Consider the following 41,450-nt stretch of genomic DNA (forward strand, 5'->3'; position numbering starts at 1 on the left):
ACCTGGTTATTATCATCGGCTACGGCATGATGGATGACGCTGAGGCGCGTACTTACAAGCCGAATGTCATCTTCGTCGATGAAGACAACAAGATCCTGGAAAGTGGCAATGACCCGGCGGATGTTCCGGAGGGGTCTGATTTGAAGAATCCGCGCAGTCCGGAGAACCAGGGCTAGTCCACGCAGCCCGCAGAGCTGGGTTTCGACTGCGTGGGTGGAGAGAAGGTCGAGCCGGAAAACCACGACACCAGGGTGTTTACTTAGCGTTAAATTGTAAGCCATTAGACCGTCAACTAAAGCTCATTGGCGAGTTGATCTTTAGAAACCGAAAGGTAACGCAACGTCCTTAGCTTCTTAGAGGATCTAAAAGTTTTAGTTTTCCATTTCCTCATCTAGTCGAAGCTATACAAAGGCGGTCTCCCCCGTGGTTCGTATTGGCAAGAATCTGCTGACAAATCCTTTTGCTACCTCTCGCAGCTCCCTGACCTGCACTTACAAGTGTGGTAATGCTTGTGCTGACGATGCTCCGAATGAGTTCTCTGACAACCAGTACTTCGGTGATGTTGCGAAGCAGGCATTCTCCCAGCGCGCATTCTCCCGTCGTGCTGCACTGAAGGTCACTGGTGCTAGTGCTCTTGCGGTCGGCGGTGGCGCCGTGCTGGCCGCTTGCTCCTCTGATGATTCGGGCAGTGCCGCAGGTGGCTCCGATGCCTCCGGTACCACTGCTGCCGGTGACGGTAGCAAGGGCGAATCGCCGGAGGGTATGCGTTTCGACGCCGTTAAGCCGAACACGGAAGACGCAGTCGTTATCCCGGACGGCTACGAGCAGAATGTTCTGATTCGCTGGGGCGACCCAATCCACGAAGGTGGCCCGGAGTTCGACTTTGACAAGCAGACTCCGGAAAACCAGCTGAAGCAGTTCGGCTTCAACAATGACTTCGCTGGCCTGATTAAGGCTGAAGACGGCACACTGCTGTACGTCTGCTCGCACGAGTACACCACCGAGCCGATGATGTTCCGTGCCTACAAGAAGGAAGATGCCACTAAGGAGCAGGTCGACATCGGACTGGCTGCCCACGGTCAGACCATCCTTGCTGTGGAAGAGGATGACAAGGGATTCCTGAAGCCGATCCTGAGCGACAAGCGTAACCGTCGCATCACTGGCTTCACCGAGTTCACAGTTGACGGCCCGGCTGCTGGTCACGATCTGCTGAAGACCAAGGCTGACCCGACCGGTATGAAGGTCGAGGGAACTTTGAACAACTGCTCCGGTGGTGTTACTCCGTGGGGTACCTACCTGTCCGGTGAGGAGAACGTTGACCAGTACTTCGGCAACGTTGGCAAGCTCAAGGACGAGGACGCAGTTAAGAAGCTCAAGCGCTACTCGGTCAAGAATGAAGAGCTGTCCGACCGCGCGTGGGAGAAGTACTACGACCGCTTCGATGTCTCCAAGGAGCCGAATGAGCCGAACCGCTTCTTCTGGCTGGTAGAGATTGACCCATCTGACCCGAACTCCACCCCGGTCAAGCACACCGCAGTGGGCCGTTTCAAGCATGAAGCCGGTCAGATTTACGTCACCGACGACGGCACGGTCGTGTGCTACTCCGGCGACGACGAGCGTTTCGAATACATCTACAAGTTCGTCTCCTCCCGCAAGATTAAGGAGGGGGACCTCAAGCACAACATGGGCATTCTGTCCGAGGGCACTCTCTACGTCGGTAAGTTCAACGGTAATTCCGAGTCCGAGATTGACGGCTCCGGTGAGCTGCCGAAGGACGGCCGTTTCGACGGTGACATTGAGTGGCTTCCGCTGATGACCGCCAAGGCAGACGGCAAGCACGAGTCCCACGTTGATGGCATGACCGCCGAAGAGGTCTGCATCTACACCCGCATCGCCGGTGACAAGGTCGGTGCGACCCGTATGGACCGCCCGGAGGATATCGAGCCGTCTCCGAAGACCGGTAAGGTCTACGCGGCGCTGACCAACAACAAGTACCGCGGTAAGGCGGGCGCGAAGGACGACAAGGGCAAGGAACGCAAGGATGGTGCAGGGCGCCCGCTTGCCGACGCCGTCGAGGTCGCACCAATCACCGAGAACAAGAATGGCCTTGTTCTGGAGATGGAAGATGACCACGCCGGTACCAAGGGCAAGTGGAACCTCCTGCTGGTCTGTGGTGACCCGAACGAGGCTTACACCTACTTCGGTGGCTTCGACAAGGAATCGGTCTCGCCAATTTCCTGCCCGGACAACGTCGCCTTTGACGAGTACGGCAACCTGTGGGTTTCCACCGACGGCAACGCCCTGGACTCCAACGACGGCCTGTTCGCCGTGGCTGTCGAAGGCGAGCGTCGTGGTGAGACCAAGTGCTTCCTGACTGTTCCGGTTGCTGCAGAGACCTGTGGTCCGCAGATCTTCTCCAACCGCGTGATGGTCAACGTCCAGCACCCGGGCGAAATCGAGACGGATCAGGGTCATCCAGTCGGCGACAACCCGGACCCGACCACCAACCCGACCTCGCACTGGCCGGACGGCGGCAAGGAGCAGCCACGCCCGGCCGTCGTTCAGGTTGTACGCACTGATGGCAAGAAGATTGGTGTGTAGGTTGCCCTTGGCAAGGAGCTAAGCAGAAACGCGCGGATTAGCGCGTAGACCTATCGCGGCGCGTCTCGAACGAAAATAATGTTCGACGGCGCGCCGCGACTGTATTCGGTAGAAAGTTAGTAATCGGGCGTTTACTTAGCGCCACCACACTATCGATGGGATTAATCCTAGTGAACAGCATTGTCATAATCGGCATCATCCTCGTTGTCATCGGGGTCATCGTCGTTGTTGTAGCGCGTCGGAATACTCAGGTTCCGGGTTCTGATCGGGAGCGCTTCGTCGATCCGCTGATGACTGATGAATACCGTAAGTACGGTCCAACCTCTGTCGCGCCGGGCGCAATCCTGAATTACGGTGGTGCCTCCCATGTTGTGCGCGGATCCCTTGAGCTCTCTCAGGGGCCGTTCCGCTGGTGGGAACATCTCGTCGATGGTGGGGCGGATGGTTCTTGGTTTGGCGTTGAGGAAGATGAAGGTGAAGTCATCCTCACCTGGTGGCGCAAGCTTCCAGGCAGCTTCGAACCAACTAATCCCATCGTTGTCGACGGTGTGGAGTACTGGGAGGAGGAGCGGGGAACCGCCCGCTACACCGCGATTGGCACCACTGGGCTGCCGCCGGAGGGGGCTACGGACTTCGTCGACTACAAATCCGGTGACGGTCGCTTGCTCGGACTGGAACGCTACGGTGACTCGATGTGGGAAGCATCCACCGGTATTAGGATTCTCCCCGGTGAGATTGATGTCATGGCAGCGCCGGACCATAATCCGGACGCGGACAATCGCTAGTGGCGGTCGCTATGTCGCTGGCAATTCTAGATGTGCCGTTCAAAGACACTGCTGCGGAGCAACTCCGCATTGCTTTTGACGGCCAAGTCCCGGACACCCTCTGCGAGGCGGTTATCTCTCACCCCGACGGCACAACACCGCCGCTGACGCTCGGAGTCCTCGGAGCGTCGCATGTGGTTTTCGTCGGTAAGCGGGAGAACCCGTGCTTTACCGAGGAGATTTCCTGTACCGCGGCACACGGCGTGCCCCTGAGTGAGGCGGGAGTGATGGTGAAAGCTCGTGTGGAGAACCTCTCGCCAGAAGCCTTCGTTCAGCGCGCAGATGCTTTACGACGCGAGTTCGGTACAGGGCATCCTCATTCGGTTGTCGCAGAGTTCCCCGGTTCGCCCGGCGCGCTGACTGTGTTGGCTGCAGAGCCGATTGAGCAGGGGTATCGCTGGGATACGTGGCACGGCTACCCGCCGGGGCAGCTCGTGTGGACGTCGAATACTTGGACTGCCGTCGCTGGTAACCATGGGGCCGAGGCAGACCGCGTAAAGGGAGGTTCCTGAGTCTATGGGACGCGGAAGTATTGGTTACGCACTGATCGTTGTCGGCATTGTGGTCACTCTGGCCGGTTTCTTCGTCGGCGGGAAATCTGCGGAAGAGAGGATTAGCGAGCGCTATCAGTCCGCGCCCGGAGCAGCATCTGCGACGCAGGTCAGCAGCGGAATTGATCGACGTTGGACCTGTGGCGACCGCGACCCCATTGAGGTGGGGCGTGAGCTGAAAGAAGAGATTAAGCCACAGGCTTACAACGAAGATGGCGGGGCAGCGTACCTGAGGACGAAGAAGCACCTGTTCATCGTTTCGCGTCAGACCCCTGAGGCAGGGTCAAAGGACACGTGCCTGATAACCAGAGAATCACTTAGTGGCCGCTATTCGGGTGGGCACTTCATCTATCTCGGCCCCGGTTTCGGTCCCTCCGCCCCCTCCGGCGGTTCGGGTGGATCGGCCGGATCATTCGGAGGAGCGAAATAAACATGGGACCAGTAACGTACATGGACACCACCGGGACGGCTATCCTCACGGCGCAGTCGGCGACATCGGATCCAGCGCAGTCGGTCGTGGCCTCAACTGTGGGCGAGCATCTGGCCGTCGGAGTGCCGGCCACCGTCGGTTACTTCCTTGCGGGTGCCCTAGTGCTCGTAGTTGGATTCATTGTCCTTGATCTGATTACTCCTGGGAAACTGCGCGACCTGGTGTTTCTCGAAAACCGTGCGGGCGCCGCGATGATAGCGGGCTCACAGCAGATTGCGCTGGCCTGCATTGTCGTTTCGGTAATCCGCGCATCCGACGACGCTCTGATGATTGGCCTGGGGGAGACCCTCGTTTACGGTGCACTCGGCATTGTGTTGCAGGCAGCATCGCTGCTGGTGCTGGAAGCCCTGATTCCGGGGCGCTTCCGTGATGTCGTGATGGACGCGAAAGTACGCCCCCGAGCGGCGTTGGCGGCGACCACCTTCATCGTTATCGGTGTGATTAACGCGGTGGCGCTGTCATAGATGGAGACCACCACGACTTCCCGGCGCTGGCGGGCTCTCCTGCTGGGCTCTGTGGCGGCCTGCGCTGCCTGCGGCCTGGTCTATGAGCTGGCGCTACTGGCGCTGTCGGCTTCTCTTGGCCGCGGTGACGTCGTTGCGAATTCCCTGATTGTGGCCGGTTATGTCGCAGCACTGGGTTTTGGTGCCGTCGCGGCGAAACCGTTTGTGCGCCGTGCCGCGGTGTCTTTCCTCGGTATCGAGTGCGCTTTGGGTTTGCTCGGTGGTGTTTCCGCAACCGCCCTGTACTGGGTGTTTTCGGTTACAGGTGAGAGCCTCGGAGCATTGGTCGCTGCCACTTTCATAATCGGAACGCTGGTTGGCGCCGAGGTGCCGTTACTCATGACACTTCTGCAGACCGGTCGGACGTCCTCCGCAGAGGACACCGGTCGCGTGCTGGCGAATCTCAACGCCGCGGACTACTTCGGAGCCTTGGTCGGCGGTTTAATCTGGCCGTTTGTGCTCCTGCCTACAGTGGGAATGCTGAAGGCCACTGCCATCGCCGGACTGATCAACGTCACCGCGGCATTGGTAATTGCCGCGCTGCTACTGAAGCAGATGTTGACCCGCCGGGCACTAGCCGCATCTGTCGCCGCCCTCGTCGCGGCACTGGTTGGGTTGGTAGCGTTACTGGCCGGAATCCGGGACATCGAGGCGACCGCCCGGCAGTCGCTCTACGCCCAGCCCATTGTTTTCGCCAAGCACTCGAAGTATCAGGACATCGTCGTCACTCGATTTGGCGGGGACCGGCGGCTTTATCTCGACGGGGGATTGCAGTACTCCAGTCGTGACGAGTACCGCTACACCGAGTCGCTGGTCTACCCGGCGGTGGATAAAGAAACGAAGTCGGCGTTGATTCTCGGCGGAGGCGATGGGTTGGCTGCCCGGGAGCTGCTGCGGATGCCCAACATCGAGCGCATTGTTCAGGTCGATTTGGATCCGGACGTCATCGAGGTCGCGCGCACTGTGCTGCGGGAGGACAACCGTGGCAGCCTGGACAATCCCCGAGTGGAGAAGATTGCTGCGGATGCTTTCGCATGGCTCCACGAGCAGGCACGTGGTAAGGCGCAGGTGCAGAAGTTCGACGCCATCTATGCAGACCTTCCCGATCCCGACAACGCAGTGCTAGCCAAGCTCTACTCTCAGGAGTTCTACGGGTTGATCCGCACGGTGGCCGCGCCGGGCGCGAAGTTGGTGGTGCAGTCGGGTTCGCCGTTTTCGACGCCGCAGGCCTTCTGGCGCACCGACAGTTCGATTCGCGCCGCAGGCTGGTCGACCACTCCGTACCACGTGCATGTTCCCACCTTCGGGGACTGGGGGTTTGTACTCGCGCAGGCCGGGCCTGAGCCTCCTACGCTCGAGCTTTACGACGACGCCCCGCCGCTGAAATTCCTCACTCCTGACGTGGCCCGGGCTGCGACCGTGTTCGGTGCCGATAACGGTCCGCAACGATTGGAACCGTCGACACTTGCTCATCCTCGAATTGTGGAGGATATTCGTCGAGGTTGGCGGCAGGCAGGGGAGTAGCCCGCCGAGTATTTCGCAAAGGGGCGGGCGAGTAGCAGGTCGGCGGTGTAGTCGGCTAACCTTTATAGCCGTGACTGACGCGAAGAAGACCCCTGAAAACACCGCCACCGTTCCTGAGCAGCTGCGCATTCGCCGCGAGAAGCGTGACCGCCTGCTCGAGGCTGGAATTCAGCCGTACCCGGTTGAGGTTCCCCGTACTCACTCTCTCAAGGATGTCCGTGAAGAGTGGGGCCACCTCGAGGCTGGCGAGGAGACTCAGGATGTCGTGACCGTCATTGGTCGTGTCATGTTTATTCGTAACACCGGCAAGCTCTGCTTTGCCGCTCTGCAGGAGGGTGACGGCACGACCCTGCAGGCCATGCTTTCCAAGGCTGAGGTCGGCGAGGACGCCCTGGCTGCTTGGAAGTCGGACGTAGATATGGGCGACTTCGTCCTCATTACTGGCCGCGTAATTTCTTCGCGCCGCGGCGAGTTGTCTGTGATGGCTACCGAGTGGCAGATGGCCTCGAAGGCTCTGCGTCCGCTGCCGGTGTCGTTCGCTGATCTGTCCGAGGACAGCCGCGTGCGTCACCGCTACACGGACCTGATTATGCGTGAGCAGGCTCGTACTAACGCACTGACTCGCATCAAGGTCATCCGCGAGCTGCGCCACGCACTTGAGCGTCGCGGTTTCCTCGAGGTCGAAACCCCGATGCTGCAGACTCTGCACGGCGGTGCAGCTGCACGTCCGTTCGTGACTCATTCCAACGCTTTGGACATCGATCTCTACCTGCGTATCGCGCCGGAGCTTTTCCTCAAGCGCTGCGTCGTCGGCGGTATGGAGCGCGTTTTCGAGATCAATCGCAACTTCCGCAACGAGGGCATCGACTCCTCGCACAGCCCGGAGTTCGCGATGCTGGAGTACTACGAGGCATTCGGCACCTACGATGACTCCGCCCGCACCGTCCGCGAGGTCATTCAGGAAATCTGCGTCGCGGTCTTCGGTTCGACGACCGTCACGCTTGCCGACGGTACGGAGTTCGACTTCGGCGGCGAGTGGAAGCAGATTGAGATGTACCCGTCGCTGAACGAGGCACTTGCTCGCAAGTTCCCTGGTCAGCCGGAAGTCACTATTGACTCGACCGTCGAGGAGCTAAAGGCAATCGCCGATGTGATTGGCCTTGAGGTTCCGGAGAAGGGCGGCTGGGGCCACGGCAAGCTGGTTGAGGAAATCTGGGAGCTGCTCTGTGAAGACCAGCTCGACGGTCCTATCTTTGTCCGCGACTTCCCGGTCGAGACCTCTCCGCTGACTCGTCAGCACCGCTCCAAGCCTGGCGTGACCGAGAAGTGGGATCTTTACGTCCGTGGCTTCGAGCTGGCTACCGGCTACTCCGAGCTGGTTGACCCGGTTGTCCAGCGTGAGCGCTTTGAGGATCAGGCGCGACTGGCCGCTGGCGGCGACGACGAGGCCATGGTTCTGGATGAGGACTTCCTGCACGCAATGGAGCAGGGCATGCCGCCGACGACCGGTGTGGGCATGGGCATTGACCGCCTGCTGATGGCCCTGACCGGCCTTGGCATTCGCGAAACCGTGCTGTTCCCGATCGTGAAGCCGGAAGCGTAAGCGACTGAATTCATGTGTAGTTATCCCGGTGTTATCACCGGGATTATTTTTATCCCGTAATTTCTTCACCCGTGAATTCGGTAAATGGGAATAAGAAAATTGATCGGCGATCCGTATTGCGCTTGGGAGCAGTAGCGGGTGCGGGGGCTGTAGCGGTTGCCGGCAATAGCGTCGGGACGCGAGCAGTTGCATCGGCGGCCCCGAACCAGTCGCCGTTTCCATTCACCGGGTTGACCAGCGGCCTTGTTGTGACGGACCTGGAAGTCGTGACCGTGACCGATACGTCGGTGACATTTTCGTGGGCGACGTATGCAGGCCCACATCCAGCGTGGGGGAAGCTGGCTCCACTGGCGCCGGCCGACACTGAAGTTGCGCTAGTGCCAGTCGATGCCGATGAGGGCGGCGAGCTACCCGTGGTACATAAGGACGAGACGCAGGTTGGCTACCACTTTGTGACCGTCGATAAGCTGCGCCCTGGAACCACGTACCGTTTCGAATGTCGATCGAATGGACTGGTCGCCGAGCCGGGATTAATTACCCGAAACCTCCCCAATGCACCCGAGCAAACTGGACAGTTCACGACGTTGGTCGCTCCGGAAGGGGAGTACCTGACCACGATTGCCATCCTTAATGACGCGCATATTGGCGAAAATGGGCACGGTATTATCACCGGCGATTTCCCCGCTCCTATCTTTTCTGAACCGGGTGCCGCGCCGTATCCCGAGGTCATGCTGACGGCTGCGCTCGCCGAGCTTCGGGGGATGGGTATTGAAAAGGTTTTCGTCAACGGTGATGCCACGTCGGAAGCACGTCCGGCGGAGGTACGTCGATTTGCCGAGATTATGAATACTTTTGGTGCTCCGGAGCGGCAGTGGTTTGTCACCCGCGGCAATCATGATCGTCCGCATAAGCCGGATGCCGATTCGTCTGCTGGCTACGACGAATTTCCGGTTTTGGAGGGCACCGAAGATCATCGCGATCCCTTCGGAGTCCTACTGGGGCGTCCGCGACAGGAACTGTGGGTCACTCAGCAGGGGCCGGTCCGCGTCATCGGTCTGGATTCATCGAAGTTGGATGAGTCCGGCGGCGAAATTAGCCCGGGACAGTTCGATGCACTAGAGCAAGAACTACAGCGCGACCCCAACAAGCCGACGGTTGTGCTGGCTCATCACCCAATTACTTCCGAGGCTGGCTGGACAAATGCTGCCGGCCCCATATTCATTCTCAATAGCGCTGATGCACGACGTTTGCAGCAGCTGCTTAACGACGCTCCGGGTGTATTCTTCGCGGGAGCAGGTCACACCCACCGTGCAAAGCGTACTCGCGGTGATTTTGGTGCCGGCGTTGATTATTTGGAGACCGGCGCGTGCAAGGCATACCCCGGTGGCTACACACTGCTGCATGTCTACTCCGGTGGTTACCAGGTTAATTTCCATCGTTTGAGCAGCGAAGATGCGCTTGCATGGACTGCGCGTGCCCGTTGGGCGATGTACGGCTTCGAGCCCGAGGCTCTGCTTGGTGAGCTCTCTGATCGCAACTACGTTGTTAACCGCGTTATCGCCTGACAAGTTAGAAGCCTGAAAGTTTTCTGTTACTTGGCAATGTTTTTTCAATTCTTGTGACAACGGTCACGTGATTGTTTTATTGTTATGCCAGTAATAGTTCTGACTCGAAAGGCCATGATCACATGAGCGAGAAGAAGAACCGCGAAGATTCGACTGTCGGCCGCAATAACCCTGGTCGCGACGCTATCGGAGCGGCAATGCGGTTCATCACGTCGATTACTGGTTCGGACTTCGCCCAGAAGTACGACCTTCAGCCAAAGATCGACCGCGTGGTGTACCAGTCCACCAAGTCCGGTTTTAAGACCCTTGGTGCCGCGAACCGTCAGTTTAAGAAGATTTCCGGTTCCGGTAAGCCGGAGCGTCCGGCTGAGGAAGCCCAGGCTGCACAGGAGGCCGCAGCCGAGGAGAAGGCAAAGAAGCTCTTCGACCTCACCCCGACCGAGGATCAGCAGATGATCGTCGAGACGGTTAAGGAGTTTGCTGAGTCTCGCTTGCGCGAGGCTGCTTACAAGTCCGACCACGAGGCAACTCCCCCGGAGAACCTCGTCTCTGAGGCTTCTGAGCTGGGCGTCACCATGATCAACGTCCCGGAGGCTTTCGAGGGCATCGCTACCGGCGAGGACGTCACCACCAACGCGCTGGTTGCAGAGGCTCTGTCCTACGGTGACATGGGTCTGGCTCTGGCAGTGCTGGCTCCGGCCGGTGTCGCTGCCACCCTGACCGCTCACGGCTCCGACTCGCAGCAGAAGACCTACCTGCCGGCATTCGCTGGCGAGAACGTCCCGGCCGCCGCTGTTGTTCTCGCAGAGCCGCGCCCGCTTTTCGACGCACGCAAGCCTGAAACCACCGCAAAGCGCGAGGGCGATTCGCTGGTCCTCAACGGTGTTAAGTCCTTCGTTCCGAACGCCGGCGCAGCTGAGCTGTTCATCATCGGTGTTGAGCTCGAGGGTAAGCCGGCTCTGGTTATCGTTGAGTCCGACACTGAGGGTCTCCACGTTGAGGCTGACCCGTCCATGGGTCTGCGCGGTGCCGCAATGGGGCGCGTCATCCTGAAGGACGTCAAGGTTCCGGCTGAGAACATTCTCGGCGGCGCTAGCACCTCGGCTGCAGATCGTGAAGAGGCATACCTCGACATTCTGCGTCGTTCCCGCCTCGGCTGGGCAGCTCTTGCAATGGGTACTTCTCAGGCAGTTCTCGACTACGTCATTCCTTACGTCAATGAGCGTCAGGCATTCGGCGAGCCGATTTCCCACCGCCAGGCAGTGGCCTTCATGGTCGCCGACATCAAGATTGAGCTCGATGGTCTCCGCATGATCACCCTCCGCGGTGCTTCCCGCGCTGACCAGGGTCGCGGCTTCGCTCGCGAGGCAGCTCTGGCTAAGACCTTCGCCACTGAAAAGGGTATGAAGATTGGTTCCGACGGTGTGCAGCTGCTCGGCGGACACGGCTTCACCAAGGAGCACCCGGTTGAGCGTTGGTACCGTGACCTCCGCGCAATTGGTGTCGCCGAAGGCATCGTCGTTCTGTAAACCGCTAGATACTTCAGCCGAAAAGAATTAAGAGGAAAGAAAATGATTAACCTCGAACTGCCGAAGTTCCTCAAGGCGGGCGCGTCCCAGTCGCATCAGGCCGCCGCTGAGATCTTCCGACCGATTTCCCGTAAGTACGATCTCGCTGAGCACGAGTACCCGAAGGAACTCGACACCCTTGCCTCCATGATGGACGGCATGGCAGATGGTGGCCGTGGCTTCTCCGGTGCTTCCGGTGGACGTGGTGACGATAAGAAGCCGAAGCGCACCGGTGTAAAGAACGGTGGCAACATGGCTTCGCTGCTCAACGTTATTGAGACCTGCTGGGGTGACGTGGGCCTGACCCTGTCCCTGCCGTACCAGGGTCTGGGTAACGCAGCCATCGCAGCTGTTGCTACTGATGAGCAGCTGGAAGCTTTCGGTAAGACCTGGGCTTCCATGGCAATTACCGAGCCGTCCTTCGGTTCTGACTCCTCCGCAGTTTCCACCACCGCCAAGCTCGATGGTGATGAGTACGTCATCAACGGTGAGAAGATCTTCGTCACCGCTGGTGAGCGTTCCGACTCCGTCGTTGTGTGGGCGACCCTGGACAAGTCCAAGGGGCGCGCTGCCATCAAGTCCTTCCTGGTGAAGAAGGGCACTCCGGGCTTCACTGTTGAGCGCCTGGAGGAGAAGCTGGGTATTCGTTCCTCGGATACCGCAGTGCTCCGCCTGGACAATGTCCGCGTTCCGAAGGAGAACCTGCTGGGTTCCCCGGACATTGATGTTAAGAAGTCCTTCGCCGGCGCAATGGCGACCTTCGACAACACTCGTCCGCTGGTTGCGGGTATGGCCATCGGTGTCTCCCGTGCTTCGCTGGAAGAGCTGCGTCGCATCCTGGAAGAGGCTGGCATCGAGATTGACTACGATGCACCGGCACACACCCAGAGCGCTGCTGCAGCTGAGTACCTGAAGCTGGAGTCCGATTGGGAGGCTGCATACCTCCTGGCTCTGCGCGCTGCGTGGATGGCTGACAACAAGCAGCCGAACACTCTGGAAGCTTCCGAGTGTAAGGCCAAGGCCGGCCGTGCAGGCACCGAGATTTGCCTCCGTGCCGTTCAGCTGGCAGGTACCTTCGGTTACTCTGAGCGTAACCTGCTGGAGAAGTGGTCCCGCGACGTCAAGATCCTGGACATCTTCGAAGGTACCCAGCAGATTCAGCAGCTGGTCGTTGCTCGCCGCACCCTGGGCCTGTCCTCCAAGGAACTGAAGTAGTTACAGTTTCAGAGCAATCTACATACTGGTGAGCCGGTAAAAGCTCACAAAGATGCTCAAGCCACATTTCTTAAAACACCGTCCTGCCATGACTTGGTAGGGCGGTGTTTTATTTTGCGCTGTTTTGGCCGTGTGTCTCTTGTCGTTGCGTTCCTATTTTTCTGAGATTAGAGGGAGAGTTCATCTAATTTTCATCTTTAGGTTCTAGGCTTATTGGACATGAGCATTTCCCGCCGGGCCTACCTCTCTGTTGCAACTCTTGCTGCAAGTTCAATGGCCGTCGCGAAAACCTCGGGAGCGTACGGCCTTGAGTACGTCACGTCGGGTCTGGGGCTTACCCAGTCGGATTCCAAGTCGTGGCAGGTACTGGCTAGTGACTTGGAGGTCATTACTGTCACAGACACGTCAGTGGCATTTACATGGGCAACATATGCTCCGGGAGTGCAGACAGCGTATGGCTTCATTAAGCCGACCGTTCCTTCGGATGAGCGGGTGTTGCTTGGTCCAGCGGATTCAACGCAGTTAGAGCTCGTGCACGAGGGGTACTCAGAGTCGGGCTACCACCATGTGGTCATTGACGGGTTGGAGCCGGGACGGGAGTACCGCTTTGAGTGCTGGTCACACAACTGCCGCGCGGTTCCGTCGCTGAATATCACCATGAGCAAAACGGCACCGGAGAAGACAGGCGTCGTAAGCACTCTGCCAGCGTTGGAGGGTGCACATTTGGCGACGTTCGCGCTGACGAATGACACACACATTGGTAAGCCCAATCATGACGGCATTCGCATTGGCAACCTCGGTCTTTCCTCCGGTCCGGGAGAGCAGCCTTTTGCCTCTATGCAATTGCAGGGTCTGGTGGACACGGTAAAGGCTGCCGGGTTAGACACTCTCGTCATCAATGGCGATTGCACGGATAGCAACCGCCCTGAGGAGTATGACGAACTCATCAGGGTTTTGGATACTTTCGGTGAGTTTGGGAAAAACTGGTTTGTCACCCGTGGTAATCACGATGTGCACCCGCCCGGGCTACCCAATATCAATGGTTTCCGGGGACGCGGAATCCGCAAGGGCAAGACCGCGGTTCCGGATTACTTCAGCCAGCGTCTTGTGCCGACGCAGCAGCACTGGTCGACTCGCGTCGGCGAAGTGCGCCTAATCGGTGTTGATACCGCCGAGTTTGGTTATGCAGGTGGACGTATTAATGAGCGTCAGATGCGTGCATTGCGTGCCGAACTCGCAGACGATCCAGAGCGTCCGACAATTTTGTTTGCGCATCACCCGTTTACTCAGGATGCGGTGCGTTCGCATTTCGGTGGTGAGGCATTCATGGTCGAGGCGCAGCAGGCCAAGATTTTCCAGGAGATTCTGGCCGCCACGCCGGGTGCCAAAGGCGTGTTCGCTGGTCATACGCACCGCAGCCGCCGTGGTATCGCTGACTACGGGGATACGGACTTCTGTGAGCGGGGCGCGGCACTCGGCTATCCGGGTGGATACACGCAGATCCGAGTTCACACTGACGGTTACCAAATTAGCTACCACCGCACTACGACACCTCAGTCTCTGTCCTGGTCCACGAAGACTCGTTGGTCGATGTTCGGGTTGGAGCCAGAGTTTATGCTGGGAAAGATCTCCGATCGGAACTACGTCAATTTCTTCAAGAACAAAGTGCCGCTCTGAGCTAGTGCTAGCTTCAAGCAGGGTACGCTGGGCAACGCATAGTGTTAATGGAAAATACGTAGTGGCAAGTTCCGCTGTGGGCGTAGTCGCAAGCCGCCACGTTATTGGCCGAGCACAAGTGTGGCTCTGAAGTAATAAGGAATTTAGCGATGACCGACCAGTACAACCCGCGTTCGTCCTCCCCGCAGGATTGGGAGCAGGACGGTTATGCAACATCTGCCTGGGAGCAGCCGCAGGGCGGGGCCCAGGGCCAGTACCAGCCTCAGTACCAGTACCAAACGCAGGGGCCGAACCAGGGCGGTTACCCCCAGCAGTATCCGGCTTATCAGCAGGCTCCGGCACCTGAGCAGAAGAGCAACAACGGTCTGTACGTGGTCTTGGGCATCGTCGGTGTCGCACTTGCAGCGGTCGCCGGTATCGGTGGCGCGTACTACCTGAATAATTCCTCCGATAATTCCCCGCAGTCTCCCGATACGGTTGCGGCAGGGGACTCGTCGTCAAGCACTGCGTCCCCGGCGCCGGTGGAGACGCACACGGAAACCTATACCCAGACCGTCGAGCCAGAAACGACGAAGCAGCCGGAGAGCAGCGCTCCTACCACTACGCAGAGGGGAAATTTTGGTCTCCGCGCGTTCGGTATGGATCGCGATGATATCGACGCCAAAGGTTGGGTTGGCAGTACCGCTCGCTGCTCGGGTGGGGATTACGCGCGTGTGCTGGCGGAGACGTCGTCGGGCAAGGCTGTGATTTGCGAGAATTCCAATAACCGCCAGCAGCGCCATTACATCGGTGACTTCGGTGAGATTTCGGATAGTCCGGATGCATACACAGTAGATAGTTTCTCCGGGAACCGTGCTGTCGCAAAGAATGGTGGCTACACGTATACCGTCACTCCAAATGCGGTAACCGTGACCCAGGACGGCGAAGAAATTTTCCGTGAACCCGTCACGGACTACGGTGTTTTGAACGCAGGCTAATCAGCACTGGTTCTTTCTAGGACACGCAAAAAGGACGCGGTAACTTCCACAATGGAAGTTTCTACCGCGTCCTTTTCGTGTCTGCCGCTCGCTTTACGACGGTCCCTGCGCCCTAAGCAGCCTTCTCCTCGGCGGCATTCTCCCACGGCTTCGGCAGGTGGCGAGGAACCACCTTGCCGACTGCGTTGCGTGGCAGTTCATCGAGGAACACGGTCTCGCGCGGAACAGCGAAGCGGCTGAGGCGCTGCTTGACGTATGTGCGAATCTGCTCATTGGTCAGGGCGCGGCCCTCAGGTGAATCGTCGCGGACAACCCAGGCGACCAGAGCCTGACCGAAGCGCTCATCCGGAACACCTGCGACTGCGCACTCGCGGATACCCTCGAGCTGGCTGAGTGCATCTTCGGTCTGACGTGGGAAGACGTTCTCGCCACCGGAGACAATCATGTCGTCCTCGCGACCGGAGATGTAGAGCAGGCCATTTTCCATTCGACCCAGGTCACCGGTACAGACCATGCCGTCAATGACCTGCTTGTCCGCGCCGGGGCGGGTGTAGCCCTCGTACAACATGTTGTTACCCACGAAGATTCGACCGGTCTCGCCGTCGGCGACGCGGTTGCCGTCTTCGTCGAGAATCTGGACACGAGTGCCCAGCGGCGCGCGACCTGCCGTGGTCGGATTTGCCTTGAGCTCATCCGGGGTAGCAATGGTTGCCCAGCTGACCTCGGTGGAGCCGTACTGGTTGTAGAGAACCGGTCCGAAGCGCTCGAGGGTCTTGGTGACGATTCCCTCCGGAATGGCCGAACCACAGGATGCGATGACCTTCAGCGATGTCGCACCGATGTCGTAGTTGTCTGGGAGAATCTCAATCATGCGCTGCAGCATGGTCGGCACCAGGAAGATGGTGTGCGGAGAGTGCTGTTCGATAATGCGGAGGCTGTCGGCTGGATCGAACTTGCGGCGCATAATCATGGTGGAACGCAGTGCGATGCACAGCTGTGCGGTTGCGAAGCCCCAAGTGTGGAACAGCGGAGCCGCAAGGTAAGCCGGGCGGCGCTGACGCAGCGGAATGCGGCTCATGATGGAAGATGCCGGCATCCAGCTGCGCGGCTCCGGACGCTTGGCTCCCTTTGGAGTGCCGGTGGTTCCGGAGGTCAGAATAATAACGCGGCCACGGCGCGGACGGCTTGGCAGCTCGGCGGTCGGCCACTTTGCCGGCGGTGCAGTCTTCAGCATCTCCTGCATGGAGGTCCAGCCCTCGCGAACACAGGAGGTATCACCGTAGTTTTCAAACCACGACACTGCGACCGGGCACTCATCGAAGTCCTCCGGCAGCATGTGAGTGAATTCCTCATCAATGAACAGGAAGTCAATCTTCTGCTCGCGAATTACCGCTAGAGTCTGCTCGGCAGCGGCGCCAGTATTGAGCAGCACCAGATCGGTGCCGAGGCGACCGTGGGCGCACAGAGCCATAATGAAACCGCGGTGATTGCGAGCCAGCACACCGATGCGGTTGCGCTGCTGAATATCGCCGTGGCGGAGTGCCCGCGCCAGGGCAGTGGAGCGCTCGTGCAGCTCCTCGTAGGTCAGCGAGCCGCCGTCATCAATAATTGCGGTGTGGTGCGGATCGCGGCCGGCTGCAATGCCGAGGAGACCAGCTGGCAGGAAGTCCCAGCGGTAGATGGAATTTAATGCCTTACCAGCCGCGCCGGGTCCCATCGAGCCGAGGACACCAGCTTGCGTCACCGGTGCGAGACCGAGAACGAGGTCCGAGGTAGCTCGCGAAGCTTTGCGCACCTTATTGAGAATCGAGGTCTGTGGATCAGATGTCATAGTCACTCATCTTCCGTGGTTCATGTCCTGTGGTCTTCGGAGAGGCCTAATCAGGCGAAACCTCATCGGTAGGACCGCCGATTTAGTTTCTTTTACAGTAAGAATAAGTGTCCTAGGTCACTTTTGTGGAGCTTTTTGCAAAATTTTTTATCAGAAACGAATGATTGTGAAGATATGCGAGGTGAACAGGGAATACGTTCAAAGGGGCGGAGCTTCTTCTATCTCGAGAGATGTTTGTCGCCGCACTTAGAGCCTCCGTTTTGAGGTAATTTCTCTAGGAAAAGTTGTTGAAAGATGTTCCAATCCAACTGCGCCCTCGTCGCCGTAGTGGAGGGTGAGGCCATTCGATATGACTTAGGGGAACCCATGAAGTCCACTCTCAAAAATCAAACTTTCCTACGCATTTCGGCAGCTCGAGTTGCCGTGGTCGGAGCAGTCGCAATCGGTGCGGCTTTTGGTCTTGCAGCATGTGGCGATAGTGATGACGTCGATCCGGCACCTGTCGAGACCACTACGGTGACTTCGACCGAGAGCGTGGACGACAATCGCAATGATCGCGATGATGACGATCATGACGATGACGGCCACGACGACCGCGTGCACAACTAGGTGTCCGTTCCAGGATGAAACCGCCGTTGTACCTCTCTTGACCAGACTGTTCGCTACTGGCGTACGGCTATAGGGATTAATCTGCGACGCGTCGCGTTTAAGCTAGGTGAAACAACCTTTATTGAATTACGGCAAAAATAGACACTTGAAAGGGCAGTGATGTTCGAGAGGTTTACGGACCGAGCACGTCGCGTTGTCGTCCTGGCGCAGGATGAGGCACGCGAGCTCAATCACAATTACATCGGCACGGAGCACATCCTGCTCGGCCTGATTAGTGAAGGCGACGGTGTGGCTGCCAAGGCGCTCGAGTCCATGGGTATTTCCCTCGACGCTGTGCGCTCTGAGGTAGTCGACATTATTGGTCGTGGCTCCCAGCCGCCGAGCGGTCACGTGCCGTTTACCCCGCGTGCAAAGAAGGTGCTGGAGTACTCTCTGCGCGAGGCTCTGCAGCTGGGTCACAAGTACATCGGTACTGAGCACCTGCTGCTCGGCCTGATTCGCGAGGGCGAGGGTGTTGCCGCTCAGGTACTGGTTAAGCTCGGCGCTGACCTGCCGCGCGTACGTCAGCAGGTTATTCAGCTGCTCAGCGGTTTCCAGGGTGATGAGTCGGATGGTTCTCCGGAGCAGCGTCCGGTCGGCGCTACTTCCGGCGCTCGTGTGCAGGAGGGAAACCACCAGTCCGGTTCGCTGGTGCTCGATCAGTTCGGTCGTAACCTGACCGTGGCTGCACGTGAGGGCAAGCTGGATCCGGTTATTGGCCGTGAGAAGGAAATCGAGCGCATTATGCAGGTTCTTTCTCGCCGTACCAAGAACAACCCTGTGCTGATTGGTGAGCCGGGCGTTGGTAAGACCGCCGTTGTGGAGGGTCTCGCGCTGGACATCGTCAACGGCCGTGTGCCGGAGACACTGAAGGATAAGCAGCTTTACTCCCTCGACCTGGGTTCGCTGGTTGCGGGCTCCCGTTACCGCGGTGACTTCGAGGAGCGTCTGAAGAAGGTGCTCAAGGAGATTAACCAGCGCGGTGACATCATCCTGTTTATTGACGAGATTCACACGCTGGTCGGTGCCGGTGCCGCAGAGGGCGCAATTGACGCGGCCTCGATTCTGAAGCCGAAGCTGGCTCGCGGTGAGCTGCAGACCATCGGTGCTACCACTTTGGATGAGTACCGTAAGCACATCGAGAAGGACGCCGCTCTTGAGCGTCGTTTCCAGCCGGTGAACGTGCCGGAGCCGAGCGTGGATCTCACTATCGAGATTCTGCGTGGTGTTCGCGATAAGTACGAGGCTCACCACCGCGTATCCATCTCGGACAAGGCACTGGTTGCCGCCGCTACTCTCTCGGATCGCTACATCAACGACCGCTTCCTGCCGGATAAGGCTGTTGACCTTATTGATGAGGCCGGTGCTCGTATGCGTATCAAGCGTATGACTGCCCCGGCTGACCTGCAGGAGATTGACTCCAAGATTGCCGATGTGCGCCGCCAGAAGGAAGCCGCCATCGACGAGCAGGACTTCGAGAAGGCAGCTGGTCTGCGCGACAAGGAGCGCAAGCTGGGCGAAGAGCGCCGCGAGCGCGAGAAGAAGTGGCGTGCGGGCGAGTCCGACACCATCGCTGAGATTGGCGAGGAGCAGATTGCGGAGGTCCTGGCTTCCTGGACTGGAATTCCGGTGTTCAAGCTCACTGAGGAAGAGTCCTCGCGTCTGCTGCGCATGGAGGATGAGCTGCACAAGCGCATCATCGGTCAGGAAGAGGCCGTCAGTGCTGTCTCCCGCGCTATTCGTCGTACCCGCGCTGGTCTGAAGGACCCGAAGCGTCCGTCCGGTTCGTTCATCTTCGCCGGTCCGTCCGGTGTTGGTAAGACCGAGCTGTCGAAGGCCCTGGCCGAGTTCCTCTTTGGTGAGGAAGACGCACTCATTCAGATTGATATGGGTGAGTTCCACGACCGATTCACCGCTTCGCGTCTCTTCGGTGCTCCTCCCGGATACGTCGGCTACGAAGAGGGCGGCCAGCTCACCGAGAAGGTGCGCCGCAAGCCGTTCTCCGTCGTGCTTTTCGACGAGATTGAGAAGGCCCACAAGGAGATTTACAACACCTTGCTGCAGGTCCTGGAAGACGGTCGTCTGACTGACTCGCAGGGTCGAGTGGTGGACTTCAAGAACACGGTTCTGATCTTCACCTCGAACCTGGGTACCAGCGACATTTCCAAGGCTGTTGGTATGGGCTTCTCGGGTGTCGGCGAGGCCGATGAAGATGGCAAGTACGAGCGGATGAAGGACAAGGTCCACGACGAGCTGAAGAAGCACTTCCGTCCGGAGTTCCTGAACCGTATCGACGAGATTGTGGTCTTCAAGCAGCTGAGCCAGGCTGAGATTGTCCAGATGGTCGATCTCATGCTGGCCCGCGTCAGCGACCAGCTCGACGAGAAGCGCATCACCATGGAGATTTCCGACCGCGCCAAGAACCTGCTGGCCAAGCGTGGCTTTGATCCAGTGCTCGGTGCCCGTCCGCTGCGTCGCACGATCCAGCGCGAGATTGAGGATCAGCTCTCCGAGAAGATTCTCTACGGTGAGGTTGGTCTCGGCGAGACCGTCTTCATCGATGTCGAAGGCTGGGATGGCGAGTCCAAGGACGTCGACAAGGCGAAGTTTACCTTCACCAACAAGGGCAAGGCCGGTAACGTCGATGCCGACGGCGGTGCTCTGGATGACTCCGAGGAAGGCAAGGACGTTCTCGGCAGCGCTGGTACCAGCGAGCCCGATATCATCACCCCGGATGTACTGGGTGACGGCGGCTCCACCGCCGCTGAAACCGACCTAGAGTCCGGTTCGGACTCCGATGACGACGGCCACAACCCGCCACCGGCTGGTGCGGGTGCTGGCCAGCCACTCTAAGAGGTTTAGCCGCTAGCAGTACCAACGAACACTGCCGCCCCAGTTCCGATTCCATTATGGGAGGAACTGGGGCGGCAGTGTGTCTATATGCGGTCTTTCCTAAAAGCGCGGAGAGTTGTAGTTCTACTTGGCCACGCCGAGGTCGACCAATGCTTTCTTTGCCACTTCGGGGTCATCATTTTTGATCATGTACTCAACGATTCCCTGATCATCTGGGAGGATTTCCGCAACTGTGATGAGGGACTCCACTCGCTGCGCCTTGAATGTGGAACCGCGCGTTGATTCTGCCGGAATCTCAACGGCATCCAAGACAGGCTTGCCGTCACGAACGGCGGCGGTGGCGGCAGGGTCATCGGTGAAGACTACGTAACCAACGTCGGGTGCCTTCGTAGTATCCACGGAACAGTTGGTACCCATTGCCTGTGGGGCAGGGGCGTTATCCGCACCGTAGTAGCTAAACACCACTTCATAGTCTGTGCAGGCCCGCACGAAACTAGCAATCGGTTCGGGTGCGTGGTCGGCAGGGGTGAGGCCGCCAGCGGTATCCCCACCAGTGGCACCGGTGGCGCCACCGTTGGAAGCGCCGGGATCGGCAGGTGCTTCAGCGGCGGACTGTGCGGGAGCAGCGGACTCGTCTGACTTGTCACTAAAGAGCGCGTCTTTAGCTGCAACGTAGGCAATCGCTAGCACCACGATGCCCGCTATCACTAAGGGAAGGAGTAATAGCTGCTTCTTTACACTGAGACCTTTCGATGCGCCGCTGGTCTGGGCACCTGTCGTGCCCGCGCTGGCGTTCGACCTTGAGGCGGCCGTCGTATTTGCTGGAGACGCTCCAGTTTCTAGTAACGAGCCATGCTTGATGTAATGGCGATAGCCATTTTGCGCAATAGCCAGGTTTTGCTCGATGTGTGATGTGTCTTCTGGCCCATTTAAGCGGTCGGGCGAACCCGGGTATGCAAGTCGAATCATTTTTCAGTCCACCACCGTGAATCAATGTCGGAGTACAGGGAGCGCATCGACTCTGCAAACTCTTCCAAGCTATTGCGATTGAGACGGTGCTTGTTTTCTTTCCATCGCTCAAACAGCTCAGTTGACGACACTGCACGCGAGGCCTCAGTTCGTGCCTCTCGGCCTGCGGTCAGAGCCCACTGGGCGGCAAATTGCACACGTTTCGCAGCCTTTTCTGTGAAACCGCTCCACACTTTATATGTGTTGTAGAGCTGGGCCACGACGGCCCAGCCGCCCTTGTAAGGCAGAACTGTGACGTTGCCCAGGTTGTCAAGTTCAAGGAACTCAAAATGGGATGGATCCTTCTTATCGGCGGTCACGAGGATCCTGCGGTTGGTGACAAACGTGGCACCATCCACCCCACTTGCTTTCGTGGCGGCGGCCTCGAGCACAATCTCGTCGACACCAAGACCTTCTACAACAGCGACGGCGGCAGTGCGCACAATCCCGGAATTACCGGTACGTTCAAGTGCGGCACCGAGATCTGGCCGGTCGGTCAATGCAATTTGGGGTCCTGTCATGCACACGAGACTAGCAACACAATAAAAACCGCGCCTGCCGTTCAGTGCTATGACATAACTCACCCCAGGTGTGGGGTGGTGTGTGAAGTAACGCTGACTCAACCCCGAAACCTCGGTACGTTCTGTGGGTATGAGCTCAACGTTCACGCCAGCAAAGTTTGATGATACTTGGATCTACCGCCTTACAAAGTTCCCATGGCCGGAACCGGCGCCGAGCAAAGATGAGGTGCGCCGCCACTCTTGGGGAATGGTGTACAAGAGCAATAAGGCGTTTGCGACCCCGCTAGGGGTTGAGGCCATCAACGCAAGGGCGGCCAAGTACTACAAAACATCTCTCGAGCAAAACTGGGGGGTCACTGGTGCACAGGAAGCGTATCAGGTTATTGATGCTCTGCTCGAAGGTGGCCAGCACGTGGAAAATGACCTGCTTTTACCGCTCGCATATGCAGTGAAGGACATCTCTGAGAACGAGCTCGAGGCAGAGATGGAGGAGCGAATCGAGTTTCTGAAAGACTTCTTTGTTGTCCAAGGCGTGGATCCGCGTGGTGCAGAACATAAGTTCCGTTACCTTGTACGGATGTTGCGCTCGGAGGGCTTTGCCAAAGCAGCGGCCCCGGCACTGCCCGCCACTACTCGCGCATGGGACATAATCCGTGTTCACAGCGTTGGTGGCGCGGCAACGGAGCTGGGGTGGATCTCTCCAGAAGAGTTCCTTCAGATTTCAGACAAGGCCGTGGCGGCGCTGCAGCGCTACTTCGTGTCGTGGGCTGACGTAGCCGCAAGTTTCTGGTGGGGTCGAATGATCTGGGCGAGTGATGGTGAGCCCGACGTCACCGCTGCGATGAAGGATCAATCGCAACGGCTCACCGAGCTGCTCGCACACAGTGATTCGCCTTGGGTGCGCGTGCCCTTGCACGACATCCAGGCCGAGGAGCCATTCGCATCCCTGGGCGGTTTGCACTAACTAGCTGTCGTCATTGTTCGGCGCGCTGTGGCGGTGGCCGGTTTCATGAGCTCACTAGGGGCGGTCACAAATAACGGATTGAGGCATCTATGGCGCAGGGACGGCGAGTTCAACGACATCTGCAAGGCGAAGTTACCTTCACCAATATGAGGCAAGGTCGGTAACGTTGATGCCGATGAGCGGTGCCTTGGCCGATTCTGAGGAAGATGACGGGCGTTCTCGGCAGCGCTGACGGTATCCTGAGCGTTTGTATCTGGCGACATCAAAAGTACTGCCGATCAGGCCACTGCCGAGGCAGAGGCCGAATCTGATAACTCCGAGGGAGAGAACTAAATGGGGATTCAATTTCGCAAGAAGCAGAACCTGGACAAGGACACGTGGCTGAACTACTCGGGTTCGGGAGTCTCTGGTTCTAAGCGTATCGGCCCAGTGACAATTAACAGCCGTGGCGGTTACACCGTCCGACTGGGCAAGGGCCTAACCTTCCGTGGTCGCTGGAAGAAAAAGTAGCTGTACTTGCTAGATGGAGGAAAGTGGCGGTTGTCGCCGCTAGTACCCCATTTTCTGATTCACCCAGGCAAGCATCTCTTCGTGGCTGAGCACGTAGGCAAGGCCGTGCGTCCCATCACCGAGGTCAGTGTCGACCTCCACGTAGGTGATGTCGGCGCCGGCCTTTTGCCACTTCTGCACAAGCTCGCGTGCCGACGTCACGGGTAACACATCATCCAATGCGTTATGGGTAACGAACACGGGCATACTGGGAGTCTTTGTGCCCAGAGCCTGCTCGTCCACGTGGCGTCGAACGACGGGGGAGAGCTCCGGCGAGCGCAGATTTTCCGCTATCCCCAAGTCGTTGGCCGTAAATGCCTTGGTGTCATTGCGAGGCCAACGTTCGACAGTGGCGCCAATGCATTCATCGGCGGTGAGCTTCAGGAAGTCCTGCCCCAGCGGGCTCAGCATGCGCTCGATCGGTTCTTTGGTCTCTGGGTACTCTGCAATCAAGCCGTTCATGAAGTAACCGACGAGTCCCGCCAGCGCCGAGCCGCGAATATGTAGCGCAGTGTCGGTGAGATCGGCTGGAATAGCCCCGGCGTAAACAGCGCGGATGTTCAGCTCCGAGGCGTACTCATCGGCTAGCTCGGCGGCTGCAGCGGTGGCACCTCCGCCTTGTGAGTAGCCGAAGAGCGCAATGGGAGTATCTGCAGGTAGTTGTAAAGCTTCAATAGTCGCTCGTGCCATATCGAGCGTGTTATTCCCGGCAACCTCACGGTTGAGGTACGGATGTACCCCGGGCGTGCCGAGCCCCTGGTAATCCACGATGGCAACATTCCATCCCTGTGCCAGCAGCTGAGGTGCCGGAGGCGTCGGAGGTGCTTCGTAGCGCAGCGCAACCGAACTGGCGCAGTTATCGGCCATCCCGAGAGTCCCCGGCGCAATCACCGCCAGAGGCCGTGGGGACTTCTCTGACCAGCGGGCATAGGGCTGCAGTACGGTACCAGATACCGCTGTCTGGCGGTGATCGCGTGCGCCTGTGGAGGAAAACACGACCCGCTGTGCGCGTGCGGGCGCATTGACCGGAAATGGCGTCTTCGTAATTACCTGCCCCGGAGGCAATCGCTTCACCGTAGAAGAGTCAGAATCCGAGGAACCGAAGCCAGTCGCTCCTAGGCCATCCACCGCCGAGCAACCACCGAGCGTTCCCACGCTAGAGCCCAGAAGAGCAACTCCAAGCACCGCGCTCAGCGCAATTCTGCGCTTACGAGCCCCAAAGAGACAGCGCTGGCGCTGAAATCGATGGGACGAGGCATTCATGTTCCCAATTCTAGGCAAGGAACTTGTTCGAATCTGGTCATTACTGAAGCATTGCCTCCGGCTTAACTTGGCAACTGGAAGCGGCCATCGGGAGTTTGCTCCGCAAGGCCGTCGTCAAGCAGGGAAAACAGTGCGCGGGAACGCTGATGCGCATCATCCCAAACCGCATCGAGAGCGGCCTGTTCGACGGGGGAGTTGGCGGCGCGGAGCACGTCGAGAAGCAAGCCTCTGACTTGGCGGTCGGTGCCTTCGAACTTCTGCACACGCCGTTTAGCGGCGGCGATTTCGTGGTCTTCGGGTTCGGGGCGACCGGCGGCAACCCAGGCGCAACTGGTGGCGATGGGGCAGACCTCGCACTCGGGTGTCGTTCGACAGACAGTAGCGCCGAGTTCCATGAGTGCGACAGAGGTTTCGGCTGCGGTTGCGGGGTCGCGTGGCAGGAACTCTTCGACGAGCGCCATGTCGGCGCGTTTGGCGGTGCCGGGAAGGTACGTGCCCTGGCGGTGTCGCCGGAGCACGCGGCGCACGTTGATGTCCACCACCGGCGTGCGCGCGCCAAAAGCGAACGCCGCTACCGCCCGAGCGGTGTAGTCTCCTACCCCCGGAAGGGCTAACAGCGTGTCCACGTCGCTCGGTACCTCGCCGTCGTGCTTTTCGACGATTGTCTCTGCGCACTCACGCAGTCGGAGCGCACGTCGGGGATAGCCGAGTTTTCCCCACATACGCAGGACTTCATTCTTGGGCGCGATGGCCAAGGCGGCTGGGGTGGGCCATTTTTCCAGCCAGGCGTGCCACGAGGGGATGACGCGGGCGACAGGAGTCTGTTGACTCATCACTTCGCTGACGAGCACAGCCCATGGTGAAGTGCCTTCTTCGCGCCAGGGAAGTGGCCGCATATTGGCGCGATACCAATCACGTAAGGCGGCATCGACGTGTTCGTCGAAGTCGTCGGATTGGCTAATTGCAGAGGTCAATCTACATTCTCGCTTTCCCATAAACAGCGGAGTCGTTGCACAATATAACTATGAGCAATTCTGAGAGGACTCCTGAAAGTGTATGGCAATCGATGGTGCGCGGAAACCTCCGCTTCTGCGAGAGTAAGACTGCGCATCCCCGCCAGGACTTGGTTCGTCGTAAGCAGCTGACTCAGGGGCAAAAGCCGAAGGCCGTTGTGCTGGCGTGCTCGGATTCCCGCGCTCCGGTGGAGATCATTTTCGATCAGGGTCTGGGCGATGTATTTGTGATCCGTACCGCCGGTGAGATCACGGACTTGTCGGTGCTGGCTTCGCTGGAGTTCGCAGTTGATGGTCTGGGAGTTTCGCTGGTGATTGTTCTCGGTCACGAGTCCTGCGGCGCTGTGGCTGCGGCGAAGCATGCGCTGGACGGTGGCGAACTGCCGGGTGGTTTCCAGCGTGTGTTGATTGAGAAGGTCACCCCGTCGCTGCTCGCCGCCCGCAAGGATGGCGAGACTGAAATCGACGAATTTGAGCGTCGTCACGTGCGCGAGATTGTTAATCACATTATTGATCGCTCGCCAGAGATTTCATCGCGGTTGGTGACCGGCGAGGTGGGCGTTGTCGGTATGCGCTACCGCTTGGAGGACGGACGCGCTGAGACTGTCGTTACCCATGGAGTCAGTGAGAACCCGCTAACCTAAATGTGTGACCAATAAGCTGCCTCCAGAAATCTACCGGCGTCGGCGTATCGCCGCGGCGGTATTGCTCGTTATCATCCTCGTTCTCCTGGGCTGGGGTATTTCCGCACTGGTAAACCGGGACAGCGAGGATTCTGAACCGGTGAATGTCACCAGGGATGACGGGAAAGAGGTGACTCCTCCGGAACAGCCCAAGGAACCTTACGCGTCTAAGTCTGACAAGGACTCGAAGAACGACAAGTCCGACAAGAACGCCAAGAAGGGTGACAAGGAAGGCGAAGACTCCGCGAAGGATGACGCTCAGGCGGCGCTTGCGAGCAAAAAGGACTGTAGCCTTGCAGATCTGCAGGTGACAGCCACCTCGGATCAGCCGAACTACGGCGATGAGCAGCCGACGCTGGCGATTACCGTCCACAATCCCACCGGTGGCGAATGCCGCGTGAACCTTGATGAGCAGCAGTTGCGCTTCGAGGTGTATGACCTGGCAACGTATGAGCGTGTCTGGTCGGATGTGGACTGCAATGACTCCGAAGGCCACGGTGAACTGGTATTGGCACCGGGCGAGGAAGTCAACTATGCCGCCACCTGGTCGCGTCTGACCTCGGCGCCGAACAAGTGCTCCGAAGAAGACCGGGTCCCAGTGCCTTCCGGGTCGTACATCTTCTACGGCGTGATTGGTGACAACAACTCTGACGCCTACACGTTCAACATGCGCTAGCGCTTAGTTCCCAACCCAAGTTCAATGGCCTCGGCAACGGTGCCTGCTTCCAGCAGTCGCATCCCTGCCGGGCCTTTTGCGCCTCTGGGCACAATTGCCGTGTCGAAGCCCATTCGATGAGCTTCCTTAAGCCGCCACTCCAAATCGGTCACTCGGCGCACTTCGCCGGCCAACCCCAGTTCGCCGAGTGCAATGGTTTTATCCTGGAAGGTCCGCTTAGTCATGGATGAGGCCAGCGCCAGCGCGATTGCCAGGTCCGCGGCAGGCTCCGACAGCGTCATACCGCCGACGGTGGACACGTACATCTCCATGCGAGCCAACTGCTTGAAGTTACCGTGTTCAGTCAGCACGGCCGCGACCATCGGCACGCGCCGCGGGTCGAGACCGGAGACATTGCGTCGCGGGTTGTGCGCCTCGGTGTTGATTACCAGACCCTGCACCTCCGCCAGCAGTGGTCTGCGGCCATCCATGGCCACGGTAATCGCAGTTCCCGAGGTCGGCGTTCGGTGATGCAAAAACAGCCCCGAGGGATCCTCAACTTCCGCAATACCGCCCGCAGTCTGCTCGAAGCAGCCCACCTCATCGGTGCTGCCGAAACGGTTTTTCAGGCCGCGCAAGAAGCGTAGCCCCGAATGCCTATCACCCTCGAAGTTGAGCACCACATCAACCAGGTGCTCCATTGTGCGCGGGCCGGCCACATTGCCGTCCTTGGTCACGTGTCCTACCAGGAAAATCGCAGTTCCGGTCTCCTTTGCCAGCGCCGCCAGGGCAGAGGTTACGGCGCGAGCCTGGGCGACGCCACCGCGAGCACCTTCGACGTCGGCACGCATCGTCTGCACGGAGTCCACAATGAGCAGACCGGGGGAGAGCTCCAGCGTCAGGTCGATGACGTCCTCGATATTCGACACCGCCGACAGGTACAGAGAGTCCGACAGTGCGCCAGTGCGCTCGGCACGCAGCCGCACCTGGCCGACCGATTCCTCACCGGTGACGTAAAGCGTCGGCCCCAAATCGCCGTCCGCGCAGCGGTAGGCCACTTCAAGTAGCAGCGTCGACTTACCAACTCCCGGCTCGCCCGCCAAGAGCACCAACGAACCCGGCACAATACCGGAACCGAGCACTCGATCCAGCTCACCGATGCCCGTGCGCACCGCGTGCGTAGCCTTGGCGGAAATCCCCGTAATCGCGGTCAACTCGGAAGATGAAGTGGGGATTCGATCTGTTGCGGAAGTCTCGGCGAGGAAACGTTCCTCCGCCTCGTCGTCAAGCGCGCGCTGTGCTAGACGCTGGCTTTCAGCCGCGACGGAAGTGGAAGATGCTTTACGACGACCACCCCGCGCGCCGGGCTCCGTTGCGGCAGCGCTACGGCGACGTTGCTTGGCTGCCCGTGCGGCAATTTTGTCCTCCAGCGTGGAGGCGGACTTCCCACCGCTGGAGCGGATAGTGACCTTCTCTAGCGTGCCCCACTCTTTGCAGTTGGGACATTGGCCGACCCATTTCGACACCTGCCAGCCGCATGCTGAGCATTCGTAGGCTTCGTCTTTGGTCCTGGCCACGGTGCAACCACCTTTGCTTCAAGAGAGGGGACACGACAGACTCCACAACGTGTGTTGTGCGGTATGCGGTGAATGTCGCGAGAAAATTTACCCCAGATACGCGAGAGCGGGCCAGGGCAGTGTCAATGACTTGTGTCAAGGATGACTGTACTGCCGTGACCCGTATCAAGCGACCAATCGCCCATGCCCGCTCGATGAGGCGCCTCGCGTTATTTGCGGGACAGGACTGCGCTGTACCAGCGCCTAAAAGTGCGCTGCGCGCGAACAGCGCAGGAACACCACTGTGCTGCGATTACTTGGATTCAATCATGCCGTCAGCACCGCGGTTCGGTGCGCCAGCTTCCAGAATGTCAGCAGAGATGGTGATGTCCAGGTCGTAGGTGTTGGTCTGGCCCTGCGGGTCAGTGAACTCGAAGGTGGCCTCGCGGTTCTGGCCAGCAGCGCTGCTCTTGTCGCCAACCAGGGTGCTCGGGTCCAGCTCATTGGTGTAGTACGCGATGCAGCCGGTGTTGTCCTTGGCGGTCTTAGCCAGCGGATCGATGACGGACTTCGGGCCGGCAACAATCTGGCACTCACGCGGCAGGGAGTCCTCGCCCTTTGCAGCCTTAGCGAAGGAAGGTGTCTCAGCGACCTTCTTCAGCTCAACCTCGCCGATACCTTCAACGGTGACGGACTTCAGCTTGTAGACCGACTCGGTAGCGCGCTGCTGGTTGCTGGCGGAGAACTTCAGACCAGCGGTACCAGCCTCCGGGTCAACCAGGATATGAGCGTCGCGGATGTTGACGAAGCCAAGAGCCGAGTTGGTGTTCTCAGCACCCTTGCCGGCAGCATCTTCGCCGCCGTTCATCGCACCGTCTACAGCCGGGTGCTGATTTGCGGTCTGCGAAATCTGACCGGCGCCACAAGCAGCAAGTGCAACTGCGGATGCTGCGGAGACGGTGATGAGGGCGCTGCGGCGAAGTACGGACTTGAAGGCCATGACTAGATTTCCTCCAGTAGCTTGAGGATGGGCGATAGGATTTTCAGTATTTAAAGAACACCTTAGTGTCTTCCTAAGATGTTCTCATACTACCCGTAAAATCATGGGGGGACATGATAGGGTGGAAGGCCGTTGGAAAGGGCGTGTGCATTACATGGAATTCAGCATTGGCGATACCGTAGTTTATCCGCACCACGGAGCTGCGAAAATCGAAAACATCATTGAACGAGAGCTTAACGGTGAGACCGTTCAGTACCTCGTACTGCAGATTCTGCAGAGTGATCTGAATATCCAGGTGCCCGCCAAGAATGCCGAGCTGGTCGGTGTCCGCGACGTTGTCGGTGAAGAGGGTCTGCTGAAGGTCTTCTCCGTTCTGCGTGAGACCGACGTGGAAGAGGCCGGCAACTGGTCCCGTCGCTACAAGGCCAACCAGGAACGCCTGGGTTCGGGCGACATTAACAAGGTCGCTGAGGTAGTTCGTGACCTGTGGCGCCGCGATCAGGATCGCGGTCTGTCCGCCGGCGAAAAGCGTATGTTGAGCAAGGCTCGCCAGGTTCTCGTCGGTGAGCTCGCGCTTGCCGACGGCGTTGATGAGGCCAAGGTCGAGGAAGTTTTTGCCCGCGTCGATGCCACTATCGAGCGTCACCGCGCGCTGGCACAGGAAGGTGCCGCCGGTGAGAAGAAGGACGAGGCCGACGATAAGCCGGTGGACCTGGACGCAGACGCATAAGTCGTTTCCCTTCCCCGGTTCCTTCCAGTAGGGATTTTCTGCACTTTTCCGGATAACGGCTAGCGCACACACATTGCCCGTGTGCGCTAGCCGTTTTCTCTTTTTCACCCGTATCTATTTCCCCGCTATGCTCGGGGCTGTGACTTTTCAAATCTTCGATACCGCAACCCGCCAACTGAAGGATTTTAAGCCTCTCCGGGAGGGGCGTGCCTCCATTTACCTGTGCGGTGCGACCCCGCAGGCTCAGCCGCACATTGGCCATGTTCGCTCCGGCGTGGCCTTTGATATCTTGCGCCGTTGGCTGATCGCCAAGGGGTATGACGTCGCCTTTGTGCGCAACGTTACCGATATCGATGACAAGATCTTGAACAAGGCCGCCGAGCACGGCCGCCCTTGGTGGGAATGGGTCTCCCGCTTTGAACGTGAATTTACCTGGGCTTACAACCAGCTCGGTGTTCTTCCGCCGAGCGTTGAGCCGCGTGCCACCGGACATGTCACTCAGATGGTGGAGTATATGCAGCGTCTGATGGATAACGGCTTCGCCTACGCTGTCGATGGCAGCGTCTATTTTGACGTGGACGCCTGGTCCAAGGCTGAAGGCAGCGACTACGGTAGCCTGTCCGGCAACCGCGTTGACGAGATGGAGCAGGGCGAGACCAGCACTCCGGGCAAGCGTGGCGCGCACGATTTCGCACTGTGGAAGGCGGCTAAGCCGGGCGAGCCCTCGTGGCCGACGCCGTGGGGCAATGGCCGTCCGGGCTGGCACCTGGAGTGCTCCGCCATGGCCACCTACTACTTGGGCTCGGAGTTCGACATCCACTGTGGCGGTCTCGACCTGCAGTTCCCGCATCATGAAAACGAGATTGCGCAGTCGCACGCAGCCGGCGACGGCTTTGCCCGCTACTGGATGCACAACCACTGGGTCACAATGGCCGGCGAAAAAATGTCGAAGTCGCTCGGCAACGTGTTGTCCGTGCCGCATATCCTGACCATGGTTCGTCCGGTTGAGCTGCGTTACTACCTCGGTAGTGCGCACTACCGCTCCGTGCTGGAGTACTCCGAGGAGGCTCTGCAGGAAGCGGCAGCGGGCTACCGTCGTATCGAGGCGTTTATGCACCGTGCCGTCGATAAGCTCGGCGATATCGAAATCGGTGAGTGGACGCCGGCGTTCGAAGCAGCGCTCGACGACGACCTCGCCGTCCCACGCGCGCTCGCGGAAATCCACAACGCTGTTCGTGGAGGCAATCAGGCGCTTGCCGACGGCGACGAGACCAAGGCTAAGGAGATTGCCGGTGCTGTCCGCGCTATGGCCGCAGTCCTTGGGTTCGATCCGCTGAATGAGCAGTGGGCAACCTCCGATTCCGGTTCCGATGCGGCAATGCATGCGCTCGGTGTGCTGGTTGAGCACCAGTTGGAGGAACGCACTCGGGCTCGTGCAGAGAAGGACTGGGCTACGGCTGATGCTGTGCGCGACCGTCTGAAGGAAGCGGGTATCGCGGTAACTGATACCGCTGATGGCCCGGCATGGTCTGTCGCTGACTAAAGCTGAAAAGCTGGCTTTAGGCTAAAGAAAACTATTAACTACAGAAAGCAGGTAGCTATGGCAGGCAACGGTCGTCGTGGCGCAGTGCGCAAGGCAAGCAAGAAGAACGTCGGCGGCTCCGGCGGCCAGAAGCGGGGCCTGCGTGGCAAGGGACCGACCCCGAAGGCAGAGGACCGCGTTTATCACGCAGCTCATAAGCGGGCGAATGAGAAGCGACGCCGTGACTCTGGGCGTCATGAGCGCAAGGGAGATGGCTCCGAGCTGGTAGTTGGCCGTAACCCGGTCGTGGAGTGCCTGCATGCGAAGGTGCCAGCGGCAGCGCTGATTGTGGCGTTGGGCACCGACAATGACGAGCGCCTGCAGGAGTCAGTGCGTATTGCTAACTCCCGTGGTATCCCGATTCGCGAGGTGCCCCGCCACGAGCTGGACACCATGACCGGCAACACCATGCACCAGGGCATCGGTCTGCAAATTCCGCCATACAAGTACTCGTCTGTCGAAGATCTGATTGATTCGGTGGCCAAGACCGGGGAGCCGGGTCTTATCGTCTGCCTGGATAACATCACCGACCCTCGTAACCTGGGTGCGGTCATTCGCTCGGTGGCGGCCTTTGGCGGCCACGGTGTGGTGATTCCGGAGCGTCGCTCGGCCGCCATTACGGGCGTGGCCTGGCGTACTTCGGCTGGTACTGCTGCGCGTCTGCCAGTTGCGCGGGCGACCAATATGGTGCGTTCGCTCAAGCAGTTCCAGAAGGCTGGCTACCAGGTTGTTGGGCTGGATGCTGGTGGCGACCACACTCTGGATACTTACGACGGCACCACACCGGTGGTTGTGGTCGTCGGCTCCGAGGGTAAGGGGCTTTCGCGCCTGGTGCGCGATACCTGTGACACCATCATGTCCATTCCGATGACCGGCTGGGTGGAGTCGCTCAATGCTTCCGTTGCTGCCGGTGTGACTCTGAGTGAGTTTGCCCGCCAACGCCGGGCAAAGAGTAGCCAGTAGCGCATTTGATACCCCCGGAGGCGCCATTATCAATTCGTTATAGTAATAGCGTTTACGTGGGGTATTTTGGGTTCTAAATTGCGGCCGGTACTTATGGCTACCCCCAGTAGTTCAGCGCTTTAAAGATAATTCTATTTCCGGCGTGCGCTGCAGAAATAACAGCGTTATTATCACTTCCAACAGAAAATTATCCGTAGTTTCCCGAAGGGGAGGGCGGGCAAATCATGCTCCTAGAAATAGGGGCGTAATTGGCCGTAGTTTAGGGAAGCGCACGGACCTAGCGGTGGCTTGTACAGCTAGCTTTGGGTCACTGAGATGTCAGACCACGACATCCTCAGCGTTAGTTTTTCTGTCTGCCGGGGCAACCCATTTCGGCAGTCTCGCAGTCTTAAAAAGAGCTGGGGGTATTGGAGTCTGCTTTTAGAGAATCCAGCAAAAATACGGGCAGCCCCTCGGTGGCGAGAGGGAAGGTGCGCACCTTCTCCGCAATCGTCACTCGAGGGGCTGCCCGATGTTTTTGTTGTTTTAAAAGACACTCCGAAAAGCGATGGAACTCCGAAAAAGCGTATGTGTCTATTTGCTCCACTTGGCAGCCTGGACGTCGTCACGCGTTGCCTTGCGCGATTGCACCGTTCCGATGGCGTAGCAGATCAGGTAGATGACAAACGCGATTGTCGTCACTAGAACGCTGACCGGGATGCCCGGTGCGAGTGAGAGAACAATGCCGCCGACGGCCGCGACCTCGGCGAAGATGGTCGACAGGATGATGGCCTTTACAGGAGAGGCGGTGACGAATGCGGCCGCAGCACCAGGGGTGATGATGAGGGCGATGACGAGCAGAGAGCCGACAATCTGTACGCCCTGGGCGGCGACGAGACCGGTGAGAATCGCGAAGTAAATCGATAGCGCCTTCACGTTGACACCACAGGCGGCGGCCATGATGGGGTCGGCGGAGGCGAATAGAAGCGGCCGCCATTTCCAGGCAACGCCGCCGACGACGATGACCGCGACGATGGCCATCGTCCATAGAGAAGTGTCAGTCAGACCAATGATCTGGCCGGTGAGAAGTGAAAACGCGGTACTTGTCCGGCCGGGGTAGAGGTGGATAAACAGCACCGATAAGCCCATGCCGAAGCTCAAGACCACGCCCACGACCGCATCTTGGCGCCCTCGAAGCGACAGTGCCGCCAGGACTATTGCGATGAGCACCGAACCGATAATGGCACCGCTGCTGACACTGACACCAAGTAGTAGGGCCGCGGATGCACCCATAAGTGCCAGCTCGCTGGTGCCGTGGACCGTGAAACTCATCTGTCGCATGACAATCAGTGGCGAAATGATGCCGGAGATTAGCCCGAGTAGAGCTGCCGCGATGAGAGCATTGTGGACGAACCCGACTTGGAGCAGAGCAGCGGTGTCGGAGAAATACTGAGTCAGTAGGGTCATTAGACGATAACCAGCTTTCCCTCGACACGGGCAACCGCAATGTTGGTTTGGTAGAGCTCCGAGAGCGTCTCTGAAGTGATGATTTCCTCGACCGATCCGACCGCATGTCCATGCGGCGTCAGGTAGAGCACCCGGTCACAGACGCCCAGGATGGGGTTGATGTCGTGGGTGACGAAGACGACTGCCGTGTCGTTTTCCCTGCGATGCCGGTCCAGGCGCTCGACCGTGGTCCGTTGCGCCGCAGGGTCGAGGGAGAGCAGAGGCTCGTCGCAAAGCAAAAAATCCGGCGCCGAAACGAGCGCCTGCGCCTGACGGACAAGCTGTTGCTGACCGCCAGAGAGCGTGCCGACGCGACGGTCCGCAATACCGCCCGCGCCGACAAAGTCCAGCATTTCGTCGGTGGCGGAGCGGTTCTTGCCGGCTGCCAGCTCGACGAGGTCGCGAACCCGAATGGGCAGTGAGGGCTCGAACATCCGCTGCTGCGGAATGTAGCCGAGGTTCCCGTCGACTTTTACTGAACCGTGAGTCAGCCGGCGCATGCCAAGGGCAGTGGTCAGCAGCGTGGATTTGCCGACGCCGTTGGGGCCCAGGATGGCCAAGAACTCGCCAGGTTCGATATTCAAATTGAGACCGGACCACAGCGGCTCAACGGCTGCGTCAGTAAAAGTCAGTGAGGGCAAAGTTATGCGGACTCCATACCGGAAAGGGTTTGCTTGTAGAGATCAAAGAACGACTGGTCAGCGCTCGGCGACTCAAAAACATCGACGATTTTAACGCCCTTTGCCTTGGCAGCCTCGACGAGTCGCTGCGAGACCTGGTCGTGGGTCTGCGGTGCGTCGATGAGGTAGTCCAACTCGCCGGACTCAATCAGCTTCAGCATTTCATTGACATCGCTTGCCGACGGCTCGGACTCATTCAGCGTGGACTGGCGGTAGCCCTTCGGGGTGATGTCCTTAACCTTCGTGTCCTTCAGGATGTCATCGGCCAGCGGGTGAACCTGAGCAACCTTAGCGGCCTTGAGCTTGCTCTTGGCCTCTTCGATGTCCTTGATTTCCTTATCGACAGCCTTGGTGTCGGCCTTGGCGCCCATCTTGGTCAGAGCTTCGGCGAGCTGCTCTGCAGTTTCTTCAACCGCATCGGTGTTGTACCAGACGTGCTCGTTGGCTTCGCCGTCATGGTGGTGGTGCTCGTGGCCTTCATGGTCGTGCTCGTGGCCCTCGTGATCATGGTCGTGACCTTCGTGGTCGTGGTCGTGACCTTCGTGATCATGGTCGTCGTGGCCCTCGTGATCATGGTCATGTTCGTGGTCATGGCCTTCTTCCTGCGGCAGCGCAGAGGTGATGACCTTGTCCTTTGCGTCACGCAGAGAGGAGGTCAGCCATGCGTCGTAATGCCCGCCACCTGCGACGAGAATATCGGCGTCCTCTACCTTTGCCATGTCGGCTGCGGCCGGTTCGTAGGAGTGAGGGTCGATGTCGTTGGACGCGATAATCGGGTCGATGGAGACCTTCTCGTCGTCGGTGACTGCGTCGGCGACGTCTGCCCAGACCTTGGTGGAGGTGACCACCTTAATGGTGTCTTCGGACTTGCCCGCGGACGTAGCGCTGTCATCATTGCTGGAGCATGCGCCGAGACCTGCGACGAGGCCGGCGCTGGCGACTAGCGCCGCGATGCGCGTGGAAAAGCGTGCCTTCATGTATGTATCCAATCCTGTTGCGGGCTGAATTATTCCTTTTATTCAGCTCCTGAGCATTAACCGCTATTGAAAACAGTTGTCTTTTAGTTCAAAGAACATAGTAGGGGCTGCGGAGACCCAGTCACAAGGCGGGCCTCTGCCGGAGTGGCCGAAATGACAGTCGCGCACATTCGTTGGGTAAAGTTGTCCGCGATTAGATGCGTGTGATGCTCGTTGTAGTTCTTTTCCATAAAATCGAGGTTTTCTACCTGAGGTAGCTGGACGAAGATATCTGAGCGGGCAGTCGCTGTTGGTTTTTCAAGAAGGGTCGGTATTCCGTGCAAAGTCGGCGTCGTCGTGGCACCTTGGCTTCCATCGCTGCAGAACTTGGGGTCTCGCGCACGACTGTGTCTAACGCTTACAACCGTCCTGACCAGCTCTCGGAGAAGTTGCGAGAGCACATCTTGGAAACTGCGGAGCGGCTTGGCTATCCCGGGCCGGACCCAATGGCTCGCGGTCTGCGCATGCGCCGGGTTGGCGCCATCGGCGTGCTGTTCACCGAGCACCTCCCGTTCGCTTTTGAAGACCCTGCGTCGGTGGATTTTCTCGCCGGCCTCGCAGAGGAGCTCGGCGAAATGGGCGACTCCATGTTGGTCATTCCAGCTTCCTCCGAGGAGGGCGGGGACGTAGATCTCAATCTGATTCGGCAAGCGGTGGTCGACGGTTTCGTGGTCTACTCCGTCGCGGACAACGACCCGTTCCTCGCTGCCGTGCGCGCTCGCGGCTTGCCGACGGTCGTGTGTGACCAGCCTGCAGATGCGGCGGCTCTACCGTTTGTGGGCATCGACGACCGTGAGGCCATCAAGCCCGCGGTGCGGCACCTGACTGAACTGGGACATCGCAAGGTGGGAATCCTTTCGGTGCGCTTGTCGCGTACCCCGAACTCGGGATATGTCACGGAGAAGCGGCTGGCAGAAGCTCATCACCAGGTGCAGAAGAACCGCGTCGAAGGTGCGCTGGAAGCGCTTGCCGAGGCCGGTATTCAGCAGGCAGATGTGCCTATCATCGAGCGTCACCTCAATGACCGCGAGAATAACCGCGATGCGGCTCGCCAGCTGCTGACCGACAACCCGGATCTCACGGCGGTGGTCTGTACCACGGATACTCAGGCAATTGCGGTCTTGGAATATGCCAAGGAGAACGGAATTCGTGTTCCGGAGGACCTGTCCATCACAGGCTTTGACGGAATCGAGCGCGCCCTCTTCCACAAGCTGACCACTGTAATTCAGCCGAATAGGCAGAAGGGCATTGCCGTCGGCCGCGCGCTGGCCGAGGAGCTTGAGGCCGCACGCGAGGACAGCGGTCGCGCTCCTCGCGTCTTGTTGGAGACTGAGTTTGTCGTTGGATCGACAACCGCAGCGCCGTCGGCACCGTCAGCCGGGTAGCGGGCCGACGAGGGTAACAACATCGTGGCGCTATCGGGGGCTCTTGGGGTGGTAAACCCCACCTCGTCTTTACTGTGTTCGGATTCAGATTAAGGTCTATTACATGACAGATTCAACAAATTCGAGCACCGACCAATCAGCTGCGGCTCTCAATAGTCCGGAAGCTACCCGCGACGACCATGTCGAACTTGGCGGCCCCGTCGAATTGGATGAAATGTCTATCCGTGGCGCGATGAGTGAGTTCACCACTGGCGTGACCATTATCGCCACCGAGGATGAAGGCGAAGCGTACGGTTTCGCCTGCCAGTCTTTTTCCTCGCTGAGTCTCACTCCACCGATGGTTCTGTTTACTGTCATGAAGACCTCGCGGTCCTGGCCGCATATACGGAACGCTGGACGCTTCTCCGTCAATGTGTTGGCCGAGGATCAGGAGGATATCTCGGCAGCCTTCGGCCGCAGTAATGGCGAAAAGTTCAAGACGGGGAAGTGGACCCGCTCTGAGCTGGGCAACCCTTTATTGCACGGCTGCTCCGTGTGGATTGATTGCACCGTCGTCGATGTTTACGAAGGCGGCGATCACTGGATTGTGACGGCGGATATTGTGGCTATCGGCAAGCGTGAAGAAATCAATCCGCTCATTTACCACCGCGGTTCTTACGCACGGGTTTCTCACCCCGGCACCGATGCGCCTGTCGATCAGAAGTGGCGTCAGCGCCCCTCGGTGTAACCCGAGGTTGTCGCAGTCCAGCCACGGCGATCCTCGCCTGGCTTGGGGTCTTTCATCTCTCGCATGCGCAGACCATTGTTGTCCTGCGTGTAGACGAATTCGCCCGCAACAATCTTGTGGAAGCGCTCCGAATAGGTCTGCGCCTGGTCTGAGCAGTCCAAACTGCGAGTCTGCTCCGGGGCGCCGAATTCGACCGCCTCGCCCTTCCACTGCAGCGAACCAGAGCCGTTGCCACAGGAATCAGCGAAGGCATATGTTGTCTGTCCCAGCGTAATAGTCGGCGCCTGAGTTCCGTCCGGCACACCGTGGGGCAGGTTTGGGTCATCAAAAATTGCGGTTATCTGCCATTGCTTGCCGACGATCTCCGCTGCCGGCTTTGCCTGGCATGCGGTAGCCGTCATGGACACTGCCGCAACGACAGCTACTGCGGCAACCGCCTTTTTCCCGCTCCGACCCATGCTGCGTGACCCCGTTAGTTAGCTGCCTTCTTGGTGGTCTTCTTAGCTGCCTTCTTGGTGGTCTTCTTAGCAGCCTTCTTCGTCGTCTTCTTAGCGGCCTTCTTGGCAGCCTTCTTCGCCGTCTTACGAGTGGTCTTCTTTGCGGCCTTCTTGGTCGACTTCTTCGCAGTCTTCTTAGTGGACTTGCGTGTGCGCTTTGCGGTCTTCGGAGCGTTTTCCTTCTCGTATTCCTCGTGAACCTTCTTGAAGCTCAGGCCTTCCTTCTCCACTCCGAGCATGCACATCAGAGTGACGGCATCGTAGAAATCCTCGGCGAAGGTAGCAACAATTCGCCGTGCGCCAGCAGCGGTCTTTTCTTCGACCTTGTGAAGAGCCTCGTTCTGAGCAGTGCGAGTGTCTGTGACCTTCGGTGGCACGAATCCTCCTGGCAAGCATGGCCTTAATTGCGCCCCATACACCTACTTCTGCCAGCCATCTCGCCACATGCTCCCGGCACTGAGCTCAACCGAGTTCAGTGAAGAAGGAATGGGATTGTGATGACGCAGTTTCAGCTTTAAGCGCTACTTACAATTCAAAAACCTAATTCTACCACGTTGTTGATAGGTCGCGCGGTGTGGACAACCTGGTTCCGGAAGCGACCAGTTCACGCAGCGACTAGTCCAGGCGCGGGTTCATACCGCCCTTGAAGCGGTAGTTGCGTGGACGGCGAGGCTTGTTCCGCGGATTCACAGGACGGATGCGACGCATACCGGCTCGGATTGGACGGGTCAGGCCACTGTCTTCGCGCAGTGCGCGAGGGCGACGGAGCCTACGCGCCATCCATTCACCGAGGACAATGCCCGCAGCTAGTGCCGTCGCAATGCCCAGCGCTGAGGCCAGCGCCGTAAACCCCTTGGTCGGGTGGTCGTGCAGCAGTGCGTGCATACCGCGGTAGATTGTCATACCCGGAAGCAGCGGGGTGACGCCTGCCACTGCCGTAATCAGCGGTGGGATGGACCAACGTCGTGCCAGCAGGCCGCCGATGAGACCAATCAGCGTTGCTGCCGCGCCGGCGCTGGTCACCGGATGAATTCCCAGTGGAGTCAACACGTAGTAGTAGGTCATTGACCCCAGCAGGGCGACCGTTCCGGACACTGCCAACGCGGTGAACCCAGCATTCGAGGCCAACGCAAATGCGATTGAGGCGGTAGTTCCCGCTATCACCCGCACTGTTGCCTGTGCAAGGTTGAGGTCGGAGCCCGCGATGACGTCGGGAAGCGGAATGCCCAGCATTCCGGAAAACTCGATGCCCATTGCGATGCCAGCGACGATGCCGCCGGTCAACAACATGGTGTCGAAGAAGCGCGCCGAGCCAGTCACAGGTGCGCCGGTGATGCCGTCTTGCAGTGCTTGCACGAGGGTTAGGCCGGCGAGCATCACGATAATTCCCGAAGCGATTAGCCTGGATGGCTGCATTTCAAAGGGGAGATACGCCTGCGCCGCATTGAGTACAGCAGCGGAGAGTGTGGCGATGAGACCACCGACTGCGTTCTGGAAGAATGTGGGCAACTCGCGGGCGGCGAGTTCGCCAATCACGATGACGATGGCCAGTGTGACCGCAGCTGCGATAAGGGCAACCTCGAAACTCGAGCCGAGCAGCACTGTCACAGATGAAGCCAGCAATGCCCAGCCAGCGTAGATGACGCGGAGGCGGTATTTTGCGGGCTCACGCTCGACTTTGTCGATAGCCTCAATAGCCTCCTCCAGGCTCAGATGGCCCGCGCGAATTCGGCGGATGACACGGTCAGTGTGACGCAAACGCTCGAAGTCGGGCACTGGCGCGGTGACAACGCGCATCGCGGTAATAGGGGTACGGCGTGCGCCGATGAGGTGGTAGACCGTCACGGAGGTCAACGTGATATCGACTTGGATTTGGGTGAGGCCATAGGCTGAGGTCACGGCCTTAATTTGCAGCTCGGTATCGCGGTTGCCCGAGCCACATGCCAGCAATAGCCCGCCGATGCGAGCAGCGAGATCGAGTACGGCCGTGACCTGACTCGGGTCGGAATAATCGATCGGTGCCAGCGGCAGCGGGGTAGTAGTCGAGTGCACTAGGTCGACAGTTGCCGTTGGGCCGGAAACGAAATCAATCACGCGCTGCTTGAAGGTGGACTGATCTTCGATTGCAGGAAACTGGGTCTGCGGAGTGTCGTCGTAAGAGACAGTGGCTTCAGCGTCGTAGAGATCATTCTTCGTAGCGGAGTTTTCTCCGGCGTTGGAATTGCTGTCACCAGCGAATGACATGTCGACACTTCCTTTCCCCGATACTGCCTGGGGTGCATTGCAGTGATGCTGCAAAGACGCGATGCGGAGACGTTGCAGAAACATAGCCCCAGTGATTTAGCGATAGTCACACTACCCCGTCAGTGGCCGAGAATCTCAATTCGTTTTTGAGGCGGTGAATTTACCTATCTGAGCGGGGCTTTTAGCGTGTGGAAAAGTGTTCAAGAACTGCGGTTGCAGTTTTCCTGTGGTGTCGTTTTTAACTTCTGCTTGCCAACCTGTACAATCGCCTGTCAGCGGCACAGCTGAGTTCGATTCTCAGGTTGACTCTGATTCTTTCGATCCAGCGACGGCTAACGCCAAAAGGGTCGCTTTAAAGTTGCCGGGATGGCGCAATTGGTAGCGCAACTGATTTGTAATCAGTAGGTTACGGGTTCGAGTCCCGTTTCCGGCTCCAAAACCCCAGGTCAGGAAGTTTTCCGGCCTGGGGTTCTTTGGTTTTAGGGGGGGGGCTTTTTTT

37 protein-coding genes and 1 tRNA gene (1 of these 38 only partly in view) are annotated in these 41,450 nt (G+C 58.8%); 25 read left to right on the forward strand and 13 right to left on the reverse strand.

Going from position 1 to position 41,450, the window contains the following annotated elements:
• The 13 genes from panD to QKE19_RS03920 form a co-directional block, all read left to right on the forward strand.
• Nucleotides 1-176, forward strand: the final stretch of a protein-coding gene (gene panD / locus QKE19_RS03860; protein ID WP_016421480.1) for an aspartate 1-decarboxylase. 247 nt of this gene lie to the left of the window's left edge; the window shows 176 of its 423 coding nt (coding positions 248-423); its start codon lies beyond the left edge, outside the window; its stop codon occupies nt 174-176.
• A gap of 247 nt (nt 177-423) precedes the next feature.
• Entirely contained in the window at nt 424-2,601 is a 2,178-nt protein-coding gene (locus QKE19_RS03865; protein WP_347890421.1) for a PhoX family phosphatase, read from the forward strand.
• A gap of 170 nt (nt 2,602-2,771) precedes the next feature.
• Complete coding sequence (locus QKE19_RS03870) at nt 2,772-3,386, forward strand: DUF4178 domain-containing protein (protein WP_168157921.1); 615 nt, start codon at nt 2,772-2,774, stop codon at nt 3,384-3,386.
• Between the two features lie 11 nt (nt 3,387-3,397).
• Complete coding sequence (locus QKE19_RS03875) at nt 3,398-3,937, forward strand: DUF2617 family protein (protein WP_083280594.1); 540 nt, start codon at nt 3,398-3,400, stop codon at nt 3,935-3,937.
• Between the two features lie 4 nt (nt 3,938-3,941).
• On the forward strand, nt 3,942-4,406 hold the full coding sequence (locus QKE19_RS03880) for a DUF4247 domain-containing protein (RefSeq protein ID WP_069358987.1): 465 nt from the start codon (nt 3,942-3,944) through the stop codon (nt 4,404-4,406).
• A gap of 2 nt (nt 4,407-4,408) precedes the next feature.
• The gene (locus QKE19_RS03885; protein WP_347890423.1) at nt 4,409-4,930 is read left to right on the forward strand and encodes a DUF350 domain-containing protein; all 522 of its coding nucleotides are present in this window, start codon (nt 4,409-4,411) and stop codon (nt 4,928-4,930) included.
• Complete coding sequence (locus QKE19_RS03890) at nt 4,931-6,493, forward strand: polyamine aminopropyltransferase (protein ID WP_347890425.1); 1,563 nt, start codon at nt 4,931-4,933, stop codon at nt 6,491-6,493.
• Between the two features lie 70 nt (nt 6,494-6,563).
• Nucleotides 6,564-8,096: a lysine--tRNA ligase gene (gene lysS / locus QKE19_RS03895; protein ID WP_016421478.1), complete on the forward strand. Its 1,533-nt coding sequence runs from the start codon at nt 6,564-6,566 to the stop codon at nt 8,094-8,096.
• Nucleotides 8,097-8,167: 71 nt separating this feature from the next.
• Nucleotides 8,168-9,661: a metallophosphoesterase gene (locus QKE19_RS03900; protein ID WP_347890426.1), complete on the forward strand. Its 1,494-nt coding sequence runs from the start codon at nt 8,168-8,170 to the stop codon at nt 9,659-9,661.
• 122 nt (nt 9,662-9,783) lie between these two features.
• Nucleotides 9,784-11,190, forward strand: coding sequence for an acyl-CoA dehydrogenase family protein (locus tag QKE19_RS03905; protein ID WP_048731769.1), 1,407 nt, complete (start codon nt 9,784-9,786; stop codon nt 11,188-11,190).
• A 42-nt stretch (nt 11,191-11,232) separates the two neighbouring features.
• Entirely contained in the window at nt 11,233-12,444 is a 1,212-nt protein-coding gene (locus QKE19_RS03910; protein ID WP_016421475.1) for an acyl-CoA dehydrogenase family protein, read from the forward strand.
• Nucleotides 12,445-12,663: 219 nt separating this feature from the next.
• On the forward strand, nt 12,664-14,121 hold the full coding sequence (locus tag QKE19_RS03915) for a metallophosphoesterase family protein (protein WP_048731772.1): 1,458 nt from the start codon (nt 12,664-12,666) through the stop codon (nt 14,119-14,121).
• 149 nt (nt 14,122-14,270) lie between these two features.
• Nucleotides 14,271-15,098 (forward strand): hypothetical protein, encoded by an 828-nt coding sequence (locus QKE19_RS03920; RefSeq protein WP_070607477.1) that lies wholly within the window; start codon nt 14,271-14,273, stop codon nt 15,096-15,098.
• 112 nt (nt 15,099-15,210) lie between these two features.
• Here the strand turns inward: QKE19_RS03920 and QKE19_RS03925 are convergent, their stop codons facing one another.
• A complete protein-coding gene (locus tag QKE19_RS03925) occupies nt 15,211-16,929 on the reverse strand; it encodes an AMP-binding protein (protein ID WP_016421472.1) in 1,719 nt (572 codons plus the stop codon).
• A 366-nt stretch (nt 16,930-17,295) separates the two neighbouring features.
• On the opposite strand from QKE19_RS03925, the gene QKE19_RS03930 reads away from it, so the two are divergent.
• Together QKE19_RS03930 and QKE19_RS03935 are read left to right on the forward strand one after the other, a co-directional pair.
• Entirely contained in the window at nt 17,296-17,538 is a 243-nt protein-coding gene (locus tag QKE19_RS03930; RefSeq protein ID WP_151011344.1) for a hypothetical protein, read from the forward strand.
• A gap of 159 nt (nt 17,539-17,697) precedes the next feature.
• Nucleotides 17,698-20,430, forward strand: a complete 2,733-nt coding sequence (locus tag QKE19_RS03935) for an ATP-dependent Clp protease ATP-binding subunit (protein WP_070603934.1) — start codon at nt 17,698-17,700, stop codon at nt 20,428-20,430.
• Between the two features lie 123 nt (nt 20,431-20,553).
• Here QKE19_RS03935 and QKE19_RS03940 read toward each other — a convergent pair whose 3' ends face one another.
• Nucleotides 20,554-21,138 carry a hypothetical protein gene (locus QKE19_RS03940; RefSeq protein WP_224783773.1) on the reverse strand — a complete coding sequence of 195 codons (585 nt, stop codon included), beginning with the start codon at nt 21,136-21,138 and terminating at the stop codon, nt 20,554-20,556.
• 257 nt (nt 21,139-21,395) lie between these two features.
• Nucleotides 21,396-21,959 carry a hypothetical protein gene (locus QKE19_RS03945; protein ID WP_151011338.1) on the reverse strand — a complete coding sequence of 188 codons (564 nt, stop codon included), beginning with the start codon at nt 21,957-21,959 and terminating at the stop codon, nt 21,396-21,398.
• Nucleotides 21,960-22,089: 130 nt separating this feature from the next.
• Between QKE19_RS03945 and QKE19_RS03950 the strand changes: the two genes are divergently transcribed.
• Nucleotides 22,090-22,923 carry a DUF1266 domain-containing protein gene (locus QKE19_RS03950; protein WP_016421456.1) on the forward strand — a complete coding sequence of 278 codons (834 nt, stop codon included), beginning with the start codon at nt 22,090-22,092 and terminating at the stop codon, nt 22,921-22,923.
• Nucleotides 22,924-23,256: 333 nt separating this feature from the next.
• Nucleotides 23,257-23,433 carry a hypothetical protein gene (locus QKE19_RS03955; protein WP_005510144.1) on the forward strand — a complete coding sequence of 59 codons (177 nt, stop codon included), beginning with the start codon at nt 23,257-23,259 and terminating at the stop codon, nt 23,431-23,433.
• Between the two features lie 39 nt (nt 23,434-23,472).
• Here QKE19_RS03955 and QKE19_RS03960 read toward each other — a convergent pair whose 3' ends face one another.
• Together QKE19_RS03960 and QKE19_RS03965 are read right to left on the reverse strand one after the other, a co-directional pair.
• The gene (locus QKE19_RS03960) at nt 23,473-24,735 is read right to left on the reverse strand and encodes a lipase family protein (RefSeq protein WP_347890428.1); all 1,263 of its coding nucleotides are present in this window, start codon (nt 24,733-24,735) and stop codon (nt 23,473-23,475) included.
• 62 nt (nt 24,736-24,797) lie between these two features.
• Nucleotides 24,798-25,730 (reverse strand): A/G-specific adenine glycosylase, encoded by a 933-nt coding sequence (locus tag QKE19_RS03965; protein WP_347890430.1) that lies wholly within the window; start codon nt 25,728-25,730, stop codon nt 24,798-24,800.
• 29 nt (nt 25,731-25,759) lie between these two features.
• On the opposite strand from QKE19_RS03965, the gene QKE19_RS03970 reads away from it, so the two are divergent.
• Together QKE19_RS03970 and QKE19_RS03975 are read left to right on the forward strand one after the other, a co-directional pair.
• Nucleotides 25,760-26,392: a carbonic anhydrase gene (locus tag QKE19_RS03970; RefSeq protein ID WP_284805789.1), complete on the forward strand. Its 633-nt coding sequence runs from the start codon at nt 25,760-25,762 to the stop codon at nt 26,390-26,392.
• A gap of 4 nt (nt 26,393-26,396) precedes the next feature.
• Nucleotides 26,397-27,107, forward strand: a complete 711-nt coding sequence (locus QKE19_RS03975) for a hypothetical protein (protein ID WP_347890431.1) — start codon at nt 26,397-26,399, stop codon at nt 27,105-27,107.
• Here the strand turns inward: QKE19_RS03975 and radA are convergent.
• Nucleotides 27,104-28,663, reverse strand: coding sequence for a DNA repair protein RadA (radA, locus tag QKE19_RS03980; protein WP_347890432.1), 1,560 nt, complete (start codon nt 28,661-28,663; stop codon nt 27,104-27,106). The genes QKE19_RS03975 and radA overlap by 4 nt on opposite strands.
• A 292-nt stretch (nt 28,664-28,955) precedes the next feature.
• The gene (locus QKE19_RS03985; protein WP_016421450.1) at nt 28,956-29,642 is read right to left on the reverse strand and encodes a hypothetical protein; all 687 of its coding nucleotides are present in this window, start codon (nt 29,640-29,642) and stop codon (nt 28,956-28,958) included.
• A 154-nt stretch (nt 29,643-29,796) separates the two neighbouring features.
• Between QKE19_RS03985 and QKE19_RS03990 the strand changes: the two genes are divergently transcribed.
• From QKE19_RS03990 to rlmB, 3 genes are all read left to right on the forward strand, one after another.
• On the forward strand, nt 29,797-30,372 hold the full coding sequence (locus QKE19_RS03990) for a CarD family transcriptional regulator (protein ID WP_005510159.1): 576 nt from the start codon (nt 29,797-29,799) through the stop codon (nt 30,370-30,372).
• A 139-nt stretch (nt 30,373-30,511) separates the two neighbouring features.
• On the forward strand, nt 30,512-31,915 hold the full coding sequence (cysS, locus tag QKE19_RS03995) for a cysteine--tRNA ligase (protein WP_347890433.1): 1,404 nt from the start codon (nt 30,512-30,514) through the stop codon (nt 31,913-31,915).
• Nucleotides 31,916-31,972: 57 nt separating this feature from the next.
• On the forward strand, nt 31,973-32,917 hold the full coding sequence (gene rlmB, locus QKE19_RS04000) for a 23S rRNA (guanosine(2251)-2'-O)-methyltransferase RlmB (protein WP_069358976.1): 945 nt from the start codon (nt 31,973-31,975) through the stop codon (nt 32,915-32,917).
• A 573-nt stretch (nt 32,918-33,490) separates the two neighbouring features.
• Here the strand turns inward: rlmB and QKE19_RS04005 are convergent.
• From QKE19_RS04005 to QKE19_RS04015, 3 genes are read right to left on the reverse strand one after another with little or no spacing between them, the layout of a single operon-like run.
• Nucleotides 33,491-34,363 carry a metal ABC transporter permease gene (locus QKE19_RS04005; protein ID WP_069358975.1) on the reverse strand — a complete coding sequence of 291 codons (873 nt, stop codon included), beginning with the start codon at nt 34,361-34,363 and terminating at the stop codon, nt 33,491-33,493.
• Nucleotides 34,363-35,043: a metal ABC transporter ATP-binding protein gene (locus QKE19_RS04010; protein WP_147719473.1), complete on the reverse strand. Its 681-nt coding sequence runs from the start codon at nt 35,041-35,043 to the stop codon at nt 34,363-34,365. The genes QKE19_RS04005 and QKE19_RS04010 overlap by 1 nt, the downstream gene beginning before the upstream one ends.
• A gap of 2 nt (nt 35,044-35,045) precedes the next feature.
• Nucleotides 35,046-36,059 carry a zinc ABC transporter substrate-binding protein gene (locus tag QKE19_RS04015; RefSeq protein WP_347890434.1) on the reverse strand — a complete coding sequence of 338 codons (1,014 nt, stop codon included), beginning with the start codon at nt 36,057-36,059 and terminating at the stop codon, nt 35,046-35,048.
• A 317-nt stretch (nt 36,060-36,376) separates the two neighbouring features.
• Between QKE19_RS04015 and QKE19_RS04020 the strand changes: the two genes are divergently transcribed.
• Nucleotides 36,377-37,483 carry a LacI family DNA-binding transcriptional regulator gene (locus tag QKE19_RS04020; RefSeq protein WP_049189569.1) on the forward strand — a complete coding sequence of 369 codons (1,107 nt, stop codon included), beginning with the start codon at nt 36,377-36,379 and terminating at the stop codon, nt 37,481-37,483.
• Between the two features lie 103 nt (nt 37,484-37,586).
• The gene (locus QKE19_RS04025; RefSeq protein ID WP_049189568.1) at nt 37,587-38,210 is read left to right on the forward strand and encodes a flavin reductase family protein; all 624 of its coding nucleotides are present in this window, start codon (nt 37,587-37,589) and stop codon (nt 38,208-38,210) included.
• Here the strand turns inward: QKE19_RS04025 and QKE19_RS04030 are convergent.
• The 3 genes from QKE19_RS04030 to QKE19_RS04040 all read right to left on the reverse strand — a co-directional run bounded on the left by QKE19_RS04030 (nt 38,192) and on the right by QKE19_RS04040 (nt 40,951).
• Nucleotides 38,192-38,668: a hypothetical protein gene (locus tag QKE19_RS04030; RefSeq protein ID WP_347890436.1), complete on the reverse strand. Its 477-nt coding sequence runs from the start codon at nt 38,666-38,668 to the stop codon at nt 38,192-38,194. The two genes, QKE19_RS04025 and QKE19_RS04030, sit on opposite strands and share 19 nt — an antisense overlap.
• Before the next feature lie 14 nt (nt 38,669-38,682).
• Nucleotides 38,683-39,084: a hypothetical protein gene (locus tag QKE19_RS04035; RefSeq protein ID WP_347890438.1), complete on the reverse strand. Its 402-nt coding sequence runs from the start codon at nt 39,082-39,084 to the stop codon at nt 38,683-38,685.
• Between the two features lie 238 nt (nt 39,085-39,322).
• The gene (locus tag QKE19_RS04040) at nt 39,323-40,951 is read right to left on the reverse strand and encodes a threonine/serine exporter family protein (protein WP_347890439.1); all 1,629 of its coding nucleotides are present in this window, start codon (nt 40,949-40,951) and stop codon (nt 39,323-39,325) included.
• 360 nt (nt 40,952-41,311) lie between these two features.
• Between QKE19_RS04040 and QKE19_RS04045 the strand changes: the two genes are divergently transcribed.
• A tRNA-Thr gene (locus QKE19_RS04045) sits at nt 41,312-41,387 on the forward strand.
• Nucleotides 41,388-41,450: the final 63 nt, after the last annotated feature.

Origin of the sequence: Corynebacterium sp. c8Ua_99, from assembly GCF_039907185.1 — a bacterium.
Classification (GTDB): Bacteria; Actinomycetota; Actinomycetes; order Mycobacteriales; family Mycobacteriaceae; genus Corynebacterium; species Corynebacterium jeikeium_D.

Bases quoted from the DNA above. Each gene is read 5' to 3' on its own strand.
- QKE19_RS03875 (WP_083280594.1), top strand. From the start codon at position 3,398: ATGTCGCTGGCAATTCTAGATGTGCCGTTCAAAGACACTGCTGCGGAG.
- QKE19_RS03880 (WP_069358987.1), top strand. From the start codon at position 3,942: ATGGGACGCGGAAGTATTGGTTACGCACTGATCGTTGTCGGCATTGTG.
- QKE19_RS03885 (WP_347890423.1), top strand. From the start codon at position 4,409: ATGGGACCAGTAACGTACATGGACACCACCGGGACGGCTATCCTCACG.
- QKE19_RS03890 (WP_347890425.1), top strand. From the start codon at position 4,931: ATGGAGACCACCACGACTTCCCGGCGCTGGCGGGCTCTCCTGCTGGGC.
- QKE19_RS03905 (WP_048731769.1), top strand. From the start codon at position 9,784: ATGAGCGAGAAGAAGAACCGCGAAGATTCGACTGTCGGCCGCAATAAC.
- QKE19_RS03910 (WP_016421475.1), top strand. From the start codon at position 11,233: ATGATTAACCTCGAACTGCCGAAGTTCCTCAAGGCGGGCGCGTCCCAG.
- QKE19_RS03915 (WP_048731772.1), top strand. From the start codon at position 12,664: ATGAGCATTTCCCGCCGGGCCTACCTCTCTGTTGCAACTCTTGCTGCA.
- QKE19_RS03920 (WP_070607477.1), top strand. From the start codon at position 14,271: ATGACCGACCAGTACAACCCGCGTTCGTCCTCCCCGCAGGATTGGGAG.
- QKE19_RS03925 (WP_016421472.1), bottom strand. From the start codon at position 16,929: ATGACATCTGATCCACAGACCTCGATTCTCAATAAGGTGCGCAAAGCT.
- QKE19_RS03930 (WP_151011344.1), top strand. From the start codon at position 17,296: ATGAAGTCCACTCTCAAAAATCAAACTTTCCTACGCATTTCGGCAGCT.
- QKE19_RS03935 (WP_070603934.1), top strand. From the start codon at position 17,698: ATGTTCGAGAGGTTTACGGACCGAGCACGTCGCGTTGTCGTCCTGGCG.
- QKE19_RS03945 (WP_151011338.1), bottom strand. From the start codon at position 21,959: ATGACAGGACCCCAAATTGCATTGACCGACCGGCCAGATCTCGGTGCC.
- QKE19_RS03950 (WP_016421456.1), top strand. From the start codon at position 22,090: ATGAGCTCAACGTTCACGCCAGCAAAGTTTGATGATACTTGGATCTAC.
- QKE19_RS03955 (WP_005510144.1), top strand. From the start codon at position 23,257: ATGGGGATTCAATTTCGCAAGAAGCAGAACCTGGACAAGGACACGTGG.
- QKE19_RS03960 (WP_347890428.1), bottom strand. From the start codon at position 24,735: ATGAATGCCTCGTCCCATCGATTTCAGCGCCAGCGCTGTCTCTTTGGG.
- QKE19_RS03965 (WP_347890430.1), bottom strand. From the start codon at position 25,730: ATGGGAAAGCGAGAATGTAGATTGACCTCTGCAATTAGCCAATCCGAC.
- QKE19_RS03970 (WP_284805789.1), top strand. From the start codon at position 25,760: ATGAGCAATTCTGAGAGGACTCCTGAAAGTGTATGGCAATCGATGGTG.
- QKE19_RS03985 (WP_016421450.1), bottom strand. From the start codon at position 29,642: ATGGCCTTCAAGTCCGTACTTCGCCGCAGCGCCCTCATCACCGTCTCC.
- QKE19_RS03990 (WP_005510159.1), top strand. From the start codon at position 29,797: ATGGAATTCAGCATTGGCGATACCGTAGTTTATCCGCACCACGGAGCT.
- rlmB (WP_069358976.1), top strand. From the start codon at position 31,973: ATGGCAGGCAACGGTCGTCGTGGCGCAGTGCGCAAGGCAAGCAAGAAG.
- QKE19_RS04005 (WP_069358975.1), bottom strand. From the start codon at position 34,363: ATGACCCTACTGACTCAGTATTTCTCCGACACCGCTGCTCTGCTCCAA.
- QKE19_RS04015 (WP_347890434.1), bottom strand. From the start codon at position 36,059: ATGAAGGCACGCTTTTCCACGCGCATCGCGGCGCTAGTCGCCAGCGCC.
- QKE19_RS04025 (WP_049189568.1), top strand. From the start codon at position 37,587: ATGACAGATTCAACAAATTCGAGCACCGACCAATCAGCTGCGGCTCTC.
- QKE19_RS04030 (WP_347890436.1), bottom strand. From the start codon at position 38,668: ATGGGTCGGAGCGGGAAAAAGGCGGTTGCCGCAGTAGCTGTCGTTGCG.
- QKE19_RS04040 (WP_347890439.1), bottom strand. From the start codon at position 40,951: ATGTCATTCGCTGGTGACAGCAATTCCAACGCCGGAGAAAACTCCGCT.